This window comes from Coleofasciculus sp. FACHB-1120 (genome assembly GCF_014698845.1).
Classification (GTDB): domain Bacteria; phylum Cyanobacteriota; class Cyanobacteriia; order Cyanobacteriales; family FACHB-T130; genus FACHB-T130.
The window spans coordinates 1-57,671 of the sequence record NZ_JACJTV010000028.1; the positions used below are offsets into that span (position 1 = coordinate 1).

The following is a 57,671-nucleotide window of genomic DNA, read 5'->3' on the forward strand; positions in this document are numbered from 1 at the left end:
GCTTACTATATACTTTTTACTCATTGGACAGCTCGGTGGTAGTTGGTTAAGACTTTTACCTTAAATACTACCCAATTTATACCCATCGATTTGCCCTTGACAGGCTAGTAGAGCGATCGCAGTGCCTTAAGAATCCGCAGACATAAATGGGGATCGTATTGATGGTTACACTTGTCGAGCGCCTGTTCCAAGTTTTGAATCGCGGCGGCAGCTTGCCGCTGTCCCAAATGTTTCTGAGACTGTGCTAGCAGCAACAAATATAAGCTTTCATACTGAGCTTGAGGAATGGAGACAGAAGTAGTCTGAAACGTTTCTTCCGCTAGCGTCGAAAGTGCCAAATTCGCTTGCTGATACGCTTCTATCCAGTTGGACTGGTTCAGCGCCACTTCCGCCAAAAAGCCAAAATCTTGAGCCTGCTGGAGGTTTGCATCATAAGTTTGATGCAGGATCAAAGCTTTTTCTGCCAACTCCTGCAAATCCGCCCATGCTTCTAAACGCCGCAGCACTTCACACAGGAAGGAAATAAACTTAGCAACCAGTTCTGGACGTTGAGCTTCTTCAAAAACCTCAATACACTGCTGAAAATAGTCTCTGGCTTGCTTCCAGTGCTGGCGGCTCATTTCCGGTCGCAAGTTAGCCAAACGGGTATAGCATTGCCCCAAGTGAAACAGCAGCAAACCCACTTTTAGAACTGAGTGCTGAGGACTGACGACACACAGGGAATCCGAAAGTATGATGCTTATCTCTTGGCTCTCATTTCTGATATTTTCCTCAGTCCGTACTTCGTGGCGCTTTGCTAACAGTTCTGAGTCTTCAGTCCTGAAATAAGCCAGACTTCGTTGATAATGGGCAATGCTTGACTGGATTTGATCGGTGGTGTAGTCATTGCGTCCCCGCACAAATTCCAAGCTTGCCTGTAGTTGAGGGTCCAATTGTTGCCCGCGACGGCGCAAATCTGTTAAAGCTGACTCCAGTTCCAGGCGATGCTGAGAACCAACCGCCAAATCCAGGGCGGAATGGTGCGACCACTCTAAATTGCTAGAATCTAGTTCTCTGGCAAATAGAGAGTCTGCTTTCTGCCGCAATAATTCGATTAACTCCTCCCCTGACATCACAAATCGGATCGAAGAAGCTGCCCAGCTCTTGAAATCTGGCGCAAATCGAATCAGCTTTTGTAGCACCGCGTCGGAGATCCACAAGACGAGGGGAAAAGGAAACTGAGCGCGAAACTCATCACGCACTTGGTTGGTGGAGGTTAGCAGTTGATCGAGAGCAACCACCGACTCCAGCCCTAAGATCATCGCAGCGGACAATATTTCTGTTTGCCGGTACGAATCCCCTTGTTCTTCTAGCGCTTCCAAAATCGGGTTGTAGAGCGTCTTGACCGAATCTGCTAATATCACCTCGCGCAGCGGAAACGGATTTTGTTCCCGTACTTGCTGCACCATTCGCTGTTGCAACAAGGCATAGTTGCAGCGCACCAGAATTAGCGAGAATTGCCCCTGAGAAAGGGCGATCGCTCTCAAGAGAGTCCTTAATGAGCGTTGATTGTATGCAGCTGCCTCTTCTGGTCGGCTCAGATCGGTCATTACTTTTACGTTTGGCCTGCGCGTTCGATGGAGAACATTTCTCTGCCAATGGTTTAGCAGTAGTGGTATTAAAAAAACGAATAGGCACAAATACTATTTTGAATTTGCTGAAGCAGCTCTGAAGCTGCTTCGTTTTGTCATTGACCAATAATCACCGGGACTATCGTCAGCCATCTTTTTAAATGAGTTTTGTAATTACCAGAAAATCGTTGATTAAAAAGAGCCACTCCCCTCATTCCTGTCAAAATGCTGCTTCCATAGGCGATTTAAGCCAAGAGGCTGGCAAATAATCTAGATTTGGGAACTCTCTGGAACTGAGTACTCAGCAGAAATTTTCGGCATTGCTCTCAGTATTGGCGTCAACAAAGAGTTTGCGAACCAGCCGGGTTCGCAAGTTCCTCTTCTAAGAGAGGTTCTTGACGACTGTTTCGGCAGCTCACCTTTTATTATGTCGTTACCAGAGAATAAATGATTTGCCTGACAAAAGAAAATAGTAACTGTCTTTGCGAGGACTAGACTCTAACCGCTGCTGATCCAATCCAGTTTCTTTGATCCGGGGTAGGCATCTACTCATCCGGAAACTTTCGCTGAGATTTAGGGAAAAGTTTCACGCAAAAGGATTCCTTGCTCAATCAAGGCAAAAAACCTCTACGGTCATTCTTCTAAAGCCATACCAGTCTGTGACTAGAGAAGACAAGTTGGGAGCCAGGGAACAATGGCGATTTGGTATTTTACCTCGAAAACTGCTCCTCGGACTGCCTTGCCCAAAAAAATCTCCAAGTCTCACTCAGTAGGTTGGAGACTTGGAGAAAATCAGTGCGAATAGAATAACAGATGCGAGAAAGCGCGATCGCCGATAAAAGAAACTGGATTCACCCTATTTCCCGCATCAGCAACTCGATTAAAGTTTTGCTTCCAAAGACTTCAGAAACTCTGTATTAACACCCGACTCGCGGGTAAGGGCGATTTTCCCGGTACGAGCAATTTCACGCAAACCAAATTTATTCAGCACTTGCACAATCGCCACCAATTTACCTGGATCTCCTACTACTTCTAAGGTAAGCGCATCCTCTGCGATGTCTACTACCCTAGCGCGGAAAACTTGAGCCAGTTCAATTACTTCCGAGCGATTGGAGGTGGTAGCATTCACCTTCAGCAGCATCAGCTCTCGTTCTACACACGGAGTATCCGTTATATCCTGAACTTTAAGGACATTCACCAGCTTGTAGAGCTGCTTGGTGAGTTGCTCGATCACCCGGTCATCTCCCGGCACGACCATTGTAATTCGGGAGATTCCGAGCTGCTCAGCAGGCCCAACAGCAAGGCTTTCAATATTAAATCCTCGACGGGCAAACAAACCGGCAATCCGGGTCAGGACTCCAGCTTCATCTTCAACCAAAACTGAAAGGGTGTGTTTCATTTTATACAAAACAAGCGGAGGCGCAATGTTGCTTTGCAACACGCTAATCGATATTTTGCTTCCCGACAAGAAGCTAGTTGAGTTGTAAACAGTACATTCGCAAAGACCTACTGCCTACACCCTATGCCGAAGGCAATGTTGACAGAAGTTCTGTCAGCATTACTGAATCTTAATGTTACTGTATAGCGCCCCTTGGCTACAAAAAATGGTTATCTCTATATTTAGATTTAGCCCATCTTTAGTGCCCGGAGAACCTGAAATCTTTTCTTTGATAGATGTCTTGATTTGAAAATCTCCTAATAATGGTGTAGTTCAGCTTAATCTGGAGCAAAAATACCTATGGGTTGGTTAAAAAGACTTTTTGGCATGGAAAAGCCGCAAAATGCACAAACCAGTGCGGTACCAGCACCGACAGCTCAAGCTCCTGCCTCAACCGGCACCGCAAGTAGTAGCGAGACGATTCCCCCAGAGCGAGTGGGATTAACTGGGGAATATGATCAAAGCGGACTTGCCAAGCGGGTTGCTCTCGCTTTCGATCAAGATCCAAATTTGGATGATATCAATACGCTCTATGTAGCCCAAACTGGCGGCACAGTTGTGCTAAAAGGACAAGTTCCTAGTCAGCAAATCCTTAATCAAATGGTCTCGGTCGCTCGGAGTGTAGAGGGTGCCACGGGTGTCGAAACCGATCAAGTCACTATTGGATAGAAGTGAGACGCTTAGATAGTTAGACGCCAGGGTGAACATTCGTAGGGTGGGGGCTGCCCACCCTACTTGACGCAAAGCTAATCACTCACGGCTAACTGTTTTTGGGGTGTAGCAGAGCTATTTGCCTTGTCTTCAGCCATTGTTTCGAGCCAGTTGAGGATAATCTGGTTGACTTCATCGGGACATTCGTCATGGGGACAGTGACCGGCATCTAGCTCAACCAAATGCAGCTTCGGGTTGATATCCCTGAACCGAGCCAGTACGCTCAAAGGAATCATTTTATCTTGCCGACCCCAAATCAAGAGCATGGGGGTGTTTAAGTTTGGCAGTAAGGTTTTGACATTGGGGCTAAATTTAGCACTGGTCATCGCTTTGAGGATGGCACCGAATGCTGCTGCCGAACCCCGATCTTGCGCGGGGCCTGCCAAAATATCTACCAGTTCGTCGGTGACAGCATTTGGGTTAGCATAAGCGATCGCTGCCCACTTGCGAACAAAGGACGGACGCCTGACTAGATAAAACACGTTCTGGAGTATCACGGGCGAAGCGACAACGCCTTTTATCGCTGCCACAACGGGTCGTAGCCAGGTAGGAATCGCCTCCTCCTCTATGGAGGGATCGGGCAAGCTCATCATCACAAAGCCTTTCACCATCTCTGGATGCGCTGCTGCTACTGCTAGACACACGAGCGATCCAATCGAATTTCCAACTAAGACTACCGGCTGCTGAATGAAAGTGCGCCAGAAATCATAAACTTGCTCTACCCACAGATCAATTTTGTAGTCTGCCTGCGCCTTTCGAGATGCCCCAAAGCCCAGCATGTCCAGAGCATAAACCGTATGGGACTGACCGAGTACCGCTAGATTGTGTCGCCAGTGTCCAATGGAAGTCCCAAATCCATGCAGCAGCAACACGGGAGTCGTCTTTTGTGTCGGTTGAGACGCCCGGATGTATGTATAGCGAGTTTGCCAGCCTCGCCAAACCCAGTCTCGTTGACTGCCAATTCGATGCTGCCAATGCTGGGTCACGATCGCTTTTGCCTCAAATTAATAAGTTTTACAAAGCTTGTATTTGTCTGTTCACTTCCATTTTAGTAGTTTGCTGCTAGAGAGTGTCTCATCAGGTTGATTGGAAGTTAAGTTAACAAACCCAGACAAAACCCGTACTGGATGGCAATCAAAAAAGTACTTAACCTATTGATACCAGACTGACACTGCTTGAGGAAATTGAGAATCCGCAGCCGGTTGAGGGGACTTTGCGCGCTCGCTTTTTGGAAGTTACATGAACAACTATAGACAGAAACTCTCCCATACTCAGTAGAATGGCAAGTACAAGTTTGAAAAACTTGGTTTCATTGGGAATGAAATTGAGGACGCCAGGGACAAGCCTGTAGCCCTAGTGCGATCGCTCAAATCTCAGTAACCCACTGCTATCAAAATTAACCTTATCAACTAACCGAGCAAACATAACCCTAATGCCTGTGATTGAGAAAAGACGCACTCGCGATCTACCCCAAATTAACGAACGTATTCGCTTTCCCCAAATTCGCGTCATTGACACCGATGGCACGCAGCTGGGAATTATGACGCCAAACGAGGCTATCCGCATCGCCGAAGAAAAAGAGTTGGATCTTGTCCTGCTCAGCGATAAAGCCGAACCGCCCGTTTGCCGAATTATGAACTACGGCAAATATAAATTTGAACAGGAGAAAAAAGCGCGGGAAGCCCGGAAAAATCAGCATACTGCTGATGTCAAGGAAGTGAAGATGCGCTACAAGATTGAAGAGCATGACTATCAAGTGCGTGTCAATCAAGCCGAGCGCTTTCTGAAGTCGGGAGATAAAGTCAAAGCTACGATTACGTTCCGAGGTCGCGAAATTCAACACAGCGATTTAGCCGAGGACTTGCTCAAGCGGATGGCGACGGATTTACAGGAACTAGCGGAAGTGCAGCAAGCTCCCAAAAAAGAAGGTCGCAACATGATGATGCTGCTGTCTCCGAAAAAATAGCTCAGTCGTCGGCGGTCAGTAGTCAGTTAGTCAGTGGTCAGTGGTGTGGGGAAGACTAGGCGTCGCCCGAACAGTGGTCAGTGGCAAAAAAGAAGCAACTGACCACTGACTACTGACAACAGACAAAATAGCAATGAAACTGAACAATCGTGCTTGGTCTTGGTCAGATTGGGGTCGGGGATTACTCCAGTGGGTCAATCTTCGTCCAGAAGAAGGAGAGCGAACACTATTCATGTTCGTTTTCTACACCACAACTTCCATAGGAATCATCTGGGCAGAAGCCAGCACTGTCGCCCTCTTTCTGAAAGAGTATGGCGCAGAGCAATTGCCCCTGTTCTATATCCTCTCGGCGGGTATCGGTTCAAGCCTGGGCTTTGTCTACTCTTGGATGCAAAAGATTTTGCCTTTGCGCTGGGTCGTTGTCCTAGTAGCCTCCCTTGCAGTCATCCCCCTGGTACTATTTCGCCTGGGATTAGATATTGTCTATTTGGCTGGCGTCACCGTCTTTCTGATGCGGTTGTGGGTGGAAGCGATTAACGTCCTCAATGACCTCAACACTTCCATTACTGCTAATCAACTTTTCAATATCCGGGAAATTAAGCGCACCTATCCCCTCATTAGTAGTGGCATCCTCGTCGCAGATGTCATCAGTGGCTTTTCCCTCCCGCTAATCCTCGCCACCGTCGGACTTCATAACGTTTCCCTAGTTGCTGTTGTGATGATGGGGTTGGGAGCCTGTAGCCTTTTTTATCTCACACAGCAGTATCAGCAAGCCTTCCCGGATTCTCCCGTCAGATCCAGCTTAAATCAAGAAACCGATTTCACCTCTAGGCGTCTGAGAGGTCCCTTACAGCGTTACGTCATCCCCTTATTTGGCTTCTTTATCATCGGGCAGATTCTCTTCTTGTTGATCGATTTTCAGTATCTCAGTCAATTAGAACTGAACTTTGATAGCAAAGAAATTGCCAGCTTCCTCGGTTTGTTTAGCGGCATTGTAGGTTTATGCGAACTGGCAACCCAGTGGTTTATCTCCAGTCGAGCTATCGAACGGCTGGGGGTATTTGTTGCTGCTATGTTGTTACCTGCGGCAATTATTATCCTTAGCTTGGTTTCCCTCACCGGGATTACAGGCTTTTTTCTGGGTCTGATCTTCCTCAAATTTATAGACGAACTGCTGCGCTATACCCTCATGGCTGCCTTGGGGCCGGTTCTATTCCAACCACTCCCGGATAACATTCGCAGCTCAGTCATGGCTCAGGTGCGCGGCATTGCCGAATCCCTCTCCACAGGATTTACGGGAGCGGGAATTTTAGGCATCATCAGCCTATTAGCCTTTGCCTTTCAAAACCTGTCGCCGGACTCGCTGCGATATCTCCAGAGTTGGGTGTTTGTCGCCGTTATTATTGTTTTTGCCCTCCTGTGGCTGTTAATCGTTTTCCTGCTCCGGTCAACCTATGTCGGCTTACTGGTTCAGAGCGCCCAAGGAGAACGGCTAAGCGTCTCTGATGTCGATCTGCGAGTCCTCAAGCGTGCGGTCGTCGAAACTTTGGAAAAACCGGGTACCGAACCCGATAAACGCTCTTGCATCGAACTCCTGTGCCAAATCGACCTAGAAGATGTGGGCGAAATCCTTGCCCCACTCCTGACTCACCTCACCCCAGCCTTGCAGCGCCAGAGCCTAGAAGCAATGCTGCTGACGCCGAATCCTACTTATTTAGATCAAGTTCAGGAGCTGATTGCCGAAAAACCGAACCCAGAAGTTCTGGCTGTCGCCCTGCGCTATGTTTGGCTAACTCAGGAAACTCCGGATATTAGCCAGTTACAGCCCTACCTTCGTCCCAATGTAGACCCGGTAGTGCGTGGAACCGCCGCCGCCCTCATCTTGCGCCGGGGCACCCCGACGGAGAAAGCGGAAGCGACCAATACCTTGCGTCGGATGCTGACTCATCAACGGGAACGAGAACGAGTCATGGGTTGTCGAGCGCTGGGAGAAGCAGATTATTTGCAAGCGCTGCGACTTTATATTCCCAGCTTGTTGCAAGATGAGTCTTTGCGCGTGCGCTGCGCCTTGCTAGAGGTGATTTCTTCAACCCACTTACACGAATACTATCCGGCGCTGATTCGAGGGCTTTACTACAAGTCCACCCGCGAAGCGGCTCTAGGGGCGATCGTGCGGTTAAAAGATGAAGCGATTCCAATGCTGGTCGAGTTGGCACAGGATATCCACAAGCCAGACTTGATCAGGCTTCAAGCTTGGAGCGCTATGGGTCAAATTGGCACGCCGGAAGCCCTTAATCAGTTGGTTGCTCATCTAAAAATCGGCTGGGGGACTACACGACGCAATATCCTCCGAATTCTGCTCAAAATGCCCCACGAAACTGGAATAGACGGGGTTCTCGACCGATTAGGTCGCAGCGGCGTTGAAATGTTAATCGAGCAGGAAATGCTGTTTATCGGACAGTTGTATGCTGCTTTGGTAGATTTGTCAGCGGATGAGCCAATTGAATCTTTGTTCGCCTCAACACTAGAGGCGAAGCAATCAGCACTCTCATTGCTACGACGGGCACTTCTGGAAGAGCAGTCGGATGTGATCGAGCGGTGTTTCTTGCTGATGAAGTTTCTTTATCCGGCTAGCTCAATTCAAGCCGCAGCGTTTAATCTCCAATCTGATTCGCCTTCCAATATCGCGCTGGGGTTGGAAATTTTGGATAATACTCTAGATATTGCCAAGAAGCGATCGCTTGTGGGAATTCTCGACCGGCGACCGGAGAAAGAAAAACTGCAAAACTTGGTGGAGATGTTTCCCTATCAACCGATGATTCAGAGCGATCGCCTGCGTCGGTTGCTGGATTTACGTCATTTTCTGTCAGACTGGCCTTTAGCTTGTTGTTTTCATGCAGCACGTCAAGCGAAATGGAGCCTGACGCCGGAACAGACGCTGGTGTGTCTGCGCCATCCGACCGGCTTTGTCCGGGAAGCGGTTCTGGCTTATTTGAGAGCCGCTGCACCTCGCGCTTTGCAGGAAATGTTGCCCGTTCTGAAAAATGACCGCGATCGCCTTGTCGCCGCCCAAGTTCAGCAGATGATGGCAGAACTGGGACAATAGAGGAGCTAGGGACTCTGGACTCTGGATAATTACTCTAAGGACGATGGGCTGCTCTAAAGTCTAAAGTCTAAAGTCCAAGGTCTAAAAGTCTAAAGTCTAAAGTCTAAAGTCCAAAGTCTAGAGTCTAGATTCCGATGTTAACCAGCGTTGAGCGCCTATTATTTGTCAGGGGCGTCCCGATTTTTCAGGAACTGCGGGATGATTTTCTGGTGCGGCTGGCTTCTGTGATGGATGAGCTATCCTTTCCAGCGCATCATACGATTTTTACCGAAGGGCAAGAAGGGCGATCGCTCTACATTGTCGTTTCCGGCAGGGTACGGGTTCATTTTGGCGGTCGGGATTTGGCGCACCTAGAACAGGGAGCCACCTTTGGGGAGATGTCGTTGTTTGATGCTGAGCCGCGTTCGGCTTCAATTACAACTTTGGAACCTTGTGAGTGTCTGATGCTAACGCAGTTGCAACTCTATGATGCGATTGATGAGACGCCAGGAATTGCGGTGAATATCATTCGTTTACTGTCCCGTCGCATCCGCGAATTGAACAATAAGATCAATGTTTATAAGGCGGAAAGTCAGGAAGCAGATTTAAGCAAGGCGGGGAATTTGGGAGGATGAACCGTGAAGCAAGAAGCAAAAGCCACGAGGAGACGCGATCTCATCCCTTAGCCAAATATCTCTGACACCCTAGCTACTTGCCTGTACAGGTTTCCAACTATCCAACGATTTCCGAATTGAGGTCAATTCATCCATATATTCATTCAGTTGGGCTTTTCGCTCCTTCAAAATTGCCACAATTTGACCGGGATGTGCTTCCTGCTTCTGGGGTTCGGTTGCCAAATGGTTAACTTCATTTTCTAATGTTTGAATTGGTTCATTTATTAGCGGCTCCAAACTTTGAGAATCTGCATTTTTGCGAAGACTCTCAGTTTCGATTTCCCAGTTTCTAATACTGGTATCCAGAGAATTTTCCATTGCTTTAGCAGCTTTATTCAGGTCTGTCAAGACTCCATTTAAAAGGTTCCAGCCTGAATTTTGAATAATCGTTTGCAGCACTATTTCTTGAATAACTGGAACTCCGCTATCTTTTAAAGCTTTCGGTGCAATTTCTATAGGTTGGGGAACTCTAAATTCACCTTCTTCAGTTTCTTCAATATAGTTCCCTAAAAACACTTGTACAAACTCTTTTGTATGACTGCTAGTTGCTGTGCTGCTTTGGATCAGTTTCGCTAAAAGTCCTTTTCTAGAACTTGCTGAGTAGATAATTGGATTAAGAAAACCTAAGAAAAGTAATTTTTGTTTCCAAGTTTCTATAAGCCTAGGAATATTTTTATCTGTATCTACATTCGGCTCAATTTCATTAACAACGAAAAAAACCTTACTTTGATTTACTGATAAAAACCTGCGATAATTATCTATTAATTTATTTAAAAAGCTGGAAACAGAATCAGTTTCCAAATCCCTATCGTTAAAAACAAACAAAATTACATCACTAATTCTCAAAGCTTCCAATATCATCTGTTTCCAATCTGTTATTGGAGGAAGTTCTATAGATTCCCGCTCATGTTCAACAGGCAGATCGGTCAGGGTAAAGCCAGCCAGAGACGAAAGCGTGCTAATTGCTTCAATCGGATGTTCTATCTCAAAACGGATAGTATTATCAAGATTATGATGATTCTGAATATCGTGGATACGCTCTAGGAATTTTTGGGCAATTTCGACTGCATCACCAGAGGCGATCGCAACAGGTTGCCGATTTCCTTCTCGATACTCCAGAAATCTCGGCACCTGTCCAGAGTCAATATGCCGGATATCTGTACGGTAGTCAGTACTCGCTTCGGCTTCACTCGGTAAAATATCTGCGCCCATTAAGGCATTGAAAAAGGTGTTTTTGCCTGCATTCAGAGGAGCAATAACTGCAACTTGATACTTCTGCTCTTTTAAAGCGTATAGCGCTTTGGTAATATCATTTTCAATGCGTTGTAACGCCTTGGTATCCTCTCCTTCCCCTTCGCGTGTCGCTCGAATCTCTTGAAGGGACTGTAAGAGTAGCCTGCCTGTGATATAGATGCTGTCGTGTGCTGCTTGAAACTGTTCAGAAGACATAGCGATCGTCCGCCGAAAGGGGCTAGCGTAAGTTAGCTAAAGCTTACATCAGGTGAACGCAGAAGAAACAAGTAAGAGTGACAGTTGCGATAGCGAAACGCTGAGTGTCACGCAGGCTACTAGACGCTCAAGCATTGCAGGCACCAGTAGCGATCGCGTACAGGTCTTTGGGCATGAAAACAGCGAAGCGCGGCTAACGCCTCGCGCCAACCTGTCGGTTCGCATCCGTCCACCCATCGTTTTTACGTCGTGCTTGACTCCTTCCCCGCTTGGGAAAAATCAAAACAATGCTTTAGAAATCGAGCCGGAATCTCCGGACAGCCGCCAAAATGAAGATGGACATAAGAAGCATGAACGTGATGTACTGCCCACCCCTCGCGAGTAACGGGACTATTGGGATCGTACCCCCGAATTTGAAAGAGTGGCGCTTCCGGTTCCTCAGTTAAGTGGGAACGGTGAAACTCATGCCCCCAAACGCTTCCCCCAACCGGGAGGAGGGGACTTTCTTGCAGAGCGATCGCTTGCCGATACCCTAAACTCAGGCGCGAACTCATGGCGGCTGTAGTCGGTAAAACTCCTACCATTGGGAAAGAATTCCCCTCAAAATCCACAATTTTTTCAGACAAATACATTAAACCGCCACACTCGGCATAAGTGGGCATTCCCGCCAAAATTGCCTTCCGCACTGCATCACGAGTCGCAGTATTTTCAGCCAAGTTTTGGGCAAAAACTTCCGGGAAACCCCCCCCAAAATATAATCCTTGGATGCCTTCTGGTAAGCTTTTATCCGTCAGCGGACTCCAAAAAACCAATTCTGCTCCCAAGGATGCGAGTATATCTAGATTGTCCTGGTAATAGAAGCTAAAAGCGCGATCGCGGGCAACCGCAATTCTTAAGGAATCGAGGATATACCCCGAAGGCGGGGGTGAAGGATGAATAATTTCTATATGTTGCCTTGGTTCCACCTTGAGAAGCGGCAAAAGCTGTTCCCACTCAAAACAACTGTCTCCTAAATCCGCAAGCCGATCGATTAAAGCGTCCATCTCAGAAAGCTCTGCGGTGGGCACCAAGCCCAGATGTCGGTCGGGAATATGAATATTATCTTGTCGCCGCAAAATGCCTAGAACGGGCAACTGCAAGGGTTCTAGAGCATCTTTGAGAAGTTGCAGGTGGCGATCGCTACCCACGCGATTTAGCACTACTCCAGCAATCTTGATTCTAGAGTCAAAAGAACGATAGCCATGAGCGAGCGCTGCCACCGAACCAGACAACCGGCTGCAATCTAACACCAACAGCACGGGTAAATCCAAAAGTCGCGCAATATGAGCCGTACTGCCGAAGTCAGTGCTAAGGACAGAATCTTCCGTTTCTTGCTCAATATTTAACTTTTCATTCTTAACTCTCTTGACTCCATCAAATAGGCCCATTACCCCTTCCACTAGGGCATAGTCGTTCCCGTAACGATGAGCCAGAAAAGACTGCTGCACGTAAGTTTCAGAGGTCAAAACCGGGTCTAAATTCCGGCAGGCATGACCAGTCACGTACCCATGAAACATCGGATCGATGTAATCTGGGCCAACTTTAAAAGATTGAACCTTGTGACCCCGACGACATAAAGACGACAGCAGGGCAAGCGTGACCGTTGTCTTGCCTACCCCGCTGCGTTCTCCGGCGATCGCTAATGCCATATTTACTCATTGCTTGTTGTTCATCGTTCATCTATGTTGCGATAAACAGTTGCTATGAACAATGAACAATTCGCGATTAGCTATTCGCGATCGCTAATTTCAGAATTGCTGTCGTGATCGCCATACTTTCTACGTAAAGCATATCCCGGCTCCAGCGCCGTAACTGCTGACTTAACAAGAACTCAGCTTTTTGGTCAGACATCGGCGTTACCTGTTGAATCCGGCAAGCTTGGGCACCACCCCCTGCCTCCATCCGCATACAACCTGTCGTTTCGGAACACAAAACCGTACAACAGTCTGCATCCAGATTCGTCGAACTCAGACGTAGCGCAATCAAGTCACCTGGTATATCGCCCCAGTCAGCAGTGGGAATCCCCGCCAACTCCGCTTCTACTGTCCGCTGATCGGGAGTAGTGAATTGAATACGCTTGATGTCATAATCACCACCTTCTTGTGTATAAGACACCGGGTGCCACTGCAACCGGCTCCCCAGCCAACCGATAAACATCAAGGCTTGGTCGGGATTGCCCTTTTCATAATTAATCGTCACCTTATCCACTTCCTTGAGAGCCTCGCGGCGCTCTGGTGGATCGAAAGCCTCAGCGGTTAATTCTTGCCAGGGAGCAAGCCGACGCCAATTGAGGTCAGCAACCGGAACGCCTTGTTCCAAAAGGGTTTGTACCCGCAGTAAATCGTCCTCTGGTTCGTTGAAAACACAAGAGTCAACGATGACCGAATTACAGACTGCTGCCAGCCGCTTGAACAAACCATCATTGGGATCGGGCGTCCCCTTCCACCAGAGAAACTTAGGCAGACCACCGATTAGCAGCCCACTTACAATTCCACCGATGCGTTCCAAAGCTTCTGCGGTGCCTTGCAGAGTGATGTATTCGCAGCAGATCAGCGTATTATGACTTTGCTTTTGAATCGGGCAATAGGCTGAGACTTGGGCAGTCACGCCTTCATCTTCCCCAGAGACGGGACACAGGGCAATGATGCGACAGGGGTTAGCGGCAGCGATCGCATCTGCGATTCTAAAGCTATCTGAGGAAGACTGCTGACCATTACTGGCATCTGCCTCTTTTGTATTGCCGGCGGAGCGTTTCTTAGCTTGTTCAACTCGCAGTCGGTCAAGGATTCCGGCATCTGTCTTGCCCGTTATTGGCAACCCATAAGCCTTCTGAGCCGCCTTAATCGCCGCCTCCGTCAGCGGGCCATCAATGCCATCGATCGGGCCTTTGTAAAATCCTAAGGCTGCCAACAGCTGCTGAGTTTCCTCCGGTTCGTAAACCACAAAAGTAAACGTGGTTGCTCGTGTCGCAGAAGGAGACTCGCCATTGCCATTGTCGCTATTGTAGCTTTGCCAAATTTGATGCAGTTCTGCCTCAATTTCTGTCATTGAGACATCTTTCGGCGGTTGTATTGAAACAATCGGAAGAGATTGTGTTGCCATATTCAGTGATTGAGGAAAAGGTAATTGGTAAAAAGGTAATTGGTAATTGGTAAAAAGGTAATTGGTAAAAAGTTTTAAGTTGTAGAGACGCGATTTATTGCGTCTGAGTTTTGAATGGAAGAGTTTCTTCTAACTTCAAACTCAATACTTACAACTCTGATTACCCATTACCGATTACCCATAACCCAACTACAATCTGCGCCAGCGGCGTCCATCTTGATTAATCAGGAATTCTGCTTCCTCTGGCTCCCAGGTTCCCGCTTCATACTGGGGAACCGATGTTGGGTCAGTGTTCGCTTCCCAAGCGTTTAATGCCGGTGTCACAACACGCCACGCTTCTTCTACTTCATCAGCTCTCGTGAACAAAGTTTGGTCGCCTAGCATACAGTCGATTAACAGCCGGTCATATGCATCGGACGTTGCCATCCCAAACGAGGAACCATAGCTAAAGTCCATATCTACTGACCGCGTCCGCAGTTCTGTTCCCGGCATTTTGGCTTCAAAACGCAGAGAAATCCCTTCATTCGGCTGAATCCGCATCGTCAGCACATTCGGACTGGCTTGCTGGGCGGCAGATTGAAAGATTAAGAAAGGAACTTCGCGGAAGTGGATGGAAATCTCGCTGACCTTCTTGGGTAGACGCTTGCCGGTTCGCATATAGAAAGGAACTCCTTGCCAGCGCCAGTTATCAATTAGCAGCTTCATCGCTACATAAGTTGGCGTCGTGGAGTTGGGATTGACCCCTGGTTCTTCTCGATATCCAGGCACCGGCTTACCCTTCATCCACCCAGCGGAGTATTGACCCCTAACCGCTGACAACTCCAGGTTATGCACATCTGCCAGGTGAGTTGCTTGGAGAACCTTCATTTTTTCGGTGCGGATACTATCGGCATCTAGGGAATTGGGCGGTTCCATTGCCGTGAGGCAGAAAGTCTGCATCAGGTGGTTCTGCATCATATCCCGCAAGGCTCCGGAGCTTTCGTAGTAACCGGCACGGTCTTCGACGCCTACAGTTTCTGCCACCGTAATTTGAACGTGATCGACAAACTGCCGGTTCCAAATCGGCTCAAAAATTGCGTTAGCGAAACGGAAAACCAGGAGATTCTGAACCGTTTCTTTACCCAGATAGTGGTCGATGCGGTAAACCTGTTTTTCTTGGCAAACCTGCTGCACTACGCGGTTTAGGGCTTGGGCAGAGTTGAGATCCCGTCCAAAGGGTTTTTCAATCACCAGACGGGTTTTCAGTGGGTCATCAAGCATTCCCGCCGTACCCAATTGGCGAAGGGCTTCCGGGAAGAAATTGGGAGAAACGGAGAGGTAAAATACGCGGTTTCCTCGCGTTCCGCGCTGACCATCCAATTCTGCTAAGAAGGCTTTCAGCTTCTGGTAACTTTCGGGCTTGTCAATATCACCAGGGCAGTAATACAGACCTTGGGCGAAGTCTTGCCAGAGTTCTTCTGAGCCAATCCCATCGCTAAATTCTTCGATCCCCTCGCGCATCTGCTCCCGGAAGTAGTCGTGGCTCCACTCCCGACGCGCCACGCCGACAATGGTCATTTCCGATGGCAGGCGTCGTTGCAGCTTCATCTGATAGAGAGCTGGTACGAGTTTCCGTTGTGTCAAGTCTCCGGACGCCCCGAAAATTACCAAAATCTGCGGCTCTGGTATCCGTTCCTGCCGCAACCCAACACGTAAAGGATTTTCTAGCAGTGTGACCATAGAAGGATAGTTTTGAATTTTGAATTTTGAGTTTTGGATTTTGAGTTTTGAATTTTGAGTTTTAAATTTCTAGATGAATTGATAATTTTGAATTATCAGACCCCTTTGTTAACTTAAAACTCAGCACTCAAAACTCAAAACTTTTTTACGCAGGTTGCAGATGTTTGATTTTCTCTTCCAAAGATGCGGTTAGAGATTCAAAAGGCTTCACAAATTTCTCAATTCCTTCGACTAGCAATTCGTCCATCACTTCGTCTAGATTGATGTCGATGTCGGGGTCTTTGAGACTTGCGATCAGCTCATAGGCTTCTTCCACCCCAGTTTCAATGCGAGAGGCAACGTCGCAGTGGTCAGCGCAGGCTTCAATGGTATTCGGTGGCAAGGTGTTTACCGTGTCTGGGCCAACCAGCTCATCAACATACATTACATCGCTGTAGCTGGGGTCTTTGGTGCTGGTGCTTGCCCACAACAACCGCTGGACATTTGCACCTTTTTCTGCAAGCACTTTCCAGCGATCGCTGCTAACGATTTCTTTGTACTTCTGGTAGGCAATTTTGGCGTTAGCGATCGCTATTTTGCCCTTAATTGCGACAAGTTCTGCCTTTTTCTCGATTCTATCCACGCCTGCTTTCAGCATGGCATCAATACGAGCATCAATATTAATATCGATGCGGCTAAGGAAGAAACTCGCTACCGAGGAGATTCTGCTGATGTCTTTGCCTTCCGCTGCCCGCTTTTCTAAGCCGCGAATGTAAGCCCACGCTGTCTCAACGTAGCTCTCAACGGAGAATAGCAGCGTCACGTTGACGTTGATCCCCTCGGAGATGACTTGCTCAACGGCGGGCAAGCCTGCCGACGTGCCGGGAATCTTGATCATGACGTTATCTTTACCGATTTCTTGGTAATAACGTCGGGCTTCCTCAATCGTGGCTTGGGTATCGTGAGCGATGTTTGGCGGTACTTCAATGCTGACGTACCCATCCAAACCTTCAGAGGAGTCATAGACAGGGCGGAGGATATCGCAGGCATTGCGAATATCTTCAAACACCAGCGATTCGTAAATTTTCTCTACTGGCAATCCAGCTTTGATCCCGGCTTCAATGTCGGCGTCGTAGATCGCATTTCCCGCGATCGCTTTTTCAAAGATAGCTGGATTCGAGGTGATCCCGCAGATCCCCTTATTCTCAACCATATCTTTGAGTTCGCCGCTTTGAATCAAATCACGGGTCAAGTTATCCATCCAGATACTCTGACCGTATTGTTTGATCTCTAATAGATGATTGTTTGGCATATCTGTCATGTTTTGTCTCCTAACAATTGTCTTTGTAACGTCAGATCGAGAATGTTCCCGTTGAGCAGCTTGAAAGGCGAATGCGGGAATTTTTCAAGAAAGCAAAACCTTATTGAGGCACGCGCGAACGAGCGATCGCGTTTTTATCCTCATCCCATGCCCGTTTCTGAATGAAAGATTCCACCAAGGTGACATCTTCTTTACTGCCAATGAGCAAGGGCGATCGCGCATGAAGGGCATTTGGCACTACGTCCAAAATATCTTCAGTGCCCGTACTGGCTCGACCTCCGGCTTGCTCTATTAAAAAGGCTAAGGGAGCCGATTCATAAAGCAACCGCAATTTTCCTTCTGGTTTTTTCACAGTCCCGGGGTAAAGGAAAACACCTCCTTGGAAGAGAATCCGGTGAATATCTCCCACCAGCGCCCCGCCGTATCGAGCCGTATAGCCTTCCTGGCGGTGAACATGGCGGATATAGTCTCGCAAGGGTTCTTCCCACTGCCAGAAATTGCCCTCATTGACGCTGTAAATAGAACCGTGGTTGGGAATCTGAATGTTTTCACTCGAAAGGATAAATTCTCCTAGGCTGGGATCGAGGGTGAAAGCGTGAACCCCAGTCCCAATCGAATAAACCAGCATCGTGCTAGGCCCGTATAGCACATAACCTGCGGCGATTTGTTTGCGTCCATTTTGCAATAAATCGCCTCCGGTTTGATTCTCATCCGTTCCTTCTTGTTGGCGAATTGCGAAGATAGAACCGACGTTGATATTGATATCTACATTCGAGGAGCCATCAATCGGGTCATAGAGCAGGGTATAGCGCCCGATTGGGCAATTTTCGGGAATATAGTAAGGCTTCTCCATTTCCTCGGATGCCAAACGGCAGACTAAACCGCTTTGCTTAAATACCGAGATAAATACGTCATTGGCATAGACATCCATCTTTTTGACGGATTCCCCTTGCACATTCACATCACCCGTAAATCCCAGCACGCCTTCGAGTAATCCTGCCCTGCTGAGTCGTCGCGCAATCAACTTTGCCGCGAGGGCAATGCGATTCATAATCGCGCTCAAGTCCTGGGCATCTGCCGAAAAGCTGTGGAGTTGCTGCAAAACGTGACGAGATAGCGTTGTGCAGTCGCGATCCAGGGCTTGTTCCTGAACGACGAAAGGCTGTTCCACGTTGGACATAGTTTTCGTCCTCCCTTTCAATAAATGCTTTGTTATCAGGGCTGCTCTCATTGAGCTACTGCCCCAACATTATCAAGACCCGGTCGCCTTACCTTCTATCTTAGGGAGCCATTTCGCAGGATGGTGTTTAACTTTATATCAACTAAAGAAATAAAATCTTTAGACCCGCTTTATTGTCTAAAAGACAATGCTTAGGGTGAAATCAGATAATTACCGCTTGCAATACAAAAAAACCAGATGGGAGAACATAAACGGATTGGAATCCTGACCAGTGGGGGTGATTGTGCGGGGCTAAATGCTGTGATTCGGGCAGTTGTCCGCTGTGCGACTGGTAGCTACGGCTGGGAGGTGCTGGGGATTTGCCGGTCTACTCTGGGCTTAATGAGCAGTCCGCCAGAAGCAATCCAGCTGGAGTTTGATAAGGTTGACCACTTGCTCACGATGGGCGGTACAGTGCTGGGAACGACGAATAAAGGAAACCCGTTTGCGTTTCCAATGCCGGATGGAAGTTTGCGCGATCGCTCCGAAGATATTATTGAGGGCTACCATCAACTAGGTTTGTCAGCCTTAATTGGGGTTGGTGGGGACGGCAGTTTAGCGATTCTCCGAAAAATCGCTCAACAAGGCGGGATCAACTTAGTCGGAATTCCCAAAACCATTGATAACGATGTCGGTTGTACTGAGCGTTCTATCGGATTTGATACCGCCGTCAACATCGCCACCGAAGCCCTCGACCGATTGCACTTTACTGCGGCTAGTCACAATCGAGTCATGATCCTGGAAGTCATGGGGCGCGATGCCGGTCATATTGCCCTGAATGCGGGGATCGCCGGGGGAGCCAATGTGATCTTGATCCCAGAAATTCCTTACACCATTGAAAATGTCTGTCGCAAAATTCGGAATCGTCAAGCGATGGGAAAGAATTTCTCGATCGTCATTGTCTCAGAAGCGGTTTGCACGGCTGAAGGCAATCCAGTCAAGAATATGGATCGATTCGGGGAATGTCGATTAGGCGGAATTGGGCAGTACCTAGCAGAGGAAATTTCGATTGCCAGCGGTGCAGAAACCCGCGTGACTGTTTTAGGTCACGTTCAGCGAGGGGGGCTGCCTTCGCCTCTAGATCGATTACTGGCAACTGCCTTTGGGGTGGCGGCTGTCGATCTGATTGCTGCGGAAAAGTACGACCACGTTGTTACCTGGCAAAACCGCGAAATTGTCAGCGTGCCAATTGCTGAAGCGATTGGGCAATACAGAGCCGTTGATACTAACGATACTCTGGTCAAAACTGCCAGAGGTTTGGGGATTTGCCTAGGAGACTAAACAGCCAAAGTTCTGCGATCGCAGTGTAGAAATATTTAACAGAAGGGTCTGCGATCGCAAGGCTTGATGTTTCGCTCTGCGAGCTTAGAACCTGGACTGTAGTCATGCTTACTGAAAACTAGCACGGTTGTCCTTCTTAAGAGGATGTTTCAAACAACCGTGCTGATTTCGCCCTATCTCTGGTTAAAATCTGCTTCGTCTCGCACCACCGCGATCGTCCTCCTTGGGTCGTGCTTTATTCACTCTAAGCTGACGACCCATCCATTCAGCTCCATCTAATTCGGTGATGGCTGCATCTTCTTGGGCATCATCTGTCATTTCAACAAAGGCAAATCCGCGCATACGTCCCGTTTCGCGATCTGTCGGCAAGACAACTCGCTTCACTGCCCCGTACTCTGCAAAGACTGCTGTCAAATCTTCTTCGGTCGCTTGGTAAGACAGGTTTCCAACGTAAATGGTCATAGGGATCGATAAAGCTGAACGAGGAACTAAAGTTCAGAATCCCTAGATGGCTAGATGTAACCCTTGATGCCAGGTCAATACTTATTTACCACTGGTGAATTTTCATCAACCTAGCCCACAAATGTGGCTGCACGAGTCCCAAATCCGACCATTAATAGGACTGAACTTTTAGATTTCGTCCTATCATAGCCTAGTAATTTCCTTGTGGGAGGTCATCTAGGGTAACACTGATGGGTTTATCTCAATTATAGAAATCCCCTGACTTTTAACAGTGGCTCAGATAGCATTGTCCAACAGTAAATTTCAAAGATTAGGGAGGCTAAATTTCCCAGCAAAATCGGCTTGCCTGCTGCCAGCTTTCCAGCCGTCTTTATCTTTAGCCTCATTTAGCTTTTGGTGCCAAGTTAGTCAATCGAAATGGACTGGGGACCACTACCTTTACCGTTACCACTGCCGTTGGAAGAAACCGTCGGCGAGGGAGGCACACCAGCCTGTCCATCGAGCCAGGTTTTCACGGGGTCATCATTCAGGTTGATGCGAAGTAAGCCAGAAACCAATCCACCTAAAAAAGCACCTGGGTGCTGGGTGAATTCTTTAAAGAGCGGTGTTAGTTCATCGAGAAACATGGAAAGTCTCCTGTTGCGGCCTGATAGTAACTGATGTCTATCTGTCGATCCTAGCGTGTCTGATTGCGGGTATTGGCATGGGAAGAAGCGATCGCTTCTTCCCAACGACAACGTTTGCCCCTCTATCCAGACTTTTGCTCGGAGAATAAGCACTTATCCGAGTCGCACCCAGCGGGGCCTGCTTCCATTAAGTACCCTGAATCATAGCGGCTTAAGGCAGCATGAAAATTTTCGGTCTGGCGTCGCTTTTCGACTTCCTGGACTATCTGCTCATACTCCTCTTTGGCGATTGGCTCAAACGGCAAGCGCGGAAACGTCTGATGATCGTCGAAACGAGCCAGAAGCGCTGCTGAGATGTAACCTTGATCGTCTCGGATTGCTTCGTAAATCCGAGTGCCTAAGGCTTCGATTTCGTTCTCGCGCAACTCGATGGTGGCTGAGGTATTGTGACGCACAAAGAATTTTTGGACTTGCATATAAAAATCCATTTGCGCGATCGCGTTAAACTTGCCAATCTCGATTTGATCGGCTCCCGGTAAATCCGCCCAAGCGACAGCAACGGGGATTTCTACCAGCCATTCCGAGCATCTGGGATCGAAGGGATCGTTCAGGAGATTGCCGTTTTCATCTTTATCAGACTGAGACGGAATCACGTTGTAGCCGTACTCAATACACGCCAGAGCAACTGGGTCATTCTTTCTGAAGGTGATCCGACGCAGAAAACGTTGAGCTTTTGGCGGATGCCAGCCCGGTGAAGCGCCTGTCAGTAAGGATTTTGTCCCAGAAGGCTGAACGGTGGTGCAACGGTTGGGTCGTTTGATGCCGTGGCGATCGCAATATTCCCACACCACTTGATGCACTGTTTCCCGCCAGCGCGTTAGATATTCCTGCTCCTGTTTCTTAAAGTTTAGTCCCGCCTGTGTTTCCGGTCTCCCTTCTTCCCACCAGCGCAACCAATCCACACCAAAGGCATTCACAAAGAAATCAAATAATCCTGTGAAAGAAACTCCCACAATTGGATCGAGTTCTCGTGACTTGCGATAGCGTTCTTCGACAAATTCGTGATTGAGCAACGAGGCGACTGATAATGCTCCGGCTGTAAAAGCTTCCTCTTGTTCTTGATAGTTGTGCGGGTCAATTTGATTGAGATGAACTTCCGAAAGGTTGCAGTGGAAGTTTGAGCCGATGATTTCCGGTTTTGTTATCCACTATTTCTAGTGGTCTCGGACTATATCTTCACCTGGTCTAGGTGGAGGGCGCTATCTGACCATTATTGGTTTCCCGCAGGTCTAGTCTCTGAACCTTCTCCAGCTCTGGGGCTACCTGCCTTACATCTGGAGCTTGGCTGCTGATTACCTTGCACATTTTTGGTGTTTAGGCTTCCAGCAATTCACCCTCTGACTATCTAACCTGTTCCCAGGTTAGGCGGCAAAATCTAGGCTACCGCAAGGATTCAAACCAACACGAGCTAATCGATGCTCTATCTCATTAGGAGATAGGTCGGGGTAGTGTTCTCCTAACCACTGTTCAGCCTTCCCTTGACTATAAGCTTGCAGAAAATCAGTTTTCAGCTCAGGGGTTTCTAAGAGATCGCAGTTGGCTCTCGCTACTGCTTCTCCTGCCCATTGAATTGCGCCTTCACCGGAATAATGCTGTTGACGAACCGCTGCAAGGCATTCTTCTAGCGTTGGTTTGTGGTGAAAAACTCTAGTGTGATTTGCCATGCGAAGCGCATCTCGTTCTGGATCGATGCGCCAGTTGCCGTTTTCATCTTGCTGCCAAAGATTGCCTTTTGCGTTGGCAAAATTTTCATCATCGCTAGAACCTTGCCTCATTCCAGCTGAGCGCCTGACGTTTCCAGCAACCACGACAACAGCGGCTTCATCTATTAATAAACAGCACTCAACCGAATTCAGTTGCCTTCCGAGAGCTTTATTTAAAATTGACGCGCAGCGTTCATAAAGACCTGACAACTTCACCGGATTGGCAACGCCACCAAAGCCTTTGAGAGGTTCTCCGGCTGCTCGGACATCGCTGAGGTCAAGGAATACCTGTACGTCTGTTGTGAAGCGCTCATCGCTGGATAATTCCAGCAAGGTTTGATAAGACTTAACCCAGCCTTGGCGACTGTCTCCGACGTAAATTGTGACTTTTTCGCCCTCTACTTTCACTTCTGTCAGTTCGCGGCGCTGCAACGCAGGAGTAGAGCCAATCTCACCTTGTACCGTCACCACAAGGCGATTGCGAATTTGCGGCAGTTGATTAATGTATTTTGGTTCGAGAACGGCTCCGGTGCCACACCCCATCATTGCTAGATCCATCATCAGGCCAAAGGCACGCCAGTCTACTACATTGGTACTGGTGCAGTTGTAGGCTCCTGAGAAGTTTTCGGGTCTTTCAATCCACTCGCTGCCGCCTACCCACAGCCAACGTCCAGAGGCAAGAGCTTTCATCTGGCGCTGCATGCGATCGATCGTGTCAGCTTCTTCAGGGGTGAGCTTGCCAAGCTTCGTCAACGCCCTAATCGTGCGATCGCACACTTCATCCCAAGTCTCGCGCCCGGACTGGGTGCGACGGCTGTACGTCCTAAAAAATACAGGATTCGCAGCCGGTGCCGTTTCAGGAAACCGGCTCGTCTGGATTACTCGCTCAAGCTCTCGAACCATAGGTCAAGTCTGATTGGTTTTGGAAAAAATTCACAGATCACTTACTATACGCGATCGCAGATATGGGGTCAAAGCTTGAAAAATCGAGGAAATTGCGCTATCTGTGTGGCTTTCCAGATTAAATGGGTACAGTAAAATATCCCATTGAGCTGCTCAATTGGTCAAAGTCGTAATAGTTAAAAGCTCGTCAAAAGGCAAAAAGTAAGGGCGATTGTCAGTCGCCCTTTCCCGTCGTTTGAGATTACTGTCTTGGTTTCAATTACCTTTTTGAGAGGCGGTGCAAAAGTTCAACAGCAAACTTATTTCACAAGCCCAACAGACAGAATATTCCCCATTGCAAATACGGCCTGTCGCAGCCATGTCGCTCATGAAATTGGAGTTCGGAGTTTGCATCTGGAGTTAAAGGGTAGCTTGATGCCACATCTGGAAACATTACAACGCACAAAACTGATGGTTGGTTTGTTGTTACTCAAGAAGAAACAGATACCCTGCCTACACGCTTGTTAGGTTTGGTGCAAGCTGTAGAAGTGTTGCCCGAATTGGGCAGCAAGCTGCAAAATTACCAGATTGCGATCGCGTTAAATTTCCCAAATCCGTTAAGAGAGCGCCAGGAAACGACAATCAAACAGCTCAAGAGACTAAACTGATATTTTGGAAAATGGGTAATTGGTAATGGGGATGAACTCTTGACGATGATACTTGCTCCTTGGCGATCGCTTCTTTCGGGTGCCGTACACCGTAACGGTAGCGAACCTCATTCTCGCTACTTACAGCTAGCTACCATCCAGGCTGATGGGCGTCCTGCTAACCGCACACTCGTATTTCGGGGATTTTTAGACAATACCAACCAATTAAAATTTGTCACCGATTCTCGCAGCCAGAAAGCTGACCAAATCGAGCATCAGCCTTGGGCAGAAGCTTGCTGGTACTTTACCAGCACCCGCGAACAATTTCGCCTCGCTGGGAGACTGACGCTGGTAGGAGCCAATCATCCTAATTCACTGCTCCAGCAAGCGCGGCAGGCGTCGTGGAAAGACCTTTCTGACGCCGCTCGCCTGCAATTTGCTTGGCCCCATCCCAGAGAAAGGAGAGCCGATGTCAGCACTTTTTCACCGCCGCCACCCGATTCCCAAAAGCCCCTAGAGAGTTTTTGTCTTTTACTGCTAGAACCCGTACAGGTCGATCATTTAGAATTGCGAGGCGACCCCCAAAACCGATGTCTTTATCGTCTCGAAAGTTCCCAGGCTTGGTCTACTCAAGCCGTAAATCCGTAAGCATTAAAAACGCAAAATCAAAAATTGAGAAATTCCATTTTTAATTTCTAATTTTTTTAAATCCCCGAACCATCTAAGAATTGCCGGATCAATCCATCTTGGACACGACAGCTGGGCGCTGCGGCGGCTGGGATATCCGATACATGATGTCCTGCTCCTGAGGGAACAGACATTGAGGCATGAGCCGGTTGTTGTAACTCTTGTACCTGTTGTTCCAGTGCTTCCAGACGGTCAACCAAAGCCCGAATTACCGCAGCTTCCGAATCGGGAAGACTTCCATGTTCCAAGGGATTCACTCGGACGCCGGAACGATAGAGAATTCGACCAGGAACGCCTACTACCGTACAATCCGAAGGAACATCGCGCAACACAACTGAGCCAGCACCGATGCGGACGTTGTTGCCGATTTGAAGATTGCCGAGAACTTTGGCACCAGCACCGACGACAACATTTTCCCCCAAGGTAGGGTGACGCTTGCCGCTTTCCTTGCCGGTACCGCCGAGCGTAACACCCTGGTAGATCAGAGCATAATCTCCCACAATTGCGGTTTCACCAATCACTACACCCATGCCGTGGTCAATAAACACACCCCGCCCAATTACGGCACCAGGGTGAATTTCAATGCCGGTAAAAAAGCGAGCTAAGTGGGATATCAACCGGGGGATGAAGGGGATTCCCAGTAGTCTGAGCCAGTGTGCAAGGCGATGAAATAGCAGCGCTTGCAAACCGGGATAGCAAAATAAAACCTCCAGCCAGTTACGGGCTGCTGGATCGCGCTCGAAGATGATGCGGAAGTCAGCAAGAAGCGTAGATAGCACGAGTAAGTACCTATTTTGGTGCTACAAACCACTCACTATCATATCGTTCCTGGTGCGTTTCTAAGGTAGGGAAACCGAACCTGAATTTTGAATTTTGGATGGCGATGCGAGAGCGATGGGGGGCCACAAGCTATCTAAATCTCTAAAAAAGCTAGGTTCTAGTTTTGTTGGACAGAAAGAGTATAATCCCATCTTTGCCGCTCTTTGATGGAACCTACCCAGACACTATAGATGCCTGATTTCCAGCTTGAGTCTGTGATACTCGCATCTTTGTTGGAACCTGTATCATCGCCACAGCGAATGGTACCATCAGGCCCTTTGATGACTAGAGTAGTGTCTTTGCCTCCAGTCTCTACTTTTACCGTCAGCTGGGGGAAGCCTTTCTTCACAACCATGATATGGTCAGGAGTTTCATCACCTCCATAACCAATACAGGGGTTGTTATTGCGATCGCGATTAGCGATCGCTGACAGCGAGAAGGCTCCGCTGGTATAACCTGTCACAGACGCCTTGCCACTTCCATCAACAATCAAACGGTCAAAATTTGCTTCTTTTGCTAAAACGGCTGTAGCGCTAAAAATGGTCAGTAAACCTAGAATTCCAAAACGCCTAAATTGCATGGCAAGTACCTCTTCTCAACTACGGTATTTATTTTCTCTCCGTAGATGAGTACGGAATATAGATCAGCCTACTTATCGTTGTAATCAAAACTATTGTCTCTGAGGGCAGTATAGGTGACAGATGTGTGTCTGCCACATTAATCACCAGTTTTCTTGTCGCGCTAGTTTGTAGGAGGTTGTATGCCCCTCGTTATCTTGATGATGCTGCTGTTTATCACCAGCTGGTTCTTTTCAGAAGTTTTGGTTTTATTTCCTTTGAGTATTTTAAATTTAGTCTCAATCCCCCACTGGTTAGTGATGGTAGGACTCTTGATATTTTTTGCCTGGTGTTTTGGGGAATAAGGCTCAATGGTATGAGTGTTGGCTCAAAAAATAGAGAGCATCTTCAGCCTTTTAAAAAGAGTAAATTAAAGAATCTTACCCCAACCCTTCACAAGAGCGGGCAGGGTTGGGGTAAGATTCTTTAAAATTCCGTTATCCATGCTCTAGCACAGGCTAACAAGCAAGAGCATAGACAATTAACGACTACTTAAAAGGGAGAATCAGCTAACTCGCGCTCAAGCTCAGTATCTGTCACCAGCGGTAGTACAACCTTCTGTTCCGAATAAGGAAGAGAGTGAGGACTCTTAAAGGTTTTCTGAGCATCCGCTTTTTGACACGCCATCATGGTTTTGACGTGTTCGCCTTCGTCATCCCGAATGTTGACGAAAACATCATAGAGGTTGTCAACGTGAGGGCGACGAGATTCGGGGACTACGCCGGTTTGAAATTCATCAAATAGGTAGAGATCGCCGTCCCGGTAGTAGTTAATCGCGACTTGGGGCGCTGGTTTAGTTTTCAGTTCGGCTTCATGCTGGCGCAAGAAGGTGTCGTAGGTATGATGGGCGTGTTCTTCCACCATTTCCATGAAGTTGTAGGCGGTGCGGGGCGAGACGATGTAAAGAGCTACAACGACCCAGTAGTAGAAGAGGGCTGTGGTTTGGGCAAGGAAGCGATCGCTCCAATGTTGGTTTCCACCCAGCGATTCCATAATCAGCAGGTGGTGCATTTCATTCCAAGATTCGGCAAAGTGAACCTTGAGCCAGTCCGCTTTTCGCCACCAACCGAGGGTTTCGTAGAGGTGTAACACTGACAGGAAGGAAAAGTAGGGGACGCGAGCCACTGTTTCTAGCACGTAGAAGCGCTGATAAGGGCGATCGCGATAAAGCGTGTCGATAACGAACACAAGCACGCTAACCAGAAATCGAATCATTAAGTCCTCCCTCAGGAGTGAGAAGAATGGCTGAAAATTCAGCCTGGAGGAAGATGCTGTTGGGTTTTTCTTTCCTCTTACTTCGATCGTAGCGCTCTGTGTAACGATAAGTATCGCCTGAGCGGGTGAACTAGGGTGAGAAATCCGAACATTTAGGTTCGGGTTGCGTTAACCTTTCCCCTAAATCTTTCCGTATCGGAGAGGGGCTTTAAAGATGCCTCTGGCTTCCCTTCCTTCTCAGGGAAGGGGTTGGGGGTTAGGTTCTTACAACACTAAACTCAAGTGAGAACCGCTGGGAGTTTTATACACTTCAATCCTAGTTTGGAAGGCTTCTTTGAATTGCGGCATATGAGTGACGGTAAGGATGCAGGCGAAGTCAGATGCGATCGCATTAATCGCTGCAATCAAGCGATCGCATCCTTCCGCATCTTGGGTGCCAAATCCCTCGTCAATAATCAGCATTTGCAATGCCGTTCCCGCACGCTGCGCCAACAATTTCGCTAAAGCTAGACGAATCGCAAAGTTAATCCGAAACGCTTCTCCGCCCGAATAAGTTTCATAAGGACGAGTGCCGCGAGCATCGGCAATTAAAATATCTAAAGTGTCAATCATTTTGCTGGCTTTTTTTGCAGAGCGTCCACTCCGCCCTGCTTTCTGAGTAACAAACTGCACGTGTAACTGGTTTCCACTGAGCCGAGACAGGAGAGTATTCGTTTCTGCTTCCAATTGAGGCAGAATATTCTCAATCATCAGCGTCTGGATGCCATTTTTGCCAAAAGCTTGCCCTAATTCCTGGTAAACACGATATTGCTGCCGCACCTTGGCGTGTTGAGCGGTGAGTGCGTCATGCTGAGTTTGGAGCGTTTCTAGATAATGTTGTTGTTGTTGCAAGCTGCCTAACTGGCGTTGCTTCTCGTCGAGTTGCAGACGCCGCTGGTGTATCTGCTGTTCAATCGTTGTAATTTCGGCTTTTGTATCGGGTGTTTGTTGCAACTGGCGAACGCTGGTGTCTATCTGAATCGTCATCTGTTGCAAATCTTGCGATCGCATTTGCAACGATTGCTCCAAATCTTGCGATCGCTTTAATAAAGCAGGATATTGCTGCTGCGCGGAAGCGAGTTCCTGATAGCGGACTTGCCACAACTGCGACTTGCGTAAAGCGGTTCTGAGGGCGTCGTGTTGCGATCGCTCGTAACCAATTTCCGCCATTTCTCGATCGAGTGCTTCAATCTGCCGCGATAATTCCGAATTCACTTGCAGTTGTTGCATTTGCGATTGCAGATTCGCAATTTTCGCCACCAATTCTGGCATCTGAGCGTCTATTTGAGCTTGACGCCGCTGGGCTTGTTTAATTTCTGCTTGCTTAATTTCTGCCCAGCGCCAGCGCTCTACCTCACCTCTAGCGAGGGCATGGTCTTGCTCATTGTAGTTAAGTTGTTGCAACTGTTGCTCAAGGTGGCGCAGTTCTTCTTGTCGATCCGGTGCGTAGTTTCCGGAGGAAAGCGATCGCTCAATTTGTTGCTTTTCTACCTCAATTTGTTGCAGGCGCGTCTGGATTTCAGCCATCGCGGAACTTTCTGCGGCTAATTGTCCTCGTTGTTCGCGCAAGGAATCGTAGTTTGCCAATGCTTGGGCAATTTCGGTGATTTCCTTCCGCAACCCCTGTAGCTGGTACTCACAGACCGCGAGTAGCCCCTCTACATCCCAGAATTGATCTTGAATTCCCTGTTGCTGATCGTGGGTTTTTTGCACCACTAGCTGCCAGTGGTGTTCGTCAAGAGGGCGATCGCATAAAGGACAACTCGCATTCGGCGTCTGGATCAGTTGCAATTTTTGGTCGATTTCTGCAAGTTTAGTTTCGCATTCTTTTTGAGCCGCCTGGAGGCGATCGCGAGAACTCCGCTGTTGCAGTTCTTTCTCCTGCACCCGTTCTTGATAGACGCGCTTTTTGTCAAGTTGCTGAATTTGACTTTGAACTTGTTGTAATTGTTGTTGCAATTGAGGTAGGCGTTTTTGCCTATCTTGCAACTGGGCGGCAGATTTGCGAAGTTCTTCTAATCTGGCAGATAGTCGCGCTTGAGAGCGATCAAGTTCCATCTGCACTTGTCCGCGACGTTGCACCAGGGGGGCGACTTGTAACTGCAACCGATCGAGATAACCGACATAACCCCGCGCCTCTTGGAGTTTTTTTAATCCAGCTTCTACTTCTTCGGTGCGGCTGAGGATTTGCTGAATATCTGCCCTAGATTGCCGTACCGCTTCTAGCTGTCCTTGAGCTTGTCGCAGTTGCAGGTTAAGTTCGTTAATTTGCTGCTCAAGCCGTCTTTGGAGTTGTTGCCGTTGCTGTTGGGCATCTTGATAAGCTTGTGACTTAGCGGTGAGCGTTTCTTCCTGGGTTTGCAAATCTTGGTAGTGAGCATACCCAGCGGTAATTTGGTCTTTTTGATTTAGTAAAGCTTCTAATTGTTGTTGTTGCAGTTGAGTTGTGGCAATTTCTTGGCGATAGCGATCGCAATCTTTGGTGAGATTTTGATATTGCTGGCGAACAAAGCTCAGTTGTTGTTCCCAAGTTTGTCGCTGATGCTGGATTGCTAGTAAACTTTGGACTTTTTCATTGTCAACAGCTTGGGCTTGCTGTAATTCTGCTAGTTGGGTTTCCAGAATTGGTTGTTGTTGAGCGATCGCATCTTTTTGTTGCAGTTGTTGCTTGATCGTCTGCAAATTTTGATCCAATTGCTCCGCCTGTCCTTTTAATTGGCGGGATAAATCCTTTGCCTGTTCTGCCAATTCTTCATATTGAGACAGTTTCAGCAAATCCGCGAGAATTTCCTTTCGTTCGCTGGGACGCTTGAGCATAAACTCATCCGCCCGCCCTTGACGTAGATAAGCCGAATTCACGAAAGTGTCGTAATCCAGCTTTAGGTGATGCACAATCGCCTCCTGCGTCGCCCGGATTCCGCGTCCGGTTAAAGAGCGAAAATCGCCGGATGATTGCACTTGAAATTCCAGCGATCCACCTTGTCCGCGGATACGAGTGCGAATGATGCGATAGGTTTGGCGATCGCATTGGAAGGTGAAATCAACCCGAACTTCTTTTGCCCCGGCGTGGATGACATCATCTTCCGTTGCAGCGCGGCTTTCACCCCAAATCGTCCAGGTGATCGCTTCCAAGAGAGAAGATTTACCCGCACCATTAGAACCGCAAATACACGCAGTATGTAGACCGCTAAACTCTAAGGTAGCGTCGCGGTAGCTGAGGAAATTTTTGAGAACCAGTTGCTGTGGGATCATTCAGGCTATAGCGCCATACCTTTTATGAGAAGTAGCAGTACATCTGCACTATTGTTTAGTTTAGCGGTTGAAAAATCAGGTTTTTGGCAATTAAGACCGAATTTGATGTAAAAATTTCTGCTGAATCAAAATAATCGTGGCGAATGGAATTCGCGGCTATACAAACGAACCCCGCCTGCGCGGGTTTTAGAAATGCTGCTAGCTATTGCTCTATCTCGGCTTTGCGCCTATCCTTCTGTTCTATTTCTTCCCAAATTATCCGAGAAGCCACTGCAATAATTTCCAAACCTTCTTCAGTTGTCATCTGCTAAGTGTTGCCAAGATTTCTGCTTTTGTCATCTGTTTCTTTGGTATGTAGGGAATGCGATCGCGAAGTGCTGACTTATCAATTCGCGCTTTTAAGGCTAGGTTACGCGATCGCATCACACCCATCATCCTAAAAAACTCAAACCCGCGCAGGCGAGTTTCGTCTGTGTAGCCGCGAATTCCATTCGCCGGGTTGATTATTTGCGCGATCGCCATTTGATGTAGAGACAAAACCACAACACCGAAATCCGGCGTCTGACAGCCTGACTTTTTTTAAGCTTCCGGAAGCCTGCCTTAGCAGACTCTTCAATCAGCATTACGGTCAAGACTTGGAGGATAAAGCAGAGTGTGCCAGTTAGCATTGCGTTAAGGAGCAACTTTCAATCTTGTCTCTTTCATCATCTGAAGCCGATGTTTGCGATCGCTTGTATGCGCTGTATGCGTTGTATGCGTTATCAAAGAAACATCAGCGTTTTGTGGTTAGACAATGGCAGAGCGATCCATCCGGGCATCTTCAGAAGGCATTCAGAAAGCAAAAAAGGTTGTTAAAGACCAAGGCTGGACGCAAGCAGAGATTGGAGAAGAAGTAGGAACGACTCGCCAGCCTGTAGGAAAATTTTTCGCGGGTAAACCGATTGAGCGTCCTACTTTTATCGATATCTGCCGTTTCTTGGATCTCAATTGGGAAGAAATCGCTGAACCTGAACCAGAGGAGCAGAAGCAGGATACGAGCATTGATATCGCTGCGCTAATGCAGGAGGTACGCGAAAAGATAAAACCCATCATTCAAGAACGCTGCGGCACAATGCGGGTGCTAGATATGACTCACCCCATTGGGTTGAATGATATCTACACCAACGTCAATATTCTGGAGAAAATTACTGGGCGCAGGCGAAAAGAGATTCCTGAGTTATTGCAAGAGTGCAACTTTGAGGATGTTGAGCGCTTTGGACTGGGCAGAATCACTGAAGAACGAGTCCCAGGACTTAAGGCGGTCAAGACACATCCCAAGCTGATGATATTGGGGAAGCCTGGGGCGGGTAAAACCACGTTTTTAAAGTATTTAGCGATTCAGTGCAATCAGGGTAAATTTCAGGCTGATCGCGTGCCAATTTTTGTCACCCTCAAAAACTTTGCTGAAGCCACTAATAAACCGAGTTTATTGGAATACGTCACTCAGCAATTCGTGGATTGCGGGGTTGTAGAGACAAAGGTTATCGTGTCTCTACAAGATGTAATTGAACACAGCAGGGCATTGATTTTACTCGATGGGCTAGATGAAGTTAGAGAGGAAGACAATCAGCGCGTCTTAAGGGAGATTCGTGATTTCTCTGACCAATATCGTGACAATCACTTTGTGATGACCTGCCGGATAGCAGCGCGAGAATATACCTTTGAGAAATTCACAGAGGTAGAAGTTGCCGATTTTGATGATGAACAAATTGCTACCTTTGCAAACAACTGGTTTAAGAATAAAGCTGTAAAACCAGAACATTTTATTAAACGCCTCGAAGACAATAACCGAATCAAACAACTAGCCGCCAGTCCGCTACTGCTGACGCTCTTATGTTTGGCATTTGAAGAGTCAGGGGATTTTCCGGCGAATCGTTCTGAACTATACAAAGAAGGACTGGATGCGCTGCTGAAGAAATGGGATGCCAAGCGCGGGATTCAACGCGATCAAGTTTACAAAAAACTATCCATTCAGCGCAAGGAAGATTTACTCAGCAAGATTGCCTTAACTACCTTTGAGCAAGGTGACTATTTGTTCAAGCAGAAAGTAGCAGAACAATACATCACAGATTACATCCGCAATCTACCCGATGCCAATGCTGACCCGGAAGCATTGCAACTGGATAGTGCGGTAGTTTTGCGCTCAATTGAATATCAACACGGGCTATTAGTGGAACGGGCGAAAGGAATTTACTCGTTTTCCCATTTAACATTTCAGGAGTATTTCACTGCTAGAGAAATTGTTGTTGTAAAACAGTCATCAGAGGAGGCATTGGAACGTCTGGTTAATCACATTACCGAAAAACGCTGGCGAGAAGTTTTCTTTCTAGCGGTTGGGATGTCGCCAAGTGCAGAACGTTTACTACAGTTAATGAAACATCAAGTTGATGGAATTGTAGCTGCTGATGAGAAGTTGCAGCAGTTCCTAATGTGGGTAAGTCAGAAATCTCTGTCAGTCCAAATTCCATATAAGTATAAGTCAGCAGTCCGCGCTTTTTACTCCGCCTTTGCCCTCAACCTCCACCGCGCCGTCGGCCTCGACCTCGTTGCTTTCGACCTCCACCGTGCCCTTGCTCTCGACCTTGACCTCCACCGCGCCCTTGCCCTCGACCGCGCCCTTGCTCTCGACCTTGACCTCCACCGCGCCCTTGCCCTCGACCTCGACCGCGCCCTCGACCTTGAACTCCACCGCGCCCTCGACAGCGACCTCGACCGCGCCATCGCTAGCGCCCTCCACCTCGCCAGTGAGCCAGAACTAAAGAACTCGCTGCAACAACTTAGAGATCAATTACCTAAATTACCTAAATCGAAAGACTGGGCATTAAATAAGCAATGGTGGAAAGCAAACGGTAAAGCTTGGGCTGAAAAATTAAGAGAAATGATGATTAAGCATCGTAATATTGGTCACGATTGGCAGTTCAGCAAGAAGGAAATGAAATTACTTTATCAGTATTACCAAGCCACTAAGTTGCTAGTAGATTGCCTGAATAGCGATTGTTATGTGAGCTGTGAGGTGCGACAGGAGATAAAGGATACCTTGTTGTTACCTATAGCAGAGATTGAGCAACGAAAGAGAGAATTAATGTAGCGCGACGCTTTTTTTGTAATTCTTCCCGAATAGCGCGATCGCACATTGAAGATAGATTGTTTTACCTGTTTCAGGAATTGATACAGCTAATTAAGGTTTAATATCTCACCAAAAAAAGTTCTGATTATCAGAAACTTTTTTAACCCACGAGCTTCTAAGAAGGTATCAGTGAAAATACACAAAGTTCGTGGGTTCCCTATTTATGACTTCCTTAAACAACTTAAAGTCTGGCGTTTTGGTATTGATGGCTCTGGGCACATTTGCTGGTTCTGTTGGCGCTGTACCCATCAATGTTCCTGTCCCTACAGTCCCTCGTGCCAGCAACCCATCTCAGACCAAGACTGTAATTTCTTCGGGAGCTTCTATTCCTGTTAGATATGACGGAACGGCTGAAAAAATCTTGCTATCTCGAACCGAAAAAGTGCCTTTAACTTTAACAGTTTCATCCACTGTTAAAAGCAGTTACGGGACAACTTTGATTCCTGCCGGAACCAAGATTCTCGGTCAATTGGAACCCGCTGGTCAAGGCTCTCGATTTGTTGCTACACAAATTGTCCTGCCCTTAGATGGGACTCGGACAATCAATGCCACTTCTCAAATTGTGACGAGAACAGAACAAATCAAAAAAGGTTCTAGAACCAACACAATCTTGAAAGGTGCCGCCTTGGGTGGAGCCGCTGCATCCGCGATCGCAGCACTGGTTGGCGACAAAGCGATCGCGACTGAAGAAGTCTTGGGTGGCTCAGGCTTGGGCGCTTTAGCTGGCTTATTCTGGGGACGCAAATCTGTCGATGTTATCTCCGTGAATCCCAGCCTTGATTTGAGGACTATCACCCTAGCTTCTCAGCTGCCAGTTACCGTCGCTCTACGCTAAACAGGGAATTCCTAACTTCCCTTGGTGATGCTACACATCAGAATCTGTCTGTTACAGACCTAAAGTGAAATGGTATAAGACACGCTCCGGCTCCCTCCCCGAATCAGGGAGGGTTGGGGAGAGGTTCTTTCCCCATCACTCTGCATTTTTCCTCGGATATGCACTAAATCAGTTCAATTGTCAAGAAACAAATCCAGCAACGAAGCGTCTTGACCCTTATCCGTATAATTGCTGAGAGTGTTCCCTATGTCTCGCTTCAATCGCTGGAAATCAGGAACCGCTGCACTCATGGCATTGACAATCACCGCCGGTGCAGCTGCCCCCTTCGTCACGTCTGCACCGGCTGCTGCCCAATATTACGAATTTCCGCCTCCACCTGTCTCCCAAGTCAGCATTCCCTCAGGCACAACCCTCCCCTTGCGCTATAACAAGGCGAATAAAATCGTTGTGTCTCCTAAGGAAACGATGCCGTTAATGCTGACGGTGGCAACAAATGTCAGAAATACTCGCGGAACTATCTTAATTCCGGCAGGAACTCAGGTGGTTGGTCAACTGCAACCCGCAACTAGAGGCGGTTCCCAGTTTGTTGCCAGAGAATTAGTTTTCAACAACGGGAAACGGCAGTATATCAATGCCTCTTCCAGAGTGATTACTCGCACCGAACAAGTTAGTCGGGGAACGAATACCAATTCTATTTTGAAGGGTGCCGCTGTTGGTGGAGCCGCCGCAGCCGCAATTGGTGCTTTGGTTGGAGACAGAGCGATCGCCACTGAAGAAATTTTGGGGGGTGCTGGTTTGGGTGCCTTAGGCGGGCTGCTGTTGGGTAAAAGAAAAGTTGATGTTGTTGTCGTTAACCCCAACACCGATTTGAATGTTACATTGCGCTCGGCTCTGGCACTGCGCTAGCCTTTTTTGAGCCAATGCGCTTTATCTGGTTGTCTCAAACAAGAATACTGTAGGGCAGGTATACCCCTGCCCTACGTTCGTATTGCCCTACATTTGTATAACGGGTAAAGACTTTGCACGCAATGTCTCTACAATCTTTAGGGGTTTTCTAAAAATTTTCCAAAATTAGGATTAGGCGCTAGGCTTGCCGATACCGGGATTTGCCTCTTTCTTGACTTCAGGAACAACATCCGGGCGCTCTTTATCTTCCCAACCCACAGGGCGCTTAGAATTGTACCACGCAACAGAACCGATACTGACAGCAGCAATAAAACCTACCGCGTACACAGCAGTCGCAGAAACTGGGAAATGAGGCGTATTCGTCGCAACTTCCATCAATAAATGCATTCTTGGGAAACTCCTTAACGATTTTTGGTTATCGTACCAAAACTCAGGGGATCGTCTATCACCCCTGAGTTTGATCCCCATTGTTTTTGCGATCGCGCTTGAGAGTTAGGAAGTTGTTCTAACCGTGCCTAATTTTCCTTCCGCGCTGCTGGGGGAGCGGGAGGGGGAGCGGAACTTTCCGCTGTTCTCCTAGGTGCCCGTGGGGCGGTTGGCGCAGGAGTATAGGTTCGTCTTCTCCTTGGCTGTGCAGTGCTAGAAGTAGAATCTGATGATGCCCTTCTGCGAGTACGACGCCGAACGGGTGCCGACTCCTGAGAACTTGTGCTTGCTTGGCGACGAGAACTGGAGTAGCTACGTCTGCTATTGTTTGAAGTCTCTTGGCTTTGAGAACTGGTATTTGTTTGGCGACGAGAACGACGGTAGCGAGGTCTAGATTCTTCTTGAGACTGAACTTCTTGGCTGCGACGACGTCTCCGGCGCGGGCTAGCCTCGCTGGAGCTTTGGACGCTGCTAGTCCGGTAGCGTCTACGCCGGGGAGTTTCTTCGCTGGAGCTGTTATCGCTCGCTCTCGTCCGACGAGAGCGACTACGCCGGGGTGTGTCATCGTCCTCGCTTTTTTTGGAGATGATGCTTCCAGAGAAGGTGCTTTTCGGCTTAATGGGCTTGATCGTGAGCTGGGCTTTACGTCCTTCTAGCTCGGTGGGTCGGTCTGGGAACTTCTCGACCGGGATATCTTTTACCACTTCCACCATGAATTTATTCCAGGTGTAGGCGGCTGTACTACTAGCGCCCCAAGTCGGTTTGTTGTCATCGTTGCCCAGCCAAACACCTGCAACCATTTGGGGGATGTAGCCAATAAACCACAGGTCGCGTGCCTCATCCGAGGTGCCCGTCTTCCCAGCAACAGGTCGATCGTTTAGAGAGGCGGCACGACCCGTCCCCTCATTGACGACGCCTCGCAGCAACCAAGTCATAATTGCAGAGGTGTCTTCTTGTAAGACACGGTCGGGCTTAAACTTGGCTTCATAGATAACGTTCCCACGCCGATCCAGAACGCGACGAATGCCGTAATTTTTTGTATGCATCCCCTTGGTGGCAAAGGTACCATACGCACTGGTGAGTTCCAGTAGGTTGACTTCAGAGGCACCTAGGGCAGTGGAATAGGTCGGCTTCAGTTCTGATTCAATGCCCATTTTCTGGGCAACATCGATCACCGTATCCCATCCCACATCGACCAAAACTTTGACAGCAACGGTATTGATTGAGCTAATCAGAGCATCTCGCATAGAGATCCAGCCCCGGTACTCTTCGCTGTAGTTCTTGGGGGTATAGCCGTCTACTTTGTACGGAGCGTCCAGGTAGCCGCGATAGGGAGTAAAACCGGCAGCCATTGCCGTAGCATATACAAATGCTTTAAATGTCGAACCGGGCTGGCGCTGTGCCTGAGTAACGCGATTAAACTGTTGCTTATAAAAATCTTTTCCCCCGACCATTGCCCGGATCTCGCCGGTACGCGGATCGATTGCCACGAGGGCAGCTTGCTCGAAGTTTTGACCTCGACCACTGTCTTCCACGGTTTCGATGACGGCTTTTTCCGCCGCTTCCTGCCACTCTGGCTTCAGGGTGGTTTCTACCGTCAATCCCCCAGCCTTAATCGCTTCTGGTGAAACGTGCTTGGGCAGTTCTTGTTGGATGTATTCGGTGAAGTAGGGGGCGAACCTTTCGAGTCGCTTAGGACGGCTGGGTTTTGTGACTAGGGTGTCAGCGATCGCTTTCTCGGCTTCGGCTGCGGTAATGAATCCCGCTTGCTGCATCTGTTGTAATACCAGATTGCGGCGCTCTTTAATCGTTTGTGGATTCTTAATTGGCGAATATTGATTGGGTGCTGGTGGGATGGCGGCAAGTGTCGCCATTTCCGACAGGGTTAGTTCGTACACCGGCTTAGAAAAGTAAACCCAAGCCGCATCTGCCACGCCATAAGCACCTTCTCCTAAATAAACCAAATTTAAGTAGCGTTCTAGAATTTGATCTTTGGTGTTTTCGTTTTCGATTTTTTGAGCGGTTCGGACTTCCTTAAGCTTGCGCCAGATGCTACGCTCCTGATCGAGAAAGACCATCCTCGCCAGTTGTTGGGTGATGGTGCTACCGCCTTCTACAACATCTCTTGCTATCAGGTTAGAAAAGGCTGCTCTTAAAACTCCCTGGTAATCGACTCCCTGGTGTTTGTAAAAGCGTCTGTCTTCTATGGCAATGAAGGCTTGAATCAGCTGCTTGGGAATTTTGTCAATTTTGAGGGCTTCGCGAGTCGCGGGGCCGGTTTGTTGGAGTATCTTGTTGTTTGAGGCTTTGATGGTCAAAGTCTCTGGTCGCATCAAGGTTAAGGCATCGCTGGTATCGGGTAAGCTACTCTCCAGCGACCACGCAGCCAACCCCAGCGCGATCGCTCCTCCTCCTAAACCCAAGCCAAGCCAAAACCGACGCTGATGATGCAGTGGGTTCTCGCCGATGAATGGCTTCTTGACAATTTCAGGAAGCTCCTGAGTAGAGAAGCGCTTCAGCCGCAAGAGATTGTCTTTCAATTGCCGAGGGTGGGGTGATGCGTCTGTTTCTCCGTTGTCTGGTTCCTTGTTATCAATCGGAGTATCGACTGGTTCTTCTTTGTTACTTACAGGAGTCTCGACTGGTTCATTTGACACCCCCGCATTGAACTTGCCTGATAAATCCTTCAGTCTTGAGATGAACTTGGTCACATCAACTCCTCAATCACCAAAAACTTCTGGCGCAAAATTCCCTGCTTATTGTTGCCTATTTTATGGCTTGAATCCGGGATCTGTGCCTAGGCAATTGTGAACTTATTCGCTTTTTGTCAAGTTACTGTTTTTTATTCCATCACAAAATATATTTCAGCGCACCCAGCACCACGCTTTTTTATAAGCATTGTTTGTTTATATCGGAAGCAACTTGAAGGGATGGGGCAAATCTCTGGGCATTTCCAAGCAAACTCCTGATTATTCTCTTTTTTCTGTCTGGATAAGCCTATTTAAGCAGCGGAGGTCATTTATGAGAAAAATCTAGCTTTGAGAGGAGCCGGTTTCTTCTGAAGTTGGTGGTCGCCCTCATAAAATGTTCGTAGCGAACATTTTATCGGTAAATGGCTTTCTGGAAACTCATCGGGAAAACAGCAACTTCGGCTTGTACAGCAAAATATCTTTCCTAATATAGATGTATCCGTTGGGGTTAGTATAAGTGATCGCCCTTCTGATGCCAATCCATCATGGGTAATTTGCTTAACGTTTGTGCGTAATCTTTCGAGGTTAGGCAAGTCATAGATATCTTACCTATTTTGGTTATAAGGTAATCCTATTTGATTGGTCAGATATTTTTTTGACAAACCGCAAAGACGCAAAGGAGGCAAAGGAAGAGAAAGAGAAAGAGAAAGAGCTTATAAATCTTTTACGATTGATATAAGTTCATTTGTTATAGTTAAATCTTATCTATAAAGATTTTTGCAAATCAATTGGCAGTAGCATGGATTTTGTAACGACCTTGGGATTTATGGCGGCAACTTTGACCACTATTGCTTTTTTGCCTCAACTGTTTAAAGTATGGCAAACAAAATCAGCCAAAGATGTTTCTCTGGAAATGTTGATTATTTTCTGTGCGGGAGTGTTTTTGTGGTTAGTGTACGGTTTTTACATTCAATCTTTTCCGGTTATTGCTGCCAACTTGCTAACCCTAATTTTTAATCTGATAATTTTATCGCTTAAAATTAAATATGAATAAGATAATCTTTTAAGGTTTTACTTGCCTGTGATGTCTGGAGTTTTTGCCGCAGAACGTCTTTTATTTACACCCGCGACGCCTGACACCGACGCTATCCGGACTATATTTGCTTTCCCGAATGAGTACAGCGTTGGCATCACTAGCCTAGGCTATCAGGTGGTGTGGGCGTCTTTGGCAATGCGCTCCGATCTTGAAGTCAGCCGCCTATTTACAGATACTCATGAGCCGCTGCTGCGATCGCCCGAATTAGTCGGATTTTCTCTTTCTTGGGAATTAGATTATGTCAATATCCTCAATTTGTTGGAACTGCTAGAGATTCCGAATCGAGCATCTGCGCGTGATGACAATCATCCCCTCGTATTTGGGGGAGGACCCGTATTAACCGCCAATCCAGAACCTTTTGCTGACTTTTTTGATGTCATTTTGCTGGGAGATGGCGAAAATCTGCTCAGCAATTTTATTGATGCGTATAAAGAAGTTAGAACCGCTACCCGACAAGCTCAACTGAGGCGTTTGGCGCAAGTACCGGGAATTTATATCCCTAGTTTGTATCAAGTTGAATATCACGCGCCCGATGGCTCGATCCAGTCCATTTTGCCCGTAGATGCGGAGATTCCCGCCGTAATTGAAAAGCAAACTTATCGGGGAAATACGCTTTCTGCTTCAACTGTGGTGACAGAGAAGGCGGCGTGGGAAAATATTTATATGGTGGAAGTGGTACGGAGTTGTCCGGAAATGTGCCGCTTCTGTTTGGCGAGTTATCTAACATTGCCGTTTCGCACAGCAAGTTTGGAAAGTTCGCTAATTCCAGCCATCGATCGGGGATTGGCGGTGACGAATCGGCTGGGATTATTAGGAGCATCGGTTACGCAACACCCAGAGTTTGAAACTCTTCTAGATTACTTGAGTCAGCCAAAATACGACGATGTCCGCCTCAGCATTGCTTCGGTGCGGACGAATACGGTGACAGTACAGCTAGCTCAAACTTTAGCAAAACGAGACACGCGATCGCTCACCATTGCCGTAGAAAGTGGTTCGGAACGGTTGCGGCAGATTATCAATAAAAAGCTGACGAATGAGGAAATCATCCAAGCTGCAATCAATGCCAAAGCAGGTGGATTAAGCAACCTCAAACTCTATGGAATGGTGGGAGTTCCAGGGGAGGAACCCGAAGATTTAGAAGCAACGGTGGCGATGATGCGATCGCTAAAAAAAGCCGCGCCTGGGTTACGCTTGACCTTCGGATGCAGCACTTTTGTTCCCAAGGCTCATACGCCGTTTCAGTGGTTTGGAGTCAATCGGGATGCCGAAAAGCGGCTCAAAGGCTTAGAGAAGCAATTGCGCCGCGAAGGGATTGAGTTTCGACCGGAAAGCTATAATTGGTCAGCAATCCAAGCTTTAATATCGAGAGGCGATCGCCGACTTTCCCATCTTCTAGAACTGACGCGACACTACGGCGACTCTCTAGGCAGCTACCGCCGTGCTTTCAAAGAACTGCGAGGACAACTGCCGGCTCTCGATTCCTATATTCACGCCAGTTGGTCGTTAGAGCAAGTTTTGCCTTGGAACCACTTACAAGGGCCATTACCAGTCGCCACCCTCCAGAAGCATCTAGCCGACGCTACGGCTCATTTTCGGGAGGCTTCAGCCTGCTTAACTTAGCCGATGGGGCGATTACGACCGTAAGCACACGGATAAGTCGATTCTGCCATTTTTAGGAAAACAGCGATCGCACAGATGTAGTTGATAGAAACTCCAGTAAAACTCTAAGAAGAGTTTGATTCTTCCAAGGTAGGCGGACAGATGGCATTGGTAAAATCTGAATTTAATCGTAAATTTGCTTCAAAACTGGCTCTAGTGGGTGCAGGGGCGCTTTTATGCTTGATTCCCTCCATAGAAGCGATCGCTAAAACTGTGACCTCCACGGGTGCTGCGGCAGTTCAACCAACTGTTCTGGCGGCTCAACCCAAAGGTCGCACCCAGCGCGTTCGATTTGCCAAAGGGAAAAGCTCCGCTGTTGTTGAATACTCAGTCGTGCGAGGCACTAGAGATATTTACGTGCTAGGTGCTAAAGCTCGCCAGAAAATGACGATCGCCATTACCTCTCTTGAAGAGAACGCTGTTTTTGATATCGTAGATCCCAATGGGCGGATGATCGATCAAGAGGCAACTAGCTGGACCGGCACATTGCCTAAAACCGGGGACTATAAGATCGTGGTTGGCGGGACTAGAGGCAACGCCAGTTACAGAATGAAAGTCGGAATTAAATAATCGTTCAATTTGTCAGAAATTCCTCCGCCGGAAGCTGTACTGGCGGGGGAATTTTTCTTATAAATTGAATAGATTCCCCAACCAGTGGCAAGCAAATGTTAAAACTAGCTTTGGCAGGTGTAGGAGCATTTTTATTCCTGACCTCTCCGGTGTACGCTGGAGAACGAAGTACCGAAAGCGATCGCTTTGAGTTTTCTCGGCAAAACACAGCAGAAATTCTCCAGGTTCAACACTTATCAACTTCCGACTCAATTGAACTCGCTCAACTTCTGAATACCCGCTGTCCACCGAATACCTCTTTATACCGTGCTGCTGAAACTAGAAACTATTTCGCCCATATCTGTGCGGCTAAAGGAGGTACTTTAGTCTATATTGGAGGTGCCAAAAAGGGAGCGGGAAATTCCGTTAATGTGACGATTCCTAGCAACAGTAGCGGTCAGTTCGTTGCTGTTCAAGGTAATACCCGTTACATCCTTACCCAAAGCCAGCTACGCATTATTCAAGACAATAAAATCATCGTTAACGAAAGAGTGTTGCGATGGACTCAATAACGATGATTAGAGGAATAAATTAAATGCAAACAACATCCGAGTATTTTTGTGCCTATTGCGGCGAACCAAATGTTACGTTTGTTGACTTGAGTGCCGGGGGTCAGCAGTCTTATATTGAAGATTGCCAAGTCTGCTGTCGCCCGAATAATCTCTACATTCGGCTTGATGAAGAAACCCTTGATATTGAAATTGATAGTGACTACGAAGGCTAAAAATAAATTTTGATTAATTCCTGCCTAGTTTGCTCGCGAAAGATTTCTGAAATTTCTGGGAATTCCTTGCGCCCTTCTGAAGATACAACTACTGGTAATCAGATAGTTACTCAAAAAGCAACCTTGATATTACGGTTTCATCTTCTAATAAAGGTCAAGTTAGGGCATTCATGAAATCTGAATTCAATCGCAAACAGGCTTTTAAATTAGCTTTAGTAGGCGCAGGAGCATTATTATTCTTAGCACCAGCGGTACAAGCAGCAGAACTAGCAGCAGGTACTTCCAAGATAAGCGATCGCCCAATCCAACTAGCTGCTTTTAACGATTGACATCAACGACTTAATTTTGAATACATCCCCACCTTTCCACACCCAAATACCATCATTTGGGTGTTTTTTGAGGATTACTTAAGAAGCATAAACTTCTGAAGATTCTTCTTAGCCCCCCTTAAAAAGGAATTAGCCCTAGGAAGTTGAAGGAATCTCCACAGATAACGCTTCCTTACCCTGCCTTACGAGTGAGTTTCCCGCGTTTGTCCCTCAATAACAGCACTCCAGTCGTCATTATTAACTGCCGCTTCTAGCTTTTGCTGCCGCTTGGCATCACTTTCCTCGGCATCTGCCAAATCCTTGGTGAGCGTGCTATCTGCCATCGCTTTGCGGAGTTTGAGCTTTTTCTCCTCATAGGCGTTGCGCTCTTCAGGCGACATCGCTGCTTTTGCAACTTCGCCTACGGTACTAGCCCACATCCCGCTGACATCAGCGTTACCAGGCGGAATGCTGCCGAGTTCGGAAATCCACGCCTCTCGCAAATTTTCCATATCCGTGCGTTTTGGGAACTTGAACGCCTGCACCCGCACAAAAGCGCAAGTTTCTCTCCCATTTTGAGCGACATGACCATTCAGGGAAAGCAGTACATTCCGAGAGTAACCGATGTATTGCGTCTGGCGTTGGGTATTTAACACAGCGTACACCCCAGCAATTTTCGCATTCTGGGCGCGATCGCACCAGGCTTGAAGCGGCAGCACTTCAGTACCATCGTTTTCGAGATCAGCAGGAGTCGCTATCTCAGGGGCAGCGTGTTCGTCGTCAGAGCTATACAAAAAGTCGTGCAGCCCCCGGTGGCCTTCGGGTACATTTTGGTGTTCAACGGGCACATTCTGGTTTGTCTCCACCTGAATTTAGTCTCCATTCAATGAATTTGCCGCTAGGAGTCAGTCAATCCTGGGATTTATCCACTCCCTGTAACTTGTTTATAGTTTAGGGCGTGGACAGTGGTCATTTCAGTCCCGCTTAGTATCACTTAGTTCAACGGGTGGTTTTGCATATAGCTCAACAGCCAATTCGCCGCTGTCGCCCGACGAGTCTGCCTGGGGCCAAATTCACCCAATTTGTAGCCCTTAAAACCGAGTTGTTCTTTGAGTAGCTGCTTGTTTTCTGGCGGAATCGAGCGAGTCAGCTTTACGGTTGGGGGGCGGTTTTCAATAAAATCAGGCGGTTGCGGATATTCATCTCGCCATTCTGGGAGAAGTTCGCTCGCGTCCCATTGATTCGCCGCTGCGTCGTAGCGATAACCCAAGCATTGCCACACCAATTGGTTCACAGTGGCATCATCAATTTCATCGTTGAGGATAGCCCAAATGGTTTCGGTATTCAGCGGCGGTAAGTTAGACATGAGCATAAACCATTGACAACAAAAACTGTATCAATAAAATACAGCTTTTTTTCTGAGCAAATATCGCTGGGGGATTGTATTCGCTCTTTTTACAAAAATAGTACGCGATCGCTGCTGTTAACTTGCCAAAAGCTGATTCCTTCTGTTAGGAGTTGATTCCTCCTGGGTGTGCCACATTGGAATCTCAATACAAAATTCCGTTCCTTGTCCAGGTACCGATACGCAATTCAGCGAACCCTTGTGCTTCTCCACCACAATTTGATAGCTGATGGATAACCCTAATCCCGTGCCTTTACCGACAGGCTTGGTGGTAAAAAATGGCTCAAATAATCGGGCTTTAACATCTTCATTCATTCCCTGTCCGTTATCGGCAATCCGCACAACAATCGTATTGGAAGGCGTCAGTTCTGTGCGAATCGAAATTTGACAGGGTTTATGGAGTAATTCATCCGAACTGCGAACCCCTGAAATAGAGGCTTCATTTGGGGGTTCACTACTATAACGCTCCAGCTCATCAATCGCATTGCCAAGCAGGTTCATAAATACCTGGTTCATTTGCCCTGGGTAACATTCCACCAAAGGTAAATCAGCATACTCTTTAATCACTTCAATTTCTGTATGGTTGCCATGTGCTTTCAGCCGGTTTTGCAAAATTAGTAGCGTGTTGTCAATCCCTTCGTGAAGGTTCACCTGCTGCATAACCTGTTCATCATTGCGAGAAAAATTCCGCAACGACAGCACAATCTGATGAATGCGCTTTGCCCCTATTTCCATTGAAGACATTACTTTAGGCAGGTCTTCTCTGAGGAAATCTATGTCAATTTCTGCGATTTTTTCTTGCATCAAGCAGCTAGGATTGGGGCACTCTTGCTCATAAAGTGTTACTAAATCAAGCAAATTCTGCACGTAGTCAACTGCATAGTTTAGGTTCCCGTAGATAAAGCTGACAGGGTTATTGATTTCGTGGGCCACCCCTGCTACTAAACATCCCAAATTGGACATTTTTTCTTTTTCAACAAGTTGGGATTGGACTTGTTGCAGGTTGTGCAAGGCTTGCTCTAAATGCTGTGATTGAGCAACAGCTTGGACAGTGGTAGCACAACTTTGCTCGTAGAGTTCCGCTTGATAAACGTCAAGGGCAAGTTGTTCAATATCACTTTCTTGTTGGTACTGGCTCACCACTGCGTCTAGAGCTTCAAGCAGGTTGGTGGAAGACTCTGCAAGAATGTAGCGCAGATGGGGATTGTCTGAGGTCAGTTCTCCAGGGGCTGCTTGAGCGATCGCTCTCGCTTGGGCGATATATTGGCGTATGTGCTGGTCTAAATTTAGCGGTGGCTCAAAATACATTGACCAAACAACGGGTGATGGTTGACCCGGTAGTTTCATCTCCGCATTACCCTCAATCAAACCACTGTGAGACCTTTCCATCAAATCCAGGTCAGTCAGCAAAGTAGAGCGCAATTGCTCTTGCTCAGTAATATCTTTTGTACAGACCAGTCTTAAGGCGAACAGTGCCGTGCGTTGAGATAACATCCGCTGACGACCACTGACATTGACCACCGCCGCGTTAATTTCCCGCACTGTGTTAATTTCATTTAAATGTAAATAATTAGCCAAGACAAGTACCGGCAATACTTCAAAAAACCATAAAGATTGCGGAACTATACCATTAGTTGTCTTTTTTGTCATGGTACTTGTTGGAATCTTTTTGAACAGAGAAGCAAAAAACCGCAAATTTACTGTATCTTCATGTAAATCTATGAGCAAGTTCCAGTTTACTTGTAATTAAAGATGCAGCTTTGACTTCCTCCGAATGGTTACTTGGCTAGTACTAAAAAAACTATGAACGAAAGTGGTACCAAATTTAGTGCATTTTTATACGGATTGCCAAAATCAGTGTCACTAAAAGGCGGTAGCTTCTGTGAATGAGTGGGGGTAATTAAATATTTTGCACTCAGCAGGCAAGGCATTGTAATCATTGGCGCGAACCAGGTTGCTGTCGATGAAATATCACCGGGTTGTTAATTTCGTGGGTGATATCGATAACTAGATAGCTGAGACTGGAAATTTTTTCTGTTTAAATCGGTTGCATTTGGGTTGGTTGTAAAAGTTTTACTGGCTACAAACAATTTCCCCGATATAAGCCAGGTGCATATTTGCCTTTTTTATAGCAAGGCAGCGCTCTCTTCGCGGGAGTTAGCCACCGTATATACACATTTTTGATTAAGTGGCAAAACGTTGATCGATCTCCCTTGAATTTTCTGATAAATTGGGGGACTTTGACTTGATTTCCCTCCTTTTTTCTAGCGCAGTGGCGCTCTCTTCGCACGGCTAGGAGCGCTCAAACCGGGACTGACAGGTTTAAGAATAAGAAGATGTGTGTATCCACACTAGCCCAAAAAATAGAGAACCCCAAGAGAGCTATCTCTTGAGGTTCCGGGAAATTATGGGAATTTAGCGGACATGATATGACTCAGCAGCGGGTGATGCGGGAAGTTTTTAGCGATTACTGATTACTAATTCGCTTTCCCCAACTCGGATTTGTGAATCATTCCTCAGCCTTAGCACCTAGGCGCAGGAAGACCTTACTGCGGCGAACCCCGTCATCGCTGCCATAGCTGCTAAAGGCAAGCGAATTTAGCTCGTTAAATAACGGTTTCGCTACCAGTTCCACCACTTTGACAATGGGCAGCTGACGCTCTAAGAACGCCTGACTAGATGCCCAGTCTAGATACAAATAGCCGTTATTTGGCTGGGGTAAAGAGGTGATGTTTGCCTGGAAGCGATCGCTTTTGACGAGAGAATTATCAGGAGCCTTAATCGCTTGATTCATTGCTTCGATCGAAGTGGTGAAAATCTCGTACTTGCCGACACTGGCATGAACTCCTTTCACCTGTGCTTCTAACTTGACGGGATCTTGGTCGTCACCCTGATTCTTCTCGGCGGTGGTTGTGAGTTTTGTCCAGGCAGAGATCGGTTGATTCTCCAAGGTAAATGAGCTAACGCTCAACCCTTGCTGTTTGGCAGAAGCGTCTAGACGATCGATTGCCGCTTCTGCTTTTGTCGTTTCTGATTTCTCGGCGACAAAAATCCAATCTGAATCTTTGCGGTCGGGACGAGGTAGCATTCCCAAAGCGTACTCGCCTTGCACCCAACTAAAGATATCTTGCTTTAGATCAATGCCCCAACGAGCTTGGAGATTCGCGATGGGTTGATTGATGAGTTGAGCAAGGCTATCATCGCTATCTAATCCAGAAGTGAGTTGAGTCCACAGTTGCTCTAAGTTACTACCAGAAGCTGCGATCGCTATTTTCTCTGGTAGATACTGCAACGCTCCGACTGGTTGAGATAGGGTAGGAGTTGCCGGGGGGATTTCCTGTCCGGTAGCCGCCAATAAAGCGGTTTCTGCCAGCAATCCTTGAGTTTTTGGCGAGATGGCGATCGCTAAACTCTCATAGGTTGGGTCAATTTCCATCTGTGAATTGTTCCCCAGAAACATCGCCAACGCGGGTAGATTCACATAAGTCAGACCAATTTTCGGCTGAGAGATGGTGTCGATTGCCCGCTGATAAGAAGTTGAATCGCTGAGGCTAAGATTGGGCGCTTGCACATTATTGATGGCTTCTTTCAGCACCCTAGGGTTATTGGCAAACAACACAAAGCGATCGCCAACAACTGCGGTAGCAACCGAGTTTTGAGCTGAGGCGCGGTTTATTGCGTCTTTTTGCAATGCCGATCTATCACGGTTGTAAAAGCCTTTATTGACCGCGTCTTGAGGTTTGACGAGTGAATCCTGATTCTTATAAATCAGCTTGACACCTTTATAAGTTTCAAAGACTAAATCTGTCTCGACATTTGCTTGCTTCTGCCAGAACAAATCCACAAACTCGCGGCTGCGTTGCGGGTTTTTGGTGGTGACAGCCAGTAGCAGCCCGCGCTGCTCTCCATTGTCACGGGTGCGATCGAAATCTAAGCTGGTGAGAGCCAGCGTGATTTCATCCCCCAGCCAGGGTTGGATATCTCGGCGATAGTCCAGATCGGTGTTCGCGAGTAAGCTTTGTTTAAATTGGTTGAGTTCTGCACGCGATCGCTTGCGGTTCGCGGGAAGCGCTACAGCCTGCCGCAACCCTTCCAGCCGATCTGGATTCACAAGCAATGACACCATTACGGGTGCCTGTTTTGGCACAAATATGGTGGCAGTTGGGTTCGTCACCTCCCCACCCCCTAAAAGGGCGAGGGGGCTGTTTGCCCTTAGCCAGTAAAAGCCACCGGCACCAATTAACAGCAGCACTAAAACGCCAGCTGCTAGAACGTAGAAAAACGAGCGTCGCTTCATGGTGAAATGTAGACCTTGGGTGAGCGCGATTCAGCTAAGAACACTAATCCCGATGCCAGAACCTATTATTTCAGCTCATCGGACTGCCAACTATTAAAATCTTAGTTAATCTCAAGCGTTGCACAACCTCATGTCTGCTCAATCTTTTAGCCAAGATATTCCCCAGATTAGCGTAGAAGAACTTGCCAGCCGTCTTGCCGATTCCCCTGAGAGTCTGCAATTGGTGGATGTGCGAGAACCACGGGAAATCGCGATCGCAAGCATTGAAGGTTTTGAAAACCTCCCCTTGTCGGAATTTGCCGACTGGGCTGACCAAATCCATACCCGGTTCGATCCGCACACCGAGACGCTGGTTCTCTGTCATCATGGCATTCGTTCGGCGCAGATGTGTCAGTGGCTACAAATGCAAGGCTTCACCAATGTCAAAAATATTGCTGGTGGCATCGATGCCTACTCAATCCGCGTCGATCCGACAATTTCCCAATACTAATGGGTTTCCCCGCACAGAACTATCTTGAAGCTGGAAACTCTCCCCCAACCCCTCTCCTGCAAGAAGAGGGAAGAAATTCTCCTTCTTCCCTACCAAGGAAAAAGGCTGGGGTTATATTTTTTAACTAAATACGGTTTGTCGATATTGTTTTAATTTTTACTAGCGAAATAAGCATTTAGAGGGTTTTGGCTGACAAACTTCGATGCAGTCGAGTAGACTACAGACAATCCTGATAGAGACTGTGGACTTTAGAGTTACGGGTAGCGATCATGTCTTAACTCTGCGATCGCTCGTCATGGTATGTCTAAGGTTGAAGTTCGGCGGCTGTTATGTTTCTACTGGCTGGGTGTGGCGAACCGGCAGGCAGAAGGCAGCATCTGCTATTCTGTTTTAACCTATATTGAATCGGCTGCTTGCTTGACAAGAGCGCCGGACTTCCTGAGAAATACATCATCAGAAGTCCAGGAATTTCCAATTGTGTTTAAAACCCTATCCAATTCGGCTTTGGTTTAAATGGCTAGGCAAGTAAGTTTGACTGACCGTCAACAACGTATTCTCTGGGCAACTGTCCGTCACTATATTGCGACGGCTGAGCCAGTCGGCTCGAAAGCTTTGGTAGACGAGTATAATCTCAGCGTCAGTCCAGCGACGATTCGCAATGCAATGGGCGTCTTAGAGAAAGCGGGGTTGCTCTATCAACCCCATACCTCGGCTGGGCGGGTTCCCTCGGACTCTGGCTATCGAATTTATGTCGATCAATTAATTAAGCCTTCTGAAGCCCTGGGGCGTCAGGTGGAGCAGTTATTCACAAACCGTTTGAGCTTAGAACATCAGAGCTTCGAGACCGTGTTGCGGGGTGCAGCACAAATTCTGGCAACGCTCAGCGGTTATATTACCCTGATCACGATGCCGCAGACTCGGACTAATCGTTTGCGGCATTTGCAACTGGTACAGCTCGATCCGGGGAGGATGATGCTGATTGTGGTGACAGATTCTTATGAGACCACTAGCGTCTTAATGGAGCTACCGCTCTCAGAATCGGAGGATGAGCAACCGGATGCAGAAATTGTAGATCGAGAGTTGCAGATTTTATCGAATTTTTTGAATAGCCATTTGCGGGGGCGATCGCTCAGTGAATTGGCAACTTTAGACTGGAGCGAACTAGACCGAGAATTTCAACGATATGTCGATTCTTTGCGAAATCTGCTTTCCGACTTGATCCGTCGCACTTCTCAACCTGTTACAACTCCAATTATGGTTCGCGGCGTCGCTGAAGTACTGCGTCAGCCAGAATTTTCTGAGTTACAGCAAGTGCAGACGCTTATACACCTATTGGAAGAGGAACAAGACCAGCTGTGGCCTTTAATCTTTGAGTGGCCCAGACCAGATGTCACGGCCATTTCAGATACCACCTCTGGTTCGCGGGTGACGGTGCGGATTGGTTCAGAAAATCCTTTAGAACCGATGCGGATCTGTACGCTGATTTCTGCAACTTACCAGCAGGGTTCAGTACCCGTGGGAAGTGTGGGTGTTTTGGGACCAACGCGGATGGTATACGAAAATGCGATCGCACTCGTTGAAGCCGCCGCCGATTATCTCTCTGATGCTCTTACGCAACCCGCTTAATTTAGAAAGTGGCTAATAGCTAATCGCGATTAGCTATTGGGTAGCCGTTCACTACGAACCACGAACGATGAACATTGCTAATTGCCATTAGCTCTACTTTTTGCATTTCATTCTTCATTGATATGATTAGAAAAATTGGCTTGTGGGCGGTTTGGGGGGCATTTCTTACCTATGCCTTTCTGTTAGCGCCTCCGGAACAACCAGGCACTTTTGAACTGATAAAAAATCTCTCCACAGGACAGTGGACAGGGATTAACCCCCTAGTCGTCGCGCTATTCAATCTCCTGGGCATCGTACCCATGATTTACGCTTGCCTGATGTTCATTGACGGCAAACAGCAAAAGGTAGCAGCTTGGCCTTTTTCGGCGTTCTCTTTTGGAGTCGGAGCGTTTGCTTTGTTGCCTTATTTAGCGTTGCGAGAACCTAATCAGGAATTTCACGGACAAAAGAATTTGTTTCTGAAAATACTCGATTCCCGGTGGCTTGGTTTTTTGCTGACATTGGGCGCTGGGAGTTTGGTTGTTTATGGCTTGTTGGGCGGTAATTGGGCAGATTATGTTCAGCAGTTTCAGACAAATCGCTTCGTTCATGTCATGAGCTTAGATTTCTGCCTGCTGTGGTTAATATTTCCTGCACTTCTGGGAGATGACATGGCGCGTCGGGGAATCAACAATTCTGCACTTTTTTGGATAGTGGTGCTGATTCCTTTGTTTGGTTCTTTGGCTTATCTTTGCCTGCGCCCTCCCTTACCCGAAACCAGTGCCGAAGCCTTCCCTACGGAACGCCAACCCGCACAATCTAGAAATTAAAATTTGACAGAAATATGTTTAGAAAAACAGCACTTTGGTTATTATGGGCTGGATTTATTTCCTATGTTTTGCTGCTGGCACCACCAATTACGCCAGATACGCTGCGGCTAATTAAAAATATATTGACGGGTCAGTGGACAGAGGTTAACCCAATTATCCTTTCGATATTCGCTCTAGTCGGCATCTGGATACTCATCTATAGCTGTCTTTTGTTCGTTGATGGGAGGATGCAAAGGATTCGTTTCTGGCCTTTTGCTTTGGGTTCAGTGGGAACGGGAGTGATTAGCCTGATACCTTATTTAGCATTAAGGGAACCGAATCAAGAGTTTTCTGGGCAAAAGGATACTTTCCTGAAGGTTTTTGATTCTCGCTGGACGGGTATTCTCCTCAATTTCAGCGGGCTTTTCTTGCTAGCAATTGGCTTGTTAGCGGGTGATTGGGGAGAGTTTATTCAGCAATTTCAAAGCGATCGCTTTGTCAATGGCATGAGTTTGGCTGTTTGCCTGTTCTGTCTGTTGTTCCCGACCGTTCTCGGCGATGATATGGCACGTCGAGGGTTCAATATTCCCCAAGTTTTTTGGGCAGTGTCGCTGGTTCCGCTACTGGGTTCACTTGCCTATCTATGTATTCGTCCACCTTTGCCAGAAGCTAGTCCTGGTTCAGCACCAGAACCTGTTGCTAGCACTACACGAGCCTGAACCATATCCCTATTTTAGGAGAGAGAACGAACCGCAGAAGTCGCGGAGGGAAAAAAGGAAAAGGAGAAGATGCTGTTGCTTTCTTTTGAATGCAACCTGGTGTGACTTAAGACGGAGGTAAGGATTGTCATCTTTCTCTTAAAGTTAAACAATTGATGCATAATATTATCGGTCAAGATTATGGGCAGAAAAATTGCCTTGTTCTTGATATGGATTAAATTTCTTTTCTATACCGTATGGTTAGATCCACTCGCTCAACCAGAGACGTTTTCGCTGGTTTGGAAGTTGTTAACATTCCAGTTGGCAGATGTGAATGCAATTCTTGTGGCTATCTTCTGGCTCATGGGCGTTTGGCCTATGATTTATGCTTGTCTAATGTTTGCTGATGGCACAACGCAACCGTTTCGCTCATGGCCTTATTTCATTGGGGCAAATGGAACGGGTGTGATTTGCTTTATCCCCTATTTAATTTTCCGAAAATCAAATCAAGAATTTTCTGGACCGAAGGATAAATTACTAAAAATTCTAGATTCCCGTTGGACAGGAATTTTCCTACTGTTAACAACGATTGGCTTACTTGCCTACGCCATATTTGCAGGAAATTGGGGAGATTACACTCAAGAGTTTCAAACCAAGGAATTTGTTCACCTAATTAGCTTGGATTTTTGTCTGATGTGCTTGGTGTTTCCATTAACTTCACTCTTTGACGATGATATGGCACGTCGGGATATCAAGGAGGCTAGAATTTTTTGGGCGGTGGCGCTAGTGCCTTTATTTGGACCACTTGCTTATCTTTGCCTGCGTCCACCTTTGCCAGAATCAAGTGCTGACGTCAGCGTTCAAGCGTCTCATTTGACAGCTTAGCTTGCGAGTTGTGCCAGGAGAAAATGTAGAGAGGTGCTGTAGCGTCTCTGGGAGGTGGAAGGCATGATTGCCACTTTTCCGGTATTTTCTTTTATAGCAATTCTTGTTTGGATGCAGTACCGTTTAACCCCACCCCTGCCCCTCCCTGCTTGCGGGGAGGGGTTCAATACTGCCACCTCTCCGTTTGCGGAGAGGGGGTTGGGGGTGAGGTTCCGAGTATAGTGAGAACTGCTATACAGGCAAGTTAAAGGTGCGATAACCGATCGAAATGCCAACGAATCCTTACGCTTGGGTAGAGCAATCCCTTGCCACCATTCACCGCGCAGATTGGTATCGGTCGGTGCAAGCGATCGCTAGTCGTCCGGGTGCGACGGTGCGGCTGGAGGGGCGTGAAGTCATCAATTTTGCCAGTAATGATTATCTAGGACTCGCGGGGGATGAACGCCTCATCCAAGCCGCAGTAGCCGCTACTCAGGCATTTGGCACGGGTAGCACGGGTTCTCGGTTACTCAGCGGACATCGGGAACTGCATCGGGAATTGGAAAAAGCGATCGCATCTCTCAAACAGACCGAAGATGCCTTGGTTTTTAGTTCTGGATATCTGGCAAACTTAGGAGCGATCGCTGCTTTAGTCGGAAAACGCGACTTGATTGTGTCTGATGGGTACAATCATTCCAGTCTGAAAAATGGGGCAATTCTTAGCGGTGCAACGGTTATCGAATACTCTCACTGCAATGTTGAAGAGTTAAAAACCCAGTTGAATTTACACCGGGAAAAATATCGTCGATGCCTGATTCTCACAGATAGCGTCTTCAGTATGGATGGTGATTTGTGCCCCTTACCGGGACTGTTGGAGCTGGCGGAGGAATTTAGCTGTATGCTGCTCGTTGATGAAGCTCATGCCACAGGGGTACTGGGAGCAACGGGTGCTGGCTGTGTAGAACATTTTCGCTGTAGCAATGTCCCATTGATTCAAATCGGCACCCTCAGCAAAGCTTTAGGCAGTTTGGGCGGATATGTCGCAGGCGGCTCGGCTTTGATTGACTTTTTGCGGAATCGGGCACCCAGTTGGATTTATACGACGGCTCTTTCCCCCGCTGATACGGCTGCGGCATTGGAAGCCGTTCGGATCGTTCAAAAAGAACCGGAACGCCGCGCCAGTCTATGGAATAATGTCAAGTTTCTCAAACAGCAGATTGCCCAGCAATTACCCTTACAATTACTTCCTTCTGAATCTCCCATCCTCTGCTTTCCCCTGGAAAGTGCAGAAACAGCGCTAAAAATGGGGCATCAACTGAAAGTATCGGGCATTTTTGCCCCAGCAATTCGTCCTCCCACCGTGCCTACCAGTCGAATTCGACTCTCGGTGATGGCAACTCATGAAGCTGCTCAACTTCAACGATTAGTGGAGGTGTTAAGGGGGAATATTCAGTCTGGTTGATTCCCCGTAATATAAGAACCCCTCCCCGCCGTTGCCTGCGGCTCCGGTTCCCCTCCCCGTAAACGGGGAGGGGCTGGGGGTGGGGTTCCAGATGCCAAAACTATTGCCGATGGTCAACGATGGTAACGCGATCGCTCACCTGGGTCACTTTATCCTGAGACTCAATCTCATTCACAGCGGTCAGATTCTCCTGAGGTTCAACGCTACGGTCAGTCGGAGCAGTTCTCGAAGTCGGAGAACGTGGCACATCGTAGATAGCCCACTCTTGAATGCCGCGATTGCTCAGAACTGATTCGGCACGTTCGACATCGTCTTCGGTACCATCTACCATAACCAGATAATCACCGCGAGCCACAAGGTTGTTATAAACTTGCGCTCGATCTTCTGGAATTCCTAAACCTAGCAATGCGCCAATCAAGCCACCTGCGGCTGCGCCGATTCCACTCCCCGCAAGGGTCGTTGCGATCGCGGTCGCAGTCGCGCCAGCCAACAAAATCGGGCCAACTCCAGGAATCGCCAATACACCCAAACCGACTAATAAGCCAGTCAGACCGCCTAAAGCACCCCCAGCGATCGCTCCCGTGGTGGCGCTTTCATCAACGTTATTGTCATCAACGCGATCGCTCACTTCGACGCCAGCGATTTGATCCTGGGTGTCTGCATCTCTGGCGACGACAGAAACTTTACTCATCGGAAAGCCAGAATTATTCAGCTCGTGAAGCGCATCTTCCGTATCCTGACGGCTGAGAAAGGCACCAACAGCACGCTTGTGTTGGCTGAAATCTCGATCGTTGTCATCTTCCGTGGGGACATAGGCGACGGGAGACATGGCACCCAGCGGATTGAGTCCCAATGAAGAGGAATAACCCGTCGCCAGGGGATCGAGTCCTAACGGGGAAGGATACGTGCTGCTGATCGGATCGAAGGGGGTTGAGGAAGAAGTGCCATAATTGTCAGGAACCGCCGCAACCTCGCTCACATCGTAGACACCCCAATGCTGAATACCCTGTCGGTTCAAAATCAATTCAGCGTGATTAATTTCCTCTTGCGTACCCTCGACGATGACTAAATAATCTCCTTGGGAGACTCGGTGGTTGTAAACTTTGGCTTGTTCTTCAGGAATTCCTAAACCCATCAGTGCCCCGGCAATTCCACCTGTCGCAGCACCAACGGCACCCCCGATTATCGCATCTCCCAGAATAGAAGCGATCGCACCTCCTGCGAGAACCGGACCAAATCCTGGAACTGCTAACGCACTTAAGGCTCCCAGGATGCCAACCAAGCCGCCGACGGCACCGCCTGCGATCGCACCTGCTGCTGCACCTCCACCGGCTTCATTGCCGCCTCTGTAAGGGTTGACTTCAACACCAGCTACCTCATCTTGCCGACTGGTATCTCGTGCCACCACAGAAACCGTGTTCATGGCAAAACCAGAATCCCTAAGCTCGTTGAGCGCATATTCCGCTTGTTCAGGGGTAGAAAATACGCCGACAGCTCGCTTGTTTTGGTCGAGGGTCATTTTTTCCTCCTAGAAGTATGCAATAACTTCCGTCAGCACAAATTTACAATCAATTTTTTATTTATGCACTTTTATCAGTTTTCTCTTTTTTTCTACACTTTTCATCAGCCTGAAGATGTAAAATTTTTTTCTCTATCAATAGATGAGTAAAAGATATGCTTCTGTCAGAACCCAATGCATTTTCCGCATCAGTTTTTTTGATAAAAAACTCTTTTCTGTTTTTGCTCATTTTTTCGCCTCCCCCTATTTCTTGCCCTTAGGATGAGTGGAAAGACCCTTATACTTTGGCTTATCCAGTAAAACTAACCCTTAAAACTGCTTCTATTTCTGGGAAGGGAAAAAACTTATGTTTTCCAAGGAGAGGAATCGCCAAGAGATTAACCGACATTTATCCAGGGGAACCGGCTCCTAGAGCATAAATGGGAAGATCCTGCCCCGATGACCCAGAGAACTTTTTCCGAACAAAGCGCGGGAATTGCCACTCATTCGTTCGGTTATACCACCACCGATAGAGGGCAACTATCGGTACGCTCATAATCAGAAGTAATTTAAAGACGCACCGCCAATTGATTGCCGTTAAAGGGGTGGATCTTTGTGCAAAAAAAGTGGTTACTGCCAAGCATCAGTGAAATATTAGCCCAGAGCGAACAGGCTGGGGCAAGTCCTGTTGTGCCTTCTATCGATCAGACAGCAGAAAAGCAGACAGCAGAAAAAGCGAATGGATTGCGCCCTGTCAGTCGGACAGGGCGAGAGTACGCTCGTGCGTCGCGGGAGTGGTGTGGAGCGATCGCTGCTTTGGAACAGTTGCTGCTGCAAGTTCTAGAACCTGCCACTGATTCTCCTCAAACCTTGGGCCTAGTTTTAGCGGGTCCCGTGCCGGTTCTGTGCCACCCAGCGATAATGGCTCGCGTACACACCGGGATTTTTACAGCAGAGCGATTTAATCCTCTGGCATTAATGCCGTTTCTGCTGCCTCCAGCCACAACTCAGCCGAAGGAAAACGAACCTCAATCGACTTCTAACTACCCGTTAATCCCTGCCGATCCCTTAACAACCGAACAGTTTTGTGTGGTTTTCACACCACGGTTCAGCTTAGTGATGGTCGTTGGAGAAGATATTACAGGTGTCCCAGCTTTCCAATATTCTTTTGATCCGGAAGTCGTAACCCAAGCGTGGCAAAGTTTGCGATCGCGCTTGTTACTGACTAGCCTTCATCTCGTGGGTCAGTTAGAAACTTTAGTTGAACGCTTTGCACCCCAAGCGCCTGATTACCGAACGGTTATGCAGTTTAGCCGCTTGTTGTTGAAACATTTGCCCGAAGAAGTCAGAGGTGAACATCGGAAAGATGCCGATGTACCTCGTCTTGGGTGTGGGCAAGAAGCAAAAGGTAAAGAACTAGAAAATAATTCTGAACTGCCCATTTTGAATTCTAAATTAATTGAAAATTCAAAACTGAAAATTCAAAATTCTAATGATGTCGAATTACTCCAAGCTTTTGCCC

General features: G+C 47.7%; 51 protein-coding genes and 2 pseudogenes (1 of these 53 running past the window's edge). 25 read left to right on the plus strand and 28 right to left on the minus strand.

Features of this window, described 5'->3' with window-relative positions; all coding sequences use genetic code 11:
* Window positions 1-104 precede the first annotated feature (104 nt).
* Window positions 105-1,589, minus strand: a complete 1,485-nt coding sequence (locus tag H6H02_RS20530) for a hypothetical protein (protein WP_190821194.1) — start codon at window positions 1,587-1,589, stop codon at window positions 105-107.
* Between the two features lie 901 nt (window positions 1,590-2,490).
* Window positions 2,491-3,009, minus strand: a complete 519-nt coding sequence (gene ilvN, locus H6H02_RS20535; protein WP_190821200.1) for an acetolactate synthase small subunit — start codon at window positions 3,007-3,009, stop codon at window positions 2,491-2,493.
* Between the two features lie 339 nt (window positions 3,010-3,348).
* Here ilvN and H6H02_RS20540 point away from each other — a divergent pair, with 339 nt between their 5' ends.
* Window positions 3,349-3,717 (plus strand): BON domain-containing protein, encoded by a 369-nt coding sequence (locus tag H6H02_RS20540; RefSeq protein ID WP_190821202.1) that lies wholly within the window; start codon window positions 3,349-3,351, stop codon window positions 3,715-3,717.
* A gap of 77 nt (window positions 3,718-3,794) precedes the next feature.
* On the opposite strand, the gene H6H02_RS20545 is transcribed toward H6H02_RS20540, so the two are convergent.
* Window positions 3,795-4,745: an alpha/beta fold hydrolase gene (locus H6H02_RS20545; RefSeq protein ID WP_190821205.1), complete on the minus strand. Its 951-nt coding sequence runs from the start codon at window positions 4,743-4,745 to the stop codon at window positions 3,795-3,797.
* Between the two features lie 446 nt (window positions 4,746-5,191).
* Here H6H02_RS20545 and infC point away from each other — a divergent pair, with 446 nt between their 5' ends.
* The 3 genes from infC (at window position 5,192) to H6H02_RS20560 (ending at window position 9,445) form a co-directional block, all read left to right on the plus strand.
* Window positions 5,192-5,725: a translation initiation factor IF-3 gene (gene infC / locus H6H02_RS20550; protein WP_190429293.1), complete on the plus strand. Its 534-nt coding sequence runs from the start codon at window positions 5,192-5,194 to the stop codon at window positions 5,723-5,725.
* Between the two features lie 133 nt (window positions 5,726-5,858).
* Window positions 5,859-8,831, plus strand: a complete 2,973-nt coding sequence (locus H6H02_RS20555) for a HEAT repeat domain-containing protein (RefSeq protein ID WP_190821207.1) — start codon at window positions 5,859-5,861, stop codon at window positions 8,829-8,831.
* Window positions 8,832-8,965: 134 nt separating this feature from the next.
* Window positions 8,966-9,445: a Crp/Fnr family transcriptional regulator gene (locus tag H6H02_RS20560; RefSeq protein WP_190821209.1), complete on the plus strand. Its 480-nt coding sequence runs from the start codon at window positions 8,966-8,968 to the stop codon at window positions 9,443-9,445.
* A 69-nt stretch (window positions 9,446-9,514) separates the two neighbouring features.
* On the opposite strand, the gene H6H02_RS20565 is transcribed toward H6H02_RS20560, so the two are convergent.
* The 6 genes from H6H02_RS20565 to fbp all read right to left on the minus strand — a co-directional run bounded on the left by H6H02_RS20565 (window position 9,515) and on the right by fbp (window position 18,273).
* On the minus strand, window positions 9,515-10,933 hold the full coding sequence (locus H6H02_RS20565; protein WP_190821211.1) for a dynamin family protein: 1,419 nt from the start codon (window positions 10,931-10,933) through the stop codon (window positions 9,515-9,517).
* 242 nt (window positions 10,934-11,175) lie between these two features.
* Window positions 11,176-12,621, minus strand: a complete 1,446-nt coding sequence (locus H6H02_RS20570; RefSeq protein ID WP_190821213.1) for a cobyrinate a,c-diamide synthase — start codon at window positions 12,619-12,621, stop codon at window positions 11,176-11,178.
* Window positions 12,622-12,697: 76 nt separating this feature from the next.
* Window positions 12,698-14,074, minus strand: a complete 1,377-nt coding sequence (gene opcA / locus H6H02_RS20575; RefSeq protein ID WP_190821215.1) for a glucose-6-phosphate dehydrogenase assembly protein OpcA — start codon at window positions 14,072-14,074, stop codon at window positions 12,698-12,700.
* A gap of 189 nt (window positions 14,075-14,263) precedes the next feature.
* Window positions 14,264-15,793: a glucose-6-phosphate dehydrogenase gene (gene zwf, locus H6H02_RS20580; RefSeq protein WP_190821217.1), complete on the minus strand. Its 1,530-nt coding sequence runs from the start codon at window positions 15,791-15,793 to the stop codon at window positions 14,264-14,266.
* 145 nt (window positions 15,794-15,938) lie between these two features.
* Entirely contained in the window at window positions 15,939-17,084 is a 1,146-nt protein-coding gene (tal, locus tag H6H02_RS20585; RefSeq protein WP_190821313.1) for a transaldolase, read from the minus strand.
* Between the two features lie 109 nt (window positions 17,085-17,193).
* Window positions 17,194-18,273 (minus strand): class 1 fructose-bisphosphatase, encoded by a 1,080-nt coding sequence (fbp, locus tag H6H02_RS20590; RefSeq protein WP_190821219.1) that lies wholly within the window; start codon window positions 18,271-18,273, stop codon window positions 17,194-17,196.
* 237 nt (window positions 18,274-18,510) lie between these two features.
* On the opposite strand from fbp, the gene H6H02_RS20595 reads away from it, so the two are divergent.
* Window positions 18,511-19,593, plus strand: coding sequence for an ATP-dependent 6-phosphofructokinase (locus tag H6H02_RS20595; RefSeq protein WP_190821221.1), 1,083 nt, complete (start codon window positions 18,511-18,513; stop codon window positions 19,591-19,593).
* Between the two features lie 183 nt (window positions 19,594-19,776).
* On the opposite strand, the gene H6H02_RS20600 is transcribed toward H6H02_RS20595, so the two are convergent.
* From H6H02_RS20600 to nrdJ (H6H02_RS20615), 4 genes and pseudogenes are all read right to left on the minus strand, one after another.
* Window positions 19,777-20,055 carry an RNA-binding protein gene (locus H6H02_RS20600; protein WP_190410354.1) on the minus strand — a complete coding sequence of 93 codons (279 nt, stop codon included), beginning with the start codon at window positions 20,053-20,055 and terminating at the stop codon, window positions 19,777-19,779.
* A 404-nt stretch (window positions 20,056-20,459) separates the two neighbouring features.
* Window positions 20,460-20,681, minus strand: coding sequence for a hypothetical protein (locus tag H6H02_RS20605; protein ID WP_190821224.1), 222 nt, complete (start codon window positions 20,679-20,681; stop codon window positions 20,460-20,462).
* 122 nt (window positions 20,682-20,803) lie between these two features.
* A pseudogene (gene nrdJ / locus H6H02_RS20610) lies at window positions 20,804-21,874 on the minus strand (ribonucleoside-triphosphate reductase, adenosylcobalamin-dependent); the annotation flags it as partial.
* 243 nt (window positions 21,875-22,117) lie between these two features.
* Window positions 22,118-23,347 (minus strand): annotated as a pseudogene (gene nrdJ / locus H6H02_RS20615) (ribonucleoside-triphosphate reductase, adenosylcobalamin-dependent); the annotation flags it as partial.
* Between the two features lie 249 nt (window positions 23,348-23,596).
* On the opposite strand from nrdJ (H6H02_RS20615), the gene H6H02_RS26905 reads away from it, so the two are divergent.
* Window positions 23,597-23,854 carry a hypothetical protein gene (locus H6H02_RS26905; protein WP_206757302.1) on the plus strand — a complete coding sequence of 86 codons (258 nt, stop codon included), beginning with the start codon at window positions 23,597-23,599 and terminating at the stop codon, window positions 23,852-23,854.
* Between the two features lie 185 nt (window positions 23,855-24,039).
* Complete coding sequence (locus H6H02_RS20620; protein WP_190821315.1) at window positions 24,040-24,621, plus strand: Npun_F5749 family FMN-dependent PPOX-type flavoprotein; 582 nt, start codon at window positions 24,040-24,042, stop codon at window positions 24,619-24,621.
* Between the two features lie 56 nt (window positions 24,622-24,677).
* On the opposite strand, the gene cysE is transcribed toward H6H02_RS20620, so the two are convergent.
* The gene (cysE, locus tag H6H02_RS20625) at window positions 24,678-25,439 is read right to left on the minus strand and encodes a serine O-acetyltransferase (protein ID WP_190821228.1); all 762 of its coding nucleotides are present in this window, start codon (window positions 25,437-25,439) and stop codon (window positions 24,678-24,680) included.
* A gap of 158 nt (window positions 25,440-25,597) precedes the next feature.
* Window positions 25,598-26,059, minus strand: a complete 462-nt coding sequence (locus tag H6H02_RS20630) for a hypothetical protein (protein ID WP_190821230.1) — start codon at window positions 26,057-26,059, stop codon at window positions 25,598-25,600.
* A 125-nt stretch (window positions 26,060-26,184) separates the two neighbouring features.
* On the opposite strand from H6H02_RS20630, the gene H6H02_RS20635 reads away from it, so the two are divergent.
* Complete coding sequence (locus H6H02_RS20635) at window positions 26,185-26,526, plus strand: hypothetical protein (protein WP_190821232.1); 342 nt, start codon at window positions 26,185-26,187, stop codon at window positions 26,524-26,526.
* A gap of 62 nt (window positions 26,527-26,588) precedes the next feature.
* Here H6H02_RS20635 and H6H02_RS20640 read toward each other — a convergent pair whose 3' ends face one another.
* The 4 genes from H6H02_RS20640 to H6H02_RS20655 all read right to left on the minus strand — a co-directional run bounded on the left by H6H02_RS20640 (window position 26,589) and on the right by H6H02_RS20655 (window position 31,270).
* Window positions 26,589-27,311 carry an alternative oxidase gene (locus H6H02_RS20640; RefSeq protein ID WP_190821234.1) on the minus strand — a complete coding sequence of 241 codons (723 nt, stop codon included), beginning with the start codon at window positions 27,309-27,311 and terminating at the stop codon, window positions 26,589-26,591.
* A gap of 264 nt (window positions 27,312-27,575) precedes the next feature.
* A complete protein-coding gene (gene sbcC / locus H6H02_RS20645; protein WP_190821236.1) occupies window positions 27,576-30,602 on the minus strand; it encodes an exonuclease subunit SbcC in 3,027 nt (1,008 codons plus the stop codon).
* 300 nt (window positions 30,603-30,902) lie between these two features.
* Window positions 30,903-31,139, minus strand: a complete 237-nt coding sequence (locus H6H02_RS20650; RefSeq protein ID WP_190821238.1) for a hypothetical protein — start codon at window positions 31,137-31,139, stop codon at window positions 30,903-30,905.
* Window positions 31,106-31,270, minus strand: a complete 165-nt coding sequence (locus tag H6H02_RS20655) for a hypothetical protein (protein ID WP_190821240.1) — start codon at window positions 31,268-31,270, stop codon at window positions 31,106-31,108. The genes H6H02_RS20650 and H6H02_RS20655 overlap by 34 nt, the downstream gene beginning before the upstream one ends.
* A 125-nt stretch (window positions 31,271-31,395) precedes the next feature.
* Here H6H02_RS20655 and H6H02_RS20660 point away from each other — a divergent pair, with 125 nt between their 5' ends.
* The 3 genes from H6H02_RS20660 (at window position 31,396) to H6H02_RS20670 (ending at window position 35,509) form a co-directional block, all read left to right on the plus strand.
* Window positions 31,396-33,729, plus strand: coding sequence for an NACHT domain-containing NTPase (locus tag H6H02_RS20660; RefSeq protein ID WP_190821242.1), 2,334 nt, complete (start codon window positions 31,396-31,398; stop codon window positions 33,727-33,729).
* A gap of 202 nt (window positions 33,730-33,931) precedes the next feature.
* Entirely contained in the window at window positions 33,932-34,603 is a 672-nt protein-coding gene (locus H6H02_RS20665) for a hypothetical protein (RefSeq protein ID WP_190821244.1), read from the plus strand.
* 246 nt (window positions 34,604-34,849) lie between these two features.
* The gene (locus H6H02_RS20670; protein WP_190821246.1) at window positions 34,850-35,509 is read left to right on the plus strand and encodes a hypothetical protein; all 660 of its coding nucleotides are present in this window, start codon (window positions 34,850-34,852) and stop codon (window positions 35,507-35,509) included.
* 171 nt (window positions 35,510-35,680) lie between these two features.
* Here H6H02_RS20670 and H6H02_RS20675 read toward each other — a convergent pair whose 3' ends face one another.
* Window positions 35,681-35,896 (minus strand): hypothetical protein, encoded by a 216-nt coding sequence (locus tag H6H02_RS20675; RefSeq protein WP_190821249.1) that lies wholly within the window; start codon window positions 35,894-35,896, stop codon window positions 35,681-35,683.
* Window positions 35,897-36,024: 128 nt separating this feature from the next.
* Complete coding sequence (locus H6H02_RS20680) at window positions 36,025-38,388, minus strand: penicillin-binding protein 1A (protein WP_242040802.1); 2,364 nt, start codon at window positions 38,386-38,388, stop codon at window positions 36,025-36,027.
* A 1,036-nt stretch (window positions 38,389-39,424) separates the two neighbouring features.
* On the opposite strand from H6H02_RS20680, the gene H6H02_RS20685 reads away from it, so the two are divergent.
* The 6 genes from H6H02_RS20685 (at window position 39,425) to H6H02_RS20710 (ending at window position 43,042) form a co-directional block, all read left to right on the plus strand.
* Window positions 39,425-39,679 (plus strand): SemiSWEET transporter, encoded by a 255-nt coding sequence (locus H6H02_RS20685; RefSeq protein ID WP_190821253.1) that lies wholly within the window; start codon window positions 39,425-39,427, stop codon window positions 39,677-39,679.
* A gap of 27 nt (window positions 39,680-39,706) precedes the next feature.
* The gene (locus tag H6H02_RS20690; protein ID WP_190821255.1) at window positions 39,707-41,341 is read left to right on the plus strand and encodes a radical SAM protein; all 1,635 of its coding nucleotides are present in this window, start codon (window positions 39,707-39,709) and stop codon (window positions 41,339-41,341) included.
* A 141-nt stretch (window positions 41,342-41,482) separates the two neighbouring features.
* Window positions 41,483-41,950: a hypothetical protein gene (locus H6H02_RS20695; protein WP_190821257.1), complete on the plus strand. Its 468-nt coding sequence runs from the start codon at window positions 41,483-41,485 to the stop codon at window positions 41,948-41,950.
* Window positions 41,951-42,045: 95 nt separating this feature from the next.
* Window positions 42,046-42,501, plus strand: a complete 456-nt coding sequence (locus H6H02_RS20700) for a hypothetical protein (RefSeq protein ID WP_190821259.1) — start codon at window positions 42,046-42,048, stop codon at window positions 42,499-42,501.
* A 23-nt stretch (window positions 42,502-42,524) separates the two neighbouring features.
* Entirely contained in the window at window positions 42,525-42,713 is a 189-nt protein-coding gene (locus H6H02_RS20705) for a CPXCG motif-containing cysteine-rich protein (RefSeq protein WP_190821261.1), read from the plus strand.
* A 170-nt stretch (window positions 42,714-42,883) separates the two neighbouring features.
* Window positions 42,884-43,042, plus strand: coding sequence for a hypothetical protein (locus tag H6H02_RS20710; RefSeq protein WP_190821262.1), 159 nt, complete (start codon window positions 42,884-42,886; stop codon window positions 43,040-43,042).
* A gap of 182 nt (window positions 43,043-43,224) precedes the next feature.
* Here H6H02_RS20710 and H6H02_RS20715 read toward each other — a convergent pair whose 3' ends face one another.
* From H6H02_RS20715 to H6H02_RS20730, 4 genes are all read right to left on the minus strand, one after another.
* The gene (locus H6H02_RS20715) at window positions 43,225-43,887 is read right to left on the minus strand and encodes a GIY-YIG nuclease family protein (RefSeq protein ID WP_190821264.1); all 663 of its coding nucleotides are present in this window, start codon (window positions 43,885-43,887) and stop codon (window positions 43,225-43,227) included.
* Window positions 43,888-44,015: 128 nt separating this feature from the next.
* Window positions 44,016-44,387, minus strand: a complete 372-nt coding sequence (locus H6H02_RS20720; protein WP_190821267.1) for a DUF1823 family protein — start codon at window positions 44,385-44,387, stop codon at window positions 44,016-44,018.
* A 117-nt stretch (window positions 44,388-44,504) separates the two neighbouring features.
* Window positions 44,505-46,076 carry an ATP-binding protein gene (locus tag H6H02_RS20725; RefSeq protein WP_190821269.1) on the minus strand — a complete coding sequence of 524 codons (1,572 nt, stop codon included), beginning with the start codon at window positions 46,074-46,076 and terminating at the stop codon, window positions 44,505-44,507.
* Between the two features lie 859 nt (window positions 46,077-46,935).
* Complete coding sequence (locus H6H02_RS20730; RefSeq protein WP_190821271.1) at window positions 46,936-48,723, minus strand: DUF3352 domain-containing protein; 1,788 nt, start codon at window positions 48,721-48,723, stop codon at window positions 46,936-46,938.
* A 130-nt stretch (window positions 48,724-48,853) separates the two neighbouring features.
* On the opposite strand from H6H02_RS20730, the gene H6H02_RS20735 reads away from it, so the two are divergent.
* The 7 genes from H6H02_RS20735 to bioF all read left to right on the plus strand — a co-directional run bounded on the left by H6H02_RS20735 (window position 48,854) and on the right by bioF (window position 54,651).
* Window positions 48,854-49,213 (plus strand): rhodanese-like domain-containing protein, encoded by a 360-nt coding sequence (locus tag H6H02_RS20735; protein WP_190821273.1) that lies wholly within the window; start codon window positions 48,854-48,856, stop codon window positions 49,211-49,213.
* Window positions 49,214-49,415: 202 nt separating this feature from the next.
* On the plus strand, window positions 49,416-49,607 hold the full coding sequence (locus H6H02_RS20740) for a hypothetical protein (RefSeq protein ID WP_190821275.1): 192 nt from the start codon (window positions 49,416-49,418) through the stop codon (window positions 49,605-49,607).
* Window positions 49,608-49,726: 119 nt separating this feature from the next.
* On the plus strand, window positions 49,727-50,839 hold the full coding sequence (gene hrcA / locus H6H02_RS20745) for a heat-inducible transcriptional repressor HrcA (protein ID WP_190821277.1): 1,113 nt from the start codon (window positions 49,727-49,729) through the stop codon (window positions 50,837-50,839).
* A 122-nt stretch (window positions 50,840-50,961) separates the two neighbouring features.
* A complete protein-coding gene (locus H6H02_RS20750) occupies window positions 50,962-51,648 on the plus strand; it encodes a DUF2834 domain-containing protein (protein WP_190821279.1) in 687 nt (228 codons plus the stop codon).
* A gap of 14 nt (window positions 51,649-51,662) precedes the next feature.
* On the plus strand, window positions 51,663-52,346 hold the full coding sequence (locus H6H02_RS20755; protein ID WP_190821281.1) for a hypothetical protein: 684 nt from the start codon (window positions 51,663-51,665) through the stop codon (window positions 52,344-52,346).
* A 180-nt stretch (window positions 52,347-52,526) separates the two neighbouring features.
* Window positions 52,527-53,210: a DUF2834 domain-containing protein gene (locus H6H02_RS20760; protein WP_190821282.1), complete on the plus strand. Its 684-nt coding sequence runs from the start codon at window positions 52,527-52,529 to the stop codon at window positions 53,208-53,210.
* A 268-nt stretch (window positions 53,211-53,478) separates the two neighbouring features.
* On the plus strand, window positions 53,479-54,651 hold the full coding sequence (gene bioF / locus H6H02_RS20765; protein ID WP_190821284.1) for an 8-amino-7-oxononanoate synthase: 1,173 nt from the start codon (window positions 53,479-53,481) through the stop codon (window positions 54,649-54,651).
* Window positions 54,652-54,751: 100 nt separating this feature from the next.
* Here the strand turns inward: bioF and H6H02_RS20770 are convergent, their stop codons facing one another.
* From H6H02_RS20770 to H6H02_RS20780, 3 genes are all read right to left on the minus strand, one after another.
* Window positions 54,752-56,170, minus strand: a complete 1,419-nt coding sequence (locus tag H6H02_RS20770) for a general stress protein (RefSeq protein WP_190821286.1) — start codon at window positions 56,168-56,170, stop codon at window positions 54,752-54,754.
* Between the two features lie 61 nt (window positions 56,171-56,231).
* Window positions 56,232-56,399: a hypothetical protein gene (locus tag H6H02_RS20775; RefSeq protein ID WP_190821288.1), complete on the minus strand. Its 168-nt coding sequence runs from the start codon at window positions 56,397-56,399 to the stop codon at window positions 56,232-56,234.
* Window positions 56,400-56,558: 159 nt separating this feature from the next.
* The gene (locus H6H02_RS20780) at window positions 56,559-56,705 is read right to left on the minus strand and encodes a hypothetical protein (protein ID WP_190821290.1); all 147 of its coding nucleotides are present in this window, start codon (window positions 56,703-56,705) and stop codon (window positions 56,559-56,561) included.
* A 59-nt stretch (window positions 56,706-56,764) separates the two neighbouring features.
* Here H6H02_RS20780 and H6H02_RS20785 point away from each other — a divergent pair, with 59 nt between their 5' ends.
* Window positions 56,765-57,671, plus strand: the 5' portion of a protein-coding gene (locus tag H6H02_RS20785; RefSeq protein ID WP_190821292.1) for a HAMP domain-containing histidine kinase. 698 nt of this gene lie beyond the right edge of the window; only the first 907 of its 1,605 coding nucleotides appear in the window; it begins with the start codon at window positions 56,765-56,767; the stop codon falls past the right edge of the window.

What these genes read in the sequence shown, in the direction of transcription:
- H6H02_RS20530 (WP_190821194.1), bottom strand. Translation starts at nt 1,589, where the DNA reads ATGACCGATCTGAGCCGACCAGAAGAGGCAGCTGCATACAATCAACGC.
- ilvN (WP_190821200.1), bottom strand. Translation starts at nt 3,009, where the DNA reads ATGAAACACACCCTTTCAGTTTTGGTTGAAGATGAAGCTGGAGTCCTG.
- H6H02_RS20540 (WP_190821202.1), top strand. Translation starts at nt 3,349, where the DNA reads ATGGGTTGGTTAAAAAGACTTTTTGGCATGGAAAAGCCGCAAAATGCA.
- infC (WP_190429293.1), top strand. Translation starts at nt 5,192, where the DNA reads ATGCCTGTGATTGAGAAAAGACGCACTCGCGATCTACCCCAAATTAAC.
- H6H02_RS20555 (WP_190821207.1), top strand. Translation starts at nt 5,859, where the DNA reads ATGAAACTGAACAATCGTGCTTGGTCTTGGTCAGATTGGGGTCGGGGA.
- H6H02_RS20560 (WP_190821209.1), top strand. Translation starts at nt 8,966, where the DNA reads ATGTTAACCAGCGTTGAGCGCCTATTATTTGTCAGGGGCGTCCCGATT.
- H6H02_RS20565 (WP_190821211.1), bottom strand. Translation starts at nt 10,933, where the DNA reads ATGTCTTCTGAACAGTTTCAAGCAGCACACGACAGCATCTATATCACA.
- H6H02_RS20570 (WP_190821213.1), bottom strand. Translation starts at nt 12,621, where the DNA reads ATGGCATTAGCGATCGCCGGAGAACGCAGCGGGGTAGGCAAGACAACG.
- opcA (WP_190821215.1), bottom strand. Translation starts at nt 14,074, where the DNA reads ATGGCAACACAATCTCTTCCGATTGTTTCAATACAACCGCCGAAAGAT.
- zwf (WP_190821217.1), bottom strand. Translation starts at nt 15,793, where the DNA reads ATGGTCACACTGCTAGAAAATCCTTTACGTGTTGGGTTGCGGCAGGAA.
- tal (WP_190821313.1), bottom strand. Translation starts at nt 17,084, where the DNA reads ATGCCAAACAATCATCTATTAGAGATCAAACAATACGGTCAGAGTATC.
- fbp (WP_190821219.1), bottom strand. Translation starts at nt 18,273, where the DNA reads ATGTCCAACGTGGAACAGCCTTTCGTCGTTCAGGAACAAGCCCTGGAT.
- H6H02_RS20595 (WP_190821221.1), top strand. Translation starts at nt 18,511, where the DNA reads ATGGGAGAACATAAACGGATTGGAATCCTGACCAGTGGGGGTGATTGT.
- H6H02_RS20600 (WP_190410354.1), bottom strand. Translation starts at nt 20,055, where the DNA reads ATGACCATTTACGTTGGAAACCTGTCTTACCAAGCGACCGAAGAAGAT.
- H6H02_RS20605 (WP_190821224.1), bottom strand. Translation starts at nt 20,681, where the DNA reads ATGTTTCTCGATGAACTAACACCGCTCTTTAAAGAATTCACCCAGCAC.
- H6H02_RS20620 (WP_190821315.1), top strand. Translation starts at nt 24,040, where the DNA reads ATGATACTTGCTCCTTGGCGATCGCTTCTTTCGGGTGCCGTACACCGT.
- H6H02_RS20630 (WP_190821230.1), bottom strand. Translation starts at nt 26,059, where the DNA reads ATGCAATTTAGGCGTTTTGGAATTCTAGGTTTACTGACCATTTTTAGC.
- H6H02_RS20640 (WP_190821234.1), bottom strand. Translation starts at nt 27,311, where the DNA reads ATGATTCGATTTCTGGTTAGCGTGCTTGTGTTCGTTATCGACACGCTT.
- sbcC (WP_190821236.1), bottom strand. Translation starts at nt 30,602, where the DNA reads ATGATCCCACAGCAACTGGTTCTCAAAAATTTCCTCAGCTACCGCGAC.
- H6H02_RS20655 (WP_190821240.1), bottom strand. Translation starts at nt 31,270, where the DNA reads ATGCTAACTGGCACACTCTGCTTTATCCTCCAAGTCTTGACCGTAATG.
- H6H02_RS20660 (WP_190821242.1), top strand. Translation starts at nt 31,396, where the DNA reads ATGGCAGAGCGATCCATCCGGGCATCTTCAGAAGGCATTCAGAAAGCA.
- H6H02_RS20665 (WP_190821244.1), top strand. Translation starts at nt 33,932, where the DNA reads ATGACTTCCTTAAACAACTTAAAGTCTGGCGTTTTGGTATTGATGGCT.
- H6H02_RS20670 (WP_190821246.1), top strand. Translation starts at nt 34,850, where the DNA reads ATGTCTCGCTTCAATCGCTGGAAATCAGGAACCGCTGCACTCATGGCA.
- H6H02_RS20675 (WP_190821249.1), bottom strand. Translation starts at nt 35,896, where the DNA reads ATGCATTTATTGATGGAAGTTGCGACGAATACGCCTCATTTCCCAGTT.
- H6H02_RS20685 (WP_190821253.1), top strand. Translation starts at nt 39,425, where the DNA reads ATGGATTTTGTAACGACCTTGGGATTTATGGCGGCAACTTTGACCACT.
- H6H02_RS20695 (WP_190821257.1), top strand. Translation starts at nt 41,483, where the DNA reads ATGGCATTGGTAAAATCTGAATTTAATCGTAAATTTGCTTCAAAACTG.
- H6H02_RS20700 (WP_190821259.1), top strand. Translation starts at nt 42,046, where the DNA reads ATGTTAAAACTAGCTTTGGCAGGTGTAGGAGCATTTTTATTCCTGACC.
- H6H02_RS20705 (WP_190821261.1), top strand. Translation starts at nt 42,525, where the DNA reads ATGCAAACAACATCCGAGTATTTTTGTGCCTATTGCGGCGAACCAAAT.
- H6H02_RS20710 (WP_190821262.1), top strand. Translation starts at nt 42,884, where the DNA reads ATGAAATCTGAATTCAATCGCAAACAGGCTTTTAAATTAGCTTTAGTA.
- H6H02_RS20720 (WP_190821267.1), bottom strand. Translation starts at nt 44,387, where the DNA reads ATGTCTAACTTACCGCCGCTGAATACCGAAACCATTTGGGCTATCCTC.
- H6H02_RS20725 (WP_190821269.1), bottom strand. Translation starts at nt 46,076, where the DNA reads ATGACAAAAAAGACAACTAATGGTATAGTTCCGCAATCTTTATGGTTT.
- H6H02_RS20730 (WP_190821271.1), bottom strand. Translation starts at nt 48,723, where the DNA reads ATGAAGCGACGCTCGTTTTTCTACGTTCTAGCAGCTGGCGTTTTAGTG.
- H6H02_RS20735 (WP_190821273.1), top strand. Translation starts at nt 48,854, where the DNA reads ATGTCTGCTCAATCTTTTAGCCAAGATATTCCCCAGATTAGCGTAGAA.
- H6H02_RS20740 (WP_190821275.1), top strand. Translation starts at nt 49,416, where the DNA reads ATGCAGTCGAGTAGACTACAGACAATCCTGATAGAGACTGTGGACTTT.
- hrcA (WP_190821277.1), top strand. Translation starts at nt 49,727, where the DNA reads ATGGCTAGGCAAGTAAGTTTGACTGACCGTCAACAACGTATTCTCTGG.
- H6H02_RS20750 (WP_190821279.1), top strand. Translation starts at nt 50,962, where the DNA reads ATGATTAGAAAAATTGGCTTGTGGGCGGTTTGGGGGGCATTTCTTACC.
- H6H02_RS20755 (WP_190821281.1), top strand. Translation starts at nt 51,663, where the DNA reads ATGTTTAGAAAAACAGCACTTTGGTTATTATGGGCTGGATTTATTTCC.
- H6H02_RS20760 (WP_190821282.1), top strand. Translation starts at nt 52,527, where the DNA reads ATGGGCAGAAAAATTGCCTTGTTCTTGATATGGATTAAATTTCTTTTC.
- bioF (WP_190821284.1), top strand. Translation starts at nt 53,479, where the DNA reads ATGCCAACGAATCCTTACGCTTGGGTAGAGCAATCCCTTGCCACCATT.
- H6H02_RS20770 (WP_190821286.1), bottom strand. Translation starts at nt 56,170, where the DNA reads ATGACCCTCGACCAAAACAAGCGAGCTGTCGGCGTATTTTCTACCCCT.
- H6H02_RS20775 (WP_190821288.1), bottom strand. Translation starts at nt 56,399, where the DNA reads ATGAGCAAAAACAGAAAAGAGTTTTTTATCAAAAAAACTGATGCGGAA.
- H6H02_RS20780 (WP_190821290.1), bottom strand. Translation starts at nt 56,705, where the DNA reads ATGAGCGTACCGATAGTTGCCCTCTATCGGTGGTGGTATAACCGAACG.